Source organism: Bradyrhizobium sp. SZCCT0153 (assembly GCF_018129995.1).
Classification (GTDB): Bacteria; Pseudomonadota; Alphaproteobacteria; order Rhizobiales; family Xanthobacteraceae; genus Bradyrhizobium; species Bradyrhizobium japonicum_G.
The window spans coordinates 56568-113663 of record NZ_JAFCKS010000008.1 but is presented as its reverse complement, the minus strand read 5'-3'; the positions used below and the strand labels follow the sequence as shown (position 1 = coordinate 113663).

At 64.4% G+C, this 57096-nt stretch carries 53 protein-coding genes (1 of these 53 cut by a window edge); 23 read left to right on the top strand and 30 right to left on the bottom strand.

Annotated features, from left to right (window positions below; translation table 11 throughout):
- Positions 1-321, bottom strand: the beginning of a protein-coding gene (locus tag JQ572_RS28665) for an ABC transporter substrate-binding protein (protein ID WP_211386179.1). The gene continues 885 nt to the left of window position 1, outside the view; only the first 321 of its 1206 coding nucleotides appear in the window; the start codon lies at positions 319-321; its stop codon lies beyond the left edge, outside the window.
- 251 nt (positions 322-572) lie between these two features.
- Between JQ572_RS28665 and JQ572_RS28660 the strand changes: the two genes are divergently transcribed.
- Both JQ572_RS28660 and JQ572_RS28655 read left to right on the top strand, forming a co-directional pair.
- Positions 573-1424 (top strand): thermonuclease family protein, encoded by an 852-nt coding sequence (locus JQ572_RS28660; protein ID WP_211386178.1) that lies wholly within the window; start codon positions 573-575, stop codon positions 1422-1424.
- Positions 1425-1450: 26 nt separating this feature from the next.
- Positions 1451-2950, top strand: a complete 1500-nt coding sequence (locus JQ572_RS28655; protein ID WP_479683959.1) for a M48 family metalloprotease — start codon at positions 1451-1453, stop codon at positions 2948-2950.
- 30 nt (positions 2951-2980) lie between these two features.
- Here JQ572_RS28655 and JQ572_RS28650 read toward each other — a convergent pair whose 3' ends face one another.
- The 3 genes from JQ572_RS28650 to JQ572_RS28640 form a co-directional block, all read right to left on the bottom strand.
- Positions 2981-4648, bottom strand: a complete 1668-nt coding sequence (locus JQ572_RS28650; RefSeq protein WP_211386177.1) for a methyl-accepting chemotaxis protein — start codon at positions 4646-4648, stop codon at positions 2981-2983.
- Between the two features lie 182 nt (positions 4649-4830).
- On the bottom strand, positions 4831-6492 hold the full coding sequence (locus tag JQ572_RS28645; RefSeq protein ID WP_211386176.1) for a pilus assembly protein TadG-related protein: 1662 nt from the start codon (positions 6490-6492) through the stop codon (positions 4831-4833).
- 1 nt (position 6493) lies between these two features.
- Positions 6494-6904, bottom strand: coding sequence for a TadE/TadG family type IV pilus assembly protein (locus JQ572_RS28640; protein ID WP_211386175.1), 411 nt, complete (start codon positions 6902-6904; stop codon positions 6494-6496).
- 243 nt (positions 6905-7147) lie between these two features.
- Here JQ572_RS28640 and JQ572_RS28635 point away from each other — a divergent pair, with 243 nt between their 5' ends.
- Positions 7148-8044 carry a LysR family transcriptional regulator gene (locus JQ572_RS28635; protein ID WP_211386174.1) on the top strand — a complete coding sequence of 299 codons (897 nt, stop codon included), beginning with the start codon at positions 7148-7150 and terminating at the stop codon, positions 8042-8044.
- Positions 8045-8089: 45 nt separating this feature from the next.
- Here JQ572_RS28635 and JQ572_RS28630 read toward each other — a convergent pair whose 3' ends face one another.
- Positions 8090-9418 (bottom strand): MFS transporter, encoded by a 1329-nt coding sequence (locus tag JQ572_RS28630; RefSeq protein WP_211386173.1) that lies wholly within the window; start codon positions 9416-9418, stop codon positions 8090-8092.
- 180 nt (positions 9419-9598) lie between these two features.
- Here JQ572_RS28630 and cyoA point away from each other — a divergent pair, with 180 nt between their 5' ends.
- From cyoA to JQ572_RS28595, 7 genes are read left to right on the top strand one after another with little or no spacing between them, the layout of a single operon-like run.
- Positions 9599-10759 (top strand): ubiquinol oxidase subunit II, encoded by a 1161-nt coding sequence (cyoA, locus tag JQ572_RS28625; protein WP_211386172.1) that lies wholly within the window; start codon positions 9599-9601, stop codon positions 10757-10759.
- Positions 10760-10798: 39 nt separating this feature from the next.
- Entirely contained in the window at positions 10799-12796 is a 1998-nt protein-coding gene (gene cyoB / locus JQ572_RS28620; protein WP_211386171.1) for a cytochrome o ubiquinol oxidase subunit I, read from the top strand.
- Positions 12797-13426 (top strand): cytochrome o ubiquinol oxidase subunit III, encoded by a 630-nt coding sequence (cyoC, locus tag JQ572_RS28615; RefSeq protein WP_211386170.1) that lies wholly within the window; start codon positions 12797-12799, stop codon positions 13424-13426.
- Entirely contained in the window at positions 13423-13803 is a 381-nt protein-coding gene (gene cyoD / locus JQ572_RS28610) for a cytochrome o ubiquinol oxidase subunit IV (protein WP_211386169.1), read from the top strand. The genes cyoC and cyoD overlap by 4 nt, the downstream gene beginning before the upstream one ends.
- The gene (locus JQ572_RS28605) at positions 13800-14648 is read left to right on the top strand and encodes an SURF1 family protein (protein ID WP_211386168.1); all 849 of its coding nucleotides are present in this window, start codon (positions 13800-13802) and stop codon (positions 14646-14648) included. The genes cyoD and JQ572_RS28605 overlap by 4 nt, the downstream gene beginning before the upstream one ends.
- The gene (locus JQ572_RS28600) at positions 14620-15999 is read left to right on the top strand and encodes an ATP-binding protein (RefSeq protein ID WP_211386167.1); all 1380 of its coding nucleotides are present in this window, start codon (positions 14620-14622) and stop codon (positions 15997-15999) included. The genes JQ572_RS28605 and JQ572_RS28600 overlap by 29 nt, the downstream gene beginning before the upstream one ends.
- Entirely contained in the window at positions 15989-16522 is a 534-nt protein-coding gene (locus JQ572_RS28595; protein ID WP_211386166.1) for a response regulator transcription factor, read from the top strand. Before JQ572_RS28600 ends, JQ572_RS28595 begins: the two co-directional genes overlap by 11 nt.
- Positions 16523-16826: 304 nt before the next feature.
- On the opposite strand, the gene JQ572_RS28590 is transcribed toward JQ572_RS28595, so the two are convergent.
- The 5 genes from JQ572_RS28590 to JQ572_RS28570 all read right to left on the bottom strand — a co-directional run bounded on the left by JQ572_RS28590 (position 16827) and on the right by JQ572_RS28570 (position 23640).
- Positions 16827-17660 carry a CarD family transcriptional regulator gene (locus JQ572_RS28590; RefSeq protein WP_211386165.1) on the bottom strand — a complete coding sequence of 278 codons (834 nt, stop codon included), beginning with the start codon at positions 17658-17660 and terminating at the stop codon, positions 16827-16829.
- 344 nt (positions 17661-18004) lie between these two features.
- Entirely contained in the window at positions 18005-18343 is a 339-nt protein-coding gene (gene fdxA, locus JQ572_RS28585) for a ferredoxin FdxA (protein ID WP_211386164.1), read from the bottom strand.
- Between the two features lie 132 nt (positions 18344-18475).
- Entirely contained in the window at positions 18476-18745 is a 270-nt protein-coding gene (locus JQ572_RS28580; RefSeq protein ID WP_211386295.1) for an RNA-binding S4 domain-containing protein, read from the bottom strand.
- A gap of 21 nt (positions 18746-18766) precedes the next feature.
- Positions 18767-22165, bottom strand: a complete 3399-nt coding sequence (locus JQ572_RS28575) for a helicase-related protein (protein WP_211386163.1) — start codon at positions 22163-22165, stop codon at positions 18767-18769.
- 611 nt (positions 22166-22776) lie between these two features.
- A complete protein-coding gene (locus tag JQ572_RS28570; protein ID WP_211386294.1) occupies positions 22777-23640 on the bottom strand; it encodes a DUF3108 domain-containing protein in 864 nt (287 codons plus the stop codon).
- A gap of 435 nt (positions 23641-24075) precedes the next feature.
- Here JQ572_RS28570 and rpmB point away from each other — a divergent pair, with 435 nt between their 5' ends.
- The 3 genes from rpmB to JQ572_RS28555 all read left to right on the top strand — a co-directional run bounded on the left by rpmB (position 24076) and on the right by JQ572_RS28555 (position 27796).
- Positions 24076-24387: a 50S ribosomal protein L28 gene (gene rpmB, locus JQ572_RS28565; protein WP_211386162.1), complete on the top strand. Its 312-nt coding sequence runs from the start codon at positions 24076-24078 to the stop codon at positions 24385-24387.
- Positions 24388-24605: 218 nt separating this feature from the next.
- Positions 24606-25328, top strand: a complete 723-nt coding sequence (locus JQ572_RS28560; protein WP_211386161.1) for a hypothetical protein — start codon at positions 24606-24608, stop codon at positions 25326-25328.
- Positions 25329-25915: 587 nt separating this feature from the next.
- Positions 25916-27796: a DEAD/DEAH box helicase gene (locus tag JQ572_RS28555; protein WP_211386160.1), complete on the top strand. Its 1881-nt coding sequence runs from the start codon at positions 25916-25918 to the stop codon at positions 27794-27796.
- Between the two features lie 15 nt (positions 27797-27811).
- Here the strand turns inward: JQ572_RS28555 and JQ572_RS28550 are convergent, their stop codons facing one another.
- From JQ572_RS28550 to JQ572_RS28540, 3 genes are all read right to left on the bottom strand, one after another.
- The gene (locus tag JQ572_RS28550; protein WP_211386159.1) at positions 27812-28090 is read right to left on the bottom strand and encodes a DUF1488 family protein; all 279 of its coding nucleotides are present in this window, start codon (positions 28088-28090) and stop codon (positions 27812-27814) included.
- Between the two features lie 200 nt (positions 28091-28290).
- Positions 28291-28587 (bottom strand): hypothetical protein, encoded by a 297-nt coding sequence (locus JQ572_RS28545; protein WP_211386158.1) that lies wholly within the window; start codon positions 28585-28587, stop codon positions 28291-28293.
- Positions 28584-28847, bottom strand: a complete 264-nt coding sequence (locus tag JQ572_RS28540; RefSeq protein ID WP_211386157.1) for a hypothetical protein — start codon at positions 28845-28847, stop codon at positions 28584-28586. The genes JQ572_RS28545 and JQ572_RS28540 overlap by 4 nt, the downstream gene beginning before the upstream one ends.
- 326 nt (positions 28848-29173) lie before the next feature.
- On the opposite strand from JQ572_RS28540, the gene JQ572_RS28535 reads away from it, so the two are divergent.
- The 3 genes from JQ572_RS28535 (at position 29174) to JQ572_RS28525 (ending at position 31533) form a co-directional block, all read left to right on the top strand.
- Positions 29174-29515: a hypothetical protein gene (locus JQ572_RS28535; RefSeq protein WP_211386300.1), complete on the top strand. Its 342-nt coding sequence runs from the start codon at positions 29174-29176 to the stop codon at positions 29513-29515.
- A gap of 265 nt (positions 29516-29780) precedes the next feature.
- A complete protein-coding gene (locus JQ572_RS28530; RefSeq protein ID WP_211386156.1) occupies positions 29781-31118 on the top strand; it encodes a DUF2235 domain-containing protein in 1338 nt (445 codons plus the stop codon).
- A 169-nt stretch (positions 31119-31287) separates the two neighbouring features.
- Positions 31288-31533 (top strand): PilZ domain-containing protein, encoded by a 246-nt coding sequence (locus JQ572_RS28525; RefSeq protein WP_211386155.1) that lies wholly within the window; start codon positions 31288-31290, stop codon positions 31531-31533.
- A 178-nt stretch (positions 31534-31711) separates the two neighbouring features.
- Here the strand turns inward: JQ572_RS28525 and JQ572_RS28520 are convergent, their stop codons facing one another.
- The 6 genes from JQ572_RS28520 to cobS form a co-directional block, all read right to left on the bottom strand.
- The gene (locus JQ572_RS28520) at positions 31712-32119 is read right to left on the bottom strand and encodes a hypothetical protein (RefSeq protein WP_211386154.1); all 408 of its coding nucleotides are present in this window, start codon (positions 32117-32119) and stop codon (positions 31712-31714) included.
- 132 nt (positions 32120-32251) lie between these two features.
- Entirely contained in the window at positions 32252-33364 is a 1113-nt protein-coding gene (locus tag JQ572_RS28515) for an NADH:flavin oxidoreductase/NADH oxidase (RefSeq protein WP_211386153.1), read from the bottom strand.
- Between the two features lie 229 nt (positions 33365-33593).
- Entirely contained in the window at positions 33594-34667 is a 1074-nt protein-coding gene (locus JQ572_RS28510) for an esterase-like activity of phytase family protein (RefSeq protein ID WP_211386152.1), read from the bottom strand.
- Entirely contained in the window at positions 34664-36571 is a 1908-nt protein-coding gene (gene cobT, locus JQ572_RS28505) for a cobaltochelatase subunit CobT (protein ID WP_211386151.1), read from the bottom strand. The genes JQ572_RS28510 and cobT overlap by 4 nt, the downstream gene beginning before the upstream one ends.
- Positions 36568-36978, bottom strand: coding sequence for a GNAT family N-acetyltransferase (locus JQ572_RS28500; protein WP_211386150.1), 411 nt, complete (start codon positions 36976-36978; stop codon positions 36568-36570). Before JQ572_RS28500 ends, cobT begins: the two co-directional genes overlap by 4 nt.
- A 4-nt stretch (positions 36979-36982) precedes the next feature.
- On the bottom strand, positions 36983-37966 hold the full coding sequence (cobS, locus tag JQ572_RS28495; RefSeq protein WP_372702951.1) for a cobaltochelatase subunit CobS: 984 nt from the start codon (positions 37964-37966) through the stop codon (positions 36983-36985).
- 322 nt (positions 37967-38288) lie between these two features.
- Here cobS and JQ572_RS28490 point away from each other — a divergent pair, with 322 nt between their 5' ends.
- Positions 38289-38948, top strand: coding sequence for a DedA family protein (locus JQ572_RS28490; protein WP_211386148.1), 660 nt, complete (start codon positions 38289-38291; stop codon positions 38946-38948).
- A 137-nt stretch (positions 38949-39085) separates the two neighbouring features.
- Here JQ572_RS28490 and JQ572_RS28485 read toward each other — a convergent pair whose 3' ends face one another.
- Positions 39086-40312: a citrate synthase family protein gene (locus JQ572_RS28485; RefSeq protein ID WP_211386147.1), complete on the bottom strand. Its 1227-nt coding sequence runs from the start codon at positions 40310-40312 to the stop codon at positions 39086-39088.
- A 78-nt stretch (positions 40313-40390) separates the two neighbouring features.
- Here JQ572_RS28485 and JQ572_RS28480 point away from each other — a divergent pair, with 78 nt between their 5' ends.
- The gene (locus JQ572_RS28480) at positions 40391-41485 is read left to right on the top strand and encodes a citrate synthase/methylcitrate synthase (protein WP_211386146.1); all 1095 of its coding nucleotides are present in this window, start codon (positions 40391-40393) and stop codon (positions 41483-41485) included.
- A gap of 454 nt (positions 41486-41939) precedes the next feature.
- On the opposite strand, the gene JQ572_RS28475 is transcribed toward JQ572_RS28480, so the two are convergent.
- A complete protein-coding gene (locus tag JQ572_RS28475; protein ID WP_211386145.1) occupies positions 41940-42575 on the bottom strand; it encodes a J domain-containing protein in 636 nt (211 codons plus the stop codon).
- Between the two features lie 189 nt (positions 42576-42764).
- Between JQ572_RS28475 and JQ572_RS28470 the strand changes: the two genes are divergently transcribed.
- On the top strand, positions 42765-43034 hold the full coding sequence (locus JQ572_RS28470; protein ID WP_211386144.1) for a BolA family protein: 270 nt from the start codon (positions 42765-42767) through the stop codon (positions 43032-43034).
- 29 nt (positions 43035-43063) lie between these two features.
- Here the strand turns inward: JQ572_RS28470 and JQ572_RS28465 are convergent, their stop codons facing one another.
- From JQ572_RS28465 to JQ572_RS28455, 3 genes are read right to left on the bottom strand one after another with little or no spacing between them, the layout of a single operon-like run.
- Positions 43064-44368, bottom strand: a complete 1305-nt coding sequence (locus JQ572_RS28465) for an HlyC/CorC family transporter (protein ID WP_211386143.1) — start codon at positions 44366-44368, stop codon at positions 43064-43066.
- A gap of 44 nt (positions 44369-44412) precedes the next feature.
- The gene (gene aroB, locus JQ572_RS28460; RefSeq protein WP_211386142.1) at positions 44413-45561 is read right to left on the bottom strand and encodes a 3-dehydroquinate synthase; all 1149 of its coding nucleotides are present in this window, start codon (positions 45559-45561) and stop codon (positions 44413-44415) included.
- Positions 45558-46181 carry a shikimate kinase gene (locus JQ572_RS28455; protein WP_211386141.1) on the bottom strand — a complete coding sequence of 208 codons (624 nt, stop codon included), beginning with the start codon at positions 46179-46181 and terminating at the stop codon, positions 45558-45560. The genes aroB and JQ572_RS28455 overlap by 4 nt, the downstream gene beginning before the upstream one ends.
- A gap of 170 nt (positions 46182-46351) precedes the next feature.
- Between JQ572_RS28455 and JQ572_RS28450 the strand changes: the two genes are divergently transcribed.
- The 4 genes from JQ572_RS28450 to JQ572_RS28435 all read left to right on the top strand — a co-directional run bounded on the left by JQ572_RS28450 (position 46352) and on the right by JQ572_RS28435 (position 50661).
- Complete coding sequence (locus JQ572_RS28450) at positions 46352-46498, top strand: histidine kinase (protein ID WP_211386140.1); 147 nt, start codon at positions 46352-46354, stop codon at positions 46496-46498.
- 17 nt (positions 46499-46515) lie between these two features.
- A complete protein-coding gene (xerD, locus tag JQ572_RS28445) occupies positions 46516-47487 on the top strand; it encodes a site-specific tyrosine recombinase XerD (protein ID WP_211386139.1) in 972 nt (323 codons plus the stop codon).
- Positions 47488-47796: 309 nt separating this feature from the next.
- Positions 47797-48759 (top strand): acetyl-CoA carboxylase carboxyltransferase subunit alpha, encoded by a 963-nt coding sequence (locus JQ572_RS28440; protein ID WP_211386138.1) that lies wholly within the window; start codon positions 47797-47799, stop codon positions 48757-48759.
- Positions 48760-49134: 375 nt separating this feature from the next.
- Positions 49135-50661: a L,D-transpeptidase family protein gene (locus JQ572_RS28435; RefSeq protein WP_249129461.1), complete on the top strand. Its 1527-nt coding sequence runs from the start codon at positions 49135-49137 to the stop codon at positions 50659-50661.
- A gap of 248 nt (positions 50662-50909) precedes the next feature.
- Here the strand turns inward: JQ572_RS28435 and JQ572_RS28430 are convergent, their stop codons facing one another.
- The 6 genes from JQ572_RS28430 to JQ572_RS28405 are packed head-to-tail and all read right to left on the bottom strand — an operon-like array spanning position 50910 to position 57062.
- The gene (locus JQ572_RS28430) at positions 50910-51605 is read right to left on the bottom strand and encodes a branched-chain amino acid ABC transporter ATP-binding protein (protein WP_211386136.1); all 696 of its coding nucleotides are present in this window, start codon (positions 51603-51605) and stop codon (positions 50910-50912) included.
- A complete protein-coding gene (locus tag JQ572_RS28425) occupies positions 51598-52332 on the bottom strand; it encodes an ABC transporter ATP-binding protein (protein ID WP_211386135.1) in 735 nt (244 codons plus the stop codon). Before JQ572_RS28425 ends, JQ572_RS28430 begins: the two co-directional genes overlap by 8 nt.
- Positions 52319-53425: a branched-chain amino acid ABC transporter permease gene (locus tag JQ572_RS28420; RefSeq protein ID WP_211386134.1), complete on the bottom strand. Its 1107-nt coding sequence runs from the start codon at positions 53423-53425 to the stop codon at positions 52319-52321. The genes JQ572_RS28425 and JQ572_RS28420 overlap by 14 nt, the downstream gene beginning before the upstream one ends.
- A gap of 6 nt (positions 53426-53431) precedes the next feature.
- Positions 53432-54649: a substrate-binding protein gene (locus JQ572_RS28415; protein WP_211386133.1), complete on the bottom strand. Its 1218-nt coding sequence runs from the start codon at positions 54647-54649 to the stop codon at positions 53432-53434.
- 4 nt (positions 54650-54653) lie between these two features.
- Complete coding sequence (locus JQ572_RS28410; protein WP_028141883.1) at positions 54654-55511, bottom strand: branched-chain amino acid ABC transporter permease; 858 nt, start codon at positions 55509-55511, stop codon at positions 54654-54656.
- Positions 55512-55547: 36 nt separating this feature from the next.
- Positions 55548-57062: an amidase gene (locus tag JQ572_RS28405; protein ID WP_211386132.1), complete on the bottom strand. Its 1515-nt coding sequence runs from the start codon at positions 57060-57062 to the stop codon at positions 55548-55550.
- Between the last annotated feature and the right edge of the window lie 34 nt (positions 57063-57096).

The following is a 57096-nucleotide window of genomic DNA, read 5'->3' as shown; positions in this document are numbered from 1 at the left end:
CGCCGTCGCGGAAGCCGCGACGTCGTAGATCATCTCGACGCCCTGGTTATCGAGCATGTCGCGGGCGATGTTGGCGGAGAGATCGGCCTTGTTCTGATGGTCGGCGGCCAGCACCTGGATCTTGCGGCCGAGCACCTCGCCGCCAAAGTCTTCAACGGCCATCTTGGCGGCGGTCTCGCTGCCGGGGCCGGTGATGTCGGCATAGAGGCTCGACATGTCGAGGATGCCGCCGATCTTCAGCGGCGGCTTGTCCTGGGCCTGCACGGCGCTCGCACTCAGGGCAAACGCTGCGGCAAAAATGCCCGACAAAATATGCTTCATCGAAAAAGACCTCCCTTATCGCGCCGTACTCTGATGGCGGCTTGGTTATTGCTCTTGGTTGAACTTGTTGCCGCGATCATGCCGCATGCGCGGGAGGGCAGCAAGCGCGAGCTGCGACGCAGGTCGCCCTTGCATCACGCGTTTTCCGCAAAACGGAATGGCTTGGTGCGGATAAATGTTTCCACGTCATTGCGAGCGCAGCGAAACAATCCAGAGTCCTTCCACGGAGACGGTCTTTCGCTGCACTCGCAATGACGGAGTGCGACGAAGCCCCTTCGCGCGCAGCCACGCTTGAGTTAAAAGTGACGCTCAACGCAACCTCTCCGGGTCACGTGACGCAACGGCCTCACCTCATCATCGCAATTTTTCTCGTCGCGGGGCACAGCGCCTTCGCGAGCCCGTGCCAGTTCGAGTCCCAAGGCGAAGGCCGTGTCGCAGCCATCGTCGACGCACGCAGTGTCCGTCTCGACGACGGCCGCGAAATCCGCCTCACCGGCATCGAGTCCACGGCGGGGACGAAGCCGGCACTGACCTTGCTGCTCGGCGGCCGCGACGTGATTCTGAGGAGCGCTGACGACACACCAGACCGCTACGGCCGGCAGGGGGCGCTGGTCTTCATCGGCGAAAGCGAGACTTCGGTACAGGCGATGCTGTTGGCCCAAGGCGACGCCATCGTCTCCGCCGAAGTCACCGACAAGGACTGTGCGGCCGCCCTGATGTCGTCGGAGGCCGAGGCACGGCGTCAAAAAAAGGGCAACTGGGCTGACCCGTCGGCCATAAAAAACGCGGAAAGTCCGGACGATATTTTGGCGGGGATCGGGCGTTTTACGGTGGTCGAGGGCAAAGTCCTGTCGGTCCGGCAAGCTGGGGCAGTGACCTACCTCAACTTCGGACGGAACTGGACACGCGGCTTTGCCGTGACTATTTCAAGACGCACGTTACCGGCGTTCGAAAGCGTGGGCATCAACCTTAAGTCCCTGGAAAATAGACGTATTCGCGTTCGGGGCTGGGTTGAGGGGAACACGGGGCCGCGAATCGACCTGCGTCTCTTGGGACAGGTTGAATTGCTGGGCGCAAACGAGCCTATTGGGGTAAGGCCTTAAAGCAGGCCGGGCACGGGTTAAGCGACGTGAATGGGGTGCCAGAACAGCACTGGAAGGGTGAAGGTCGCCGCCTGCGGGCTGCGTCGGCCGTGCTATGCCTCGTGCTGGGTTCAGCCCTTGCCGGTTGCGGCGATATGGGCCGGTTCCAGGCCGCGGCGACCCCGCCGACCGTCGCCATGCCGAAGCCGAAGCCGGCCGTGGCGCAGACCCCCGCGACCGAGAAGGAGCACGAGCGCATCCTGGCGAGCTATGGCGGCACCTATGACGATCCCCGGCTCGAATCGCTCGTCAGCAAAACCGTCGACCGGCTGGTTGCCGCCTCGGACCGTCCCGACCAGGGCTACAGGGTCACGATCCTCAATTCCGGCGCGGTGAACGCTTTCGCGCTACCGAACGGCCAGCTCTATGTCACGCGAGGACTTCTTGCGCTTGCGAGCGACACCTCGGAATTGTCCTCGGTGCTCAGCCACGAGATGGCGCACGTGCTGTCCAAGCACGCCGCGATGCGCGAGGATCAGGCGCGCCAGGCCGCTATCGTCACCCGTGTCGTCACCGACATGAGCAACGACCCCGACCTCACCGCGCTCGCGCTCGCCAAGACCAAGCTCACCATGGCGAGCTTTTCGCGCAACCAGGAGTTCGAGGCCGACGGCATCGGCGTCGCCATTTCCGCGCGCGCGCATTTCGACCCGTATGGCGCCGCCCGCTTCCTTTCGGCGATGGAGCGCAATGCCGAGCTGAAGGTCGGCAAGTCCTCGCTCGATCCGCGCGCGCAGGATTTCACCTCGTCGCATCCGGCAACCCCGGAGCGCGTGCAGAACGCGCAGACCATCGCGCGGCAGTACGTCGCCCCGGAAGGTGGCGAGCGCGATCGCGAGAGCTATCTCGCCGCGATCGACAACCTCGTCTATGGCGAAGACCCCAGCGAAGGTTTTGTCCGCGGCCGGCGTTTCCTGCACCCCAAGCTCGGCTTCACCTTCCAGGCGCCGGACAATTTCACGCTCGACAATACCGCACAGGCCGTGATCGGCGTGCGCGACGGCGGCTCGCAGGCGATGCGATTCGACGTGGTGCGGGTGCCGGCCGAGCAGTCGCTCGGCGATTACCTCAATTCGGGCTGGATGGAAGGCGTCGAGAAGGCATCCACGGAAGACATCACCATCAACGGCTTCCCGGCCGCGTCCGCGACCGCCAAGGGCGACCAGTGGCAGTTCAAGGTCTATGCGCTGCGCTTCGGCAGCGACGTCTACCGCTTCATCTTCGCGACACGGCAGAAGTCGACCGAAAGCGAGCGCAACGCGCGCGAGACCGTCAACTCGTTCCGCCGCCTGACCCTCGACGAGATCCAGGCCGCGCGCCCGCTGCGCATCAAGGTCATCACCGTGCAGCCCGGCGACACCGTGGAATCGCTCTCCCACCGCATGGCCGGCGTCGATCACCCCGCCGAGCGTTTCCGCGTGCTCAACGGCCTCGATCGCAACGCGCAGGTGAAGGTGCGCGATCGCGTGAAGGTCGTGGCGGATTGACGATGTAGCGCGCCGCCCGCCCGCGCGATCTCACGCCAACTCGGCCGCAGCTCGCTGCATGTTCGACGCGATGTCGTTGGTGACCGCACTCTGCTCCTCGACCGCCGCCGCGGTATTCGCGACATACTCGCTCACATGCCCGATGGCGGAGCGGATCGCCGCCAGCGAGCCCGCAACGTCGCCGGAGACGGCGTTCAGAGCCTCGATCTCGCTCGTGATCTTCTCGGTGGCCTGCTTGGCCTGGCTGGCCAATCCCTTCACCTCGGACGCGACGACCGCAAAACCCCTGCCCGCATCGCCGGCCCTTGCCGATTCGATCGTGGCATTCAGCGCCAGCAGGTTGATCTGCCCGGTGATGTTGCCGATCAGGTCGACGATACCGCTCATCGATTCGGCGGCGGAACTCAGCCGCCTCGCCTGCGTGTCGGCCGCCTCCACCTGATTGACGACGTTCGTCGTGGTCTGCCGCGACTTCACCATGGTCTCCGATATCTCCCGGATGGACGCGTTCATTTCCTCGCTACCCGCAGCAACCGAGTCGATCAGTTCTCGCGCCCGCTCGGCCTTCATTCGTGCGACCGCCTGCGCGGTGACATCGCTTGCATACTTCACGATTTTGAAGGGCTTTCCATTGAGATCCATGATGGGATTGTAAGACGCCTGGATCCAGATCTCCCGCTCTCCCTTGGCAAGTCTCTTGTACTCGGCGGCCTGGAACTCGCCGCTATTGAGCTTCCGCCAGAATTCCGCGTACTCGGGCGAGTTGCGGTAGGCGGCTTCGACAAACATGCCGTGATGCCGTCCCTGAATCTCGGACAGCCCATACCCCATCGCGGCGAGGAAATTCTGGTTCGCCCAGCGAATGGTGCCGTCGATATCGAATTCGATCACCGCCTGGGATTTCTTGATGGCTTCGATCTGGCCGTTGGTATCGGCCGCTCTCAACTTCTGCTCGGTAATATCGGTCGCGAACTTGACCACCTTGAAGGGCTTGCCGGTCTCGTCGAGGATCGGGTTGTAGGATGCGAGGATCCATATCTCCCTCCCACCCTTGCCGAATCGCTTGTATTCGGCCGAAAGGTGTTCACCCCTGTTCAGCGTCGCCCAGAATTCGCGATAGGCGGGGCTTGCAGCCTGGCCCGCGTCGACGAAGATGCTGTGATGCTTGCCGATGATTTCGTCGAGGCCATATCCCATCGTCTTCAGGAAATTGCCGTTTGCCGCAATGATCGTTCCGTCGAGGTTGAACTCGATCACGGCCTGGGCACGGTCGATGGCCGCAATTTTTCCGGCGTCCTCCATCGCCTTGATCTTTCCCGCCGTGATGTTTGTGGCAAATTTGATCACGGAGACCGGCTTTCCGGACTTATCGAAAACGGGATTGTAGCTCGCCTGGATCCAGATCGGCGTGCCGTCCTTCCTGACACGCCTGTATTGCGCCGACTGGAATTCGCCCCGCTTCAGCCGCGACCAGAACTCGCGATACTCCGCCGTGTCACGCTCCGCTGCAGGCAAGAAGATGCTGTGGTGCTTTCCCCGGATCTCGTCGAGACCGTACCCCGTCGCCTGGAGGAAGTTCTCGTTTGCGGTGATGATCGTCCCGTCGAGCTTGAATTCGATCACTGCCTGCGACTTGTTGATGGCTTCGACCTGCGCGAAGGCATGATCGACGTCGCTCCGCTTGCGCATTCCCAGCATCCGACTTATCCCCCATGACCGTCATGTCATTGCAATCATCGTTGCAAACAGAAGCTAACGACTATGCGCAGGGCTTCATCATCATCCGTTATGCCCCATTCAGATCGCGTGAAATCGTCGACCGTGAGGTGCGCCACATCAACATGACGCGCGACCAGGTCGAGCGCAGCCCTGCGAACGAGCTAGTTGACGAGCACCGCGCCGTCGCAACGGATTCCGGAAACCCAGACATCGGCTTGACCGACTCCGACGCCGAGCGTCGACAAGGTGGAGACGATGAGTTGATCGATCGAACCGGTGGCTCCGGCCAGGGTGCCGCTGACCGCCGACGTCAGGCCCGGAATCGGAAGGCCGACGCCATTGACGCTGAGCGAGAGGTCGCCCAACAGGCTGGACGTCAACGACGACGTGAAGTTTTGCGTCGAGACCGTCTTCGCCAACTGAGACTGGATGTCGACATAGGTGAAGGTCACCGGCGTCGCCGACGTATTGCCCATCGCCGCATGCGCGCGGCCGGATACGTTCAGCCCACCTACGCTGACCAGAACCGCAGCCGGCGGGTTCGGCTTGCTGGTGAAGTTCGTCATGTCGGCCATGGATACATTCCCGATCCAGGCATCGACAATGCCGGGCGTCACGCCGAGCGTGACCGTCGAATTGCTGACGTCCGGATGACTGCAGGAAATATTGTTGAGCGTGGCCGTTCCCTGGGCAATCTCGACGTAGAGCGGAAGATTGACCGCCGGAACGATGCCGCTTCCTCCGACCTGCACCGTGAGCAGGATTCTGGTCTGGGCGGTGTGAACGCTCGCGCCTTGGGCGCCGACCGCAACCCACCCCGACCCGACGGGCCTTTCCCCGATCGTCGCAACCAGGCTGGCGTTCAAGATCCCGGGCAGTCCAAGATTGACCGATGTTGCGATCTGATGCGTGCCATTTGCCACTTCCGCGATCGCTGACAGCAGGCTGTACACCGAGACGCCGACGCCGACCTTCGGCTTCTGGCCGACGGTGAGGCCGCTATAGGGGCCGAGATCGATCAGCGAGGCGAGGTTGACCTTGGTCGAGAGGCTGGACACAGCCTGCGATATGGTCGATAGCGCAATCGTCGCCTGGCTCGCCCCATTCGTGTTCTGCTGCGCGGCAAGCGCTGCTGCGATCGCGTCAGACATCCTGATGTTGTCCGATAGAATGCTGTTGTACGTCACGCCCGTCAGGCTCAAGCGTGTCGCCAGCGCGGACATGAAGTCGAAGGCGTCGACCCTGGCATTGATCAACGACTGGTAGTCCATCGCCGACAGCGAGAGGCTGGTACCGAGCATGCTGCCAAGCATGGCGTTCAGAAGACCGCCATTGATCGAGGCCAGTCGCGAGCCGATTGCGAATGAGGCCAGCGCAGTGCTGGAAGCTGTCGCCGTCGTATTGATCGTGAATTGGTCACGGCCGGTGAAATAGCGCGCAAAATAGAGCGGCGTCTGGGTCTTCAGCGTGACCCGCGCTGCGTTTGCCGATCCGGTCGCGGGCGTCACGAAGCGAGCCTGCGGTAATGCGGCAGAATTCGGAGTATAGGTGCCGAGGTCCACGGCAACGAGCGAACTGGCCGAATATTTGTTCTTCACGACGGTTGCGGATGCTGCATTATAGGCATTGCTGAGATTGCTGGCCGCGACGATCGCGGCAAGATCGGCCGCACTCTGCGCCTTTCGCCTGTCGGCGAAGATTGCGCCAACGTCGACGCCGAGGGCGGTGCAGCCGATGACGAGTGTCATGAGCCCCGCAGCCATGATCGTGAAGTTGCCCGAGCTATCGGCACCAAAGCGACGAACGACCGACTCGCGTCTCATTCTAGAACCCTCCGTAAGGAATTACCGCCGACCGTGTGATCGGGAAGGGCATCGGCGGTGTGAACGGTAGCGTGAATATAAAGTTGGACGACGCGTCGTATTGGACCGTCACGACATAGACATTCGGGTCCGACCCGGATGGGGCAGCAATCACATTGACTTTCGCAGGTTCAAGCAGAGGATAGCCGGCGACGTTGGTCGTGACGTAGGAAGTCGCAAGGTTATTGCGCTCGCTGTTGGTCAAGCCTGCTATCGATGTTCTCGCCGCCTCGGCTGCGAGCTGCTGAACACCGTGGACCATCGTGAGATAGGATCCGAATACCACGATACCGAAGATGATTGTCAAAAACGCCGGAAGCAAAATGGCGAACTCGACAGCCGATGCACCGCCCTGATTTGAAAGAAAACGCATTCGACCCGCCTCTCTGCTCGAATTCTCCGCAGCTTGACGGAAGGCGTTTTTACGAAGCGTATAATTGAAGCACGCGGAGGTTGAGGGATGTATAGATACTTATAGAGCCATAGATTCGGCTCAGGCGGCGCCATCGGCGAGCGCAGCAGGTTTAACCAAAGAGCTACGAAAATTGTACAAAATGGACAGCGCACCATCGAGTTGAGAGACAAGTCGCGATCAAGCTCGATTGAAGGAGACCGGATGCTTCGACACCAGCCCCTCAATATCCCCATGGAAATTGTGCGGACGGTCGTCGCCATTGCTGAAACGGGCAGCATGTCGAAGGCGGCCGAGAGGCTGTATCTCAGCCAGCCCGCGATCAGCGCTCAGGTGAAGCGGCTCCAGGGGCTCGTCGGCGGCGAACTGTTCACGCGGACCGCAAACGGAACGGTCCTGACCGAACTCGGCAAGCTCGCACTTCTGCAGGCCCGTCGAATCATCGACGCCAATGACCAGCTCCTCAGGCTGGGGGGATCGGACAAGGCCTCCGCGCGCCGCCTCGGCGTGAGCCAGCTATTTGCAAAGGCGCTCTTCGATGACTTCAACCGGGAGGATCTCTCTACCGTCTTCGTTCTGGCGGAGCATTCCAGCGAGATCCGACGGGGTCTCTGCGAGGGATTTATCGACGTCGCGTGCCTGTTCCTGCATGACGGCTCCGACCCGGACATCGAACGCTTGATCGTCGACGAAGTCGTGTTCGAAACAACCTGGGTCAAGTCTCAGGACTTCGTCACGAGGCCCGGCGCGCCGGTGCCGATCGTCAGTCCCCCGGAGGACAGCTGGATGCTTGGCCCGCTGGATCGGAGCGGAATTGCATACCGCATCGTGCTTCGAAGTTCCGATTCGGCGGTTCGCGAAAGAGCCATCATGGCCGGCTTGGGCATATCGGCCATGCCTGGCGTGCTGGCGCCTTCAGGCATAGTAAAATCGAGAGATTACTATCTTCCCGCTCTCGCACCGTCTCGTGGCGTCGTGTGCGTTCGCGAAGGTTTGACGACCACCGACGTCAAGCAGCTGGCCAGACGACTTTCCTCGCTTCTCGTGGGCCTGAGTGGCAACTCACCTGCCGCTGGGCATCAGGCCAGCTCAAGCGGATGAGTCTTCCCAACCGGCTGCACGCCAGTCGACCGCCGGCGAATGGGCTCAACCGCCCGCGTCCATGTCGCCGGCCTCGCGCTGGCCGCTGAGCCAGAGCGCGAGCAGGGTCCAGAACGCGCCGGAGAGCAGGTACGCACCCGAGGCGATGACGCCGAGATTGGTCGCAAGCAACAGAGCGACGAGCGGCGCAAAGCCGGCACCGAACAGCCAGGCCATGTCCGAGGTCAGCGCCGAGGCGGTGTAGCGATACGTCTGCCTGAAGTTGGAGGCGATCGCGCCCGACGACTGGCCGAACGACAGGCCGAGCAGGATGAAGCCGATCACCATGTAGATGGTCTCGCCGAACGCGCCGGCGTCGAGCAGTTGCGGGGCGAAGCCGCTGTAGATCGCGATCGCGATCGCCGATCCCATCAGCAGCGACTTGCGGCCGACGCGGTCGGCGATGACGCCGGAGAGCACGATCGCAACGACACCGAACACGGCGGCGACGATCTCGATGATCAGGAAGCGCACCGGGCTTTCGCGGGTGAACAGGAACACCCAGGACAGCGGAAACACCGTGACCATGTGGAACAGCGCGAAGCTGGCCAGCGGCGCGAACGCGCCGAGCATGATGTTCTGGCCTTCGCGCGCGACCGTCTCGGAGATGCGCGAGGGCTGCAATTCGCGGGTCTCGAACAGCGAGGCATATTCCTCCGTCGTCACCATGCGCAGGCGGGCGAACAGCGCCACGACGTTGATGGCGAAGGCGACGAAGAACGGATAGCGCCAGCCCCAGTCGAAGAAATCGTCGGCCGACAAATTGCCGGCGAAATAGGCGAACAGCGCGCTCGCCACGATCAGCCCGAGCGGGGCGCCGAGTTGCGGCACCATCGCGTACCAGCCGCGCTTGGAGGACGGCGCATTCAGCGCCAGCAGCGAAGCCATGCCGTCCCAGGCGCCGCCCCAGGCCAGACCCTGCGCAATGCGCGCCAGCGCCAGCAGCCAGATCGCGGCAACGCCGATCTCGTGATAGCCGGGCAGGAACGCAATCGCGACGGTGGCGGTGCCGAGCAGGAACAGCGCCGAGATCAGCTTGGCCGTCTTGCCGTACTCGCGGTCGACCGTCATGAAAATGACGGTGCCGATCGGCCGGGCCATGAAGGCCAGCGCGAAGATCATGAAGGAATACAGGGTGCCGGTCAGTTCGCTCGCGAACGGGAACACCAGGCGCGGGAACACGATCACCGAGGCGATCGCGAAGACGAAGAAGTCGAAGAATTCCGAGGTGCGGCCGATGATGACGCCGATGGCGATCTCGCCGGGACTGGCCTGGTCGTGGCCGTGCTCGCCCGAGTGGAGGTCTGCCATTGCGGGGGTCTGTGCCGTCGCCATTCGTGTGCCCTTAACGTCCTGAAAACCAAAGCCGACCGCCCGGCGGGCGCCAGGCAATCTCGACCTGTCTGGCCCAACATTCCGCACTGCAACATTGGACAAATTGTCCAATGTCCGGATTGCTGCGCCGCAGCTACCCGTTGGCCTCGCAAAGGAAACTCATTCTCAAAGGCTCGGCCCGTGTCCCGTCTCAAGATCCTGGCGCTGCTACCCCTGGCGGTTGCGCTCAGCGGCTGCAACTACGTCGTGCTGGCGCCGGCCGGCGATATCGCCGCGCAGCAGCGCGACCTCGTCATCATCTCCACCGTCCTGATGCTCCTGATCGTCGTCCCCGTGATGGCGCTGACGGTGCTGTTCGCCTGGCGCTATCGCCAGTCCAACACCGAAGCCCGCTACGAGCCGGAATGGGACCACTCGACCAGCCTCGAGCTGGTAATCTGGTCGGCACCGCTTTTGATCATCGTTTGCCTGGGCGCGCTGACCTGGATGGGCACGCATCTGCTCGATCCCTATCGCACGCTCGGCCGCATCCATGCCGATCGTGCCGTGGACCAGTCCAAGGCACCGCTCGAGGTCGACGTCGTCGCGCTCGACTGGAAGTGGCTCTTTATCTATCCGGACTACGGCATCGCCACCGTCAACGACCTCGCGGCTCCGGTCGATCGTCCGATCAATTTCCGCATCACGGCGTCCTCGGTGATGAACTCGTTCTACATCCCGGCGCTGGCCGGCCAGATCTACGCGATGCCGGGCATGGAAACCAAGCTCCACGCCGTCGTGAACCACGCCGGCACCTACAAGGGCTTCTCGGCGAACTACAGCGGCGCCGGCTTCTCCGGCATGCACTTCAACTTCCAGGGGCTCGACGACAAGGGCTTCGATGCCTGGATCGCCAGCGCCAAATCCGCGGGCGGCTCGCTTGGCCGCGCCGAATACCTCCAGCTCGAGAAGCCGAGCCAGAACGAGCCGGTGCGCCGCTACGGCACGATCGACTCCGATCTCTACCGCCTGATCCTCAACATGTGCGTCGAGACCGGCAAGATGTGTCAGAGCGAGATGATGGCGATCGACGCCAAGGGCGGGCGCGGCCATGAGGGCCTGAACAACACCCTGCCGCTGGCCTACGACAAGTACGCCCGCCGCGGCACCGCGCTCGGGCCCGAACCGACCTTCGTCGCCGGCACCTGCACGCCTGAGGCCCCGCAGGGCAAGACCACCGCCTCCATCACGGCGCCCATCGACACCACGCCACTGCTCGGCGCCGGCCTGAAGCGGCCGACCTTCACGCCGCTGAAGGCCTCGTCCTTCTTCCTCGGACAACGTCCCAAGTCAGACTCCTGAAGTCAGACTCCTGAAGTCAGCCTCCTAAAGAGAGCTCGCATGTCTCCTGATCTTCTCAAGCTCATCTTCGGCCGTCTCGGCATCGATTCGCTGCCGCTGCACGAGCCGATCCTCGTCGGTACCTTCGTGATGGTCGCGCTCGGCGGCATCACGCTGTTCGCCGGCGTGACCTATTTCCGCCTCTGGGGCTATCTGTGGCGCGAGTGGTTCACCACCGTCGACCACAAGCGCATCGGCATCATGTACATGATCCTCGGCATCGTGATGCTGCTGCGCGGCTTCGCCGACGCACTGATGATGCGCGCGCAACAGGCGCTCGCATTCGGTGGCTCCGAGGGTTTTCTGCCCGCCCATCACTACGACCAGGTCTTCACCGCCCACGGCGTGATCATGATCTTCTTCGTGGCGATGCCGCTGGTCACCGGCCTGATGAACTATGTCGTGCCGCTCCAGATCGGCGCGCGCGACGTGTCGTTCCCGTTCCTGAACAATTTCAGTTTCTGGATGACGGTCGGCGGCGCGGTGCTGGTGATGGCTTCGCTGTTCATCGGCGAATTCGCCCGCACCGGCTGGCTGGCTTACCCGCCGCTGTCGAACATCGGTTACAGTCCCGATGTCGGCGTCGACTATTACATCTGGGCGCTGCAGGTCGCGGGCGTCGGCACGACGCTGTCCGGCATCAACCTGATCTGTACCATCGTCAAGCTGCGGTGCCCCGGCATGACCATGATGCGGATGCCGGTCTTCACCTGGACCTCGCTCTGCACCAACATCCTGATCGTCGCCTCCTTCCCGGTCCTGACCGTCGTGCTCGCGCTGCTCTCGCTCGACCGCTACGTCGGCACCAACTTCTTCACGAACGATTTCGGCGGCAGCCCGATGATGTATGTGAACCTGATCTGGATCTGGGGCCATCCCGAGGTCTACATCCTGGTTCTCCCCGCCTTCGGCATCTTCTCGGAAGTCACCTCGACCTTCTCCGGCAAGCGCCTGTTCGGCTACACCTCGATGGTCTACGCCACCGTCGTCATCACCATCCTGTCGTACCTGGTCTGGCTGCACCACTTCTTCACGATGGGCTCGGGCGCCAGCGTCAACTCGTTCTTCGGCATCACCACGATGATCATCTCGATCCCGACGGGCGCGAAGATGTTCAACTGGCTGTTCACGATGTATCGCGGCCGCATCCGCTTCGAGCTGCCGATGATGTGGACCATCGCGTTCATGCTGACCTTCGTGCTCGGCGGCATGACCGGCGTGCTGCTCGCAGTGCCGCCGGCCGATTTCGTCCTGCACAACAGCCTGTTCCTGATCGCGCACTTCCACAACGTGATCATCGGCGGCGTGGTGTTCGGCGCGTTCGCCGGCATCAACTACTGGTTCCCGAAGGCGTTCGGCTTCAAGCTCGATCCGTTCTGGGGCAAGCTGTCGTTCTGGTTCTGGGTCACCGGCTTCTACCTCGCCTTCATGCCGCTCTACGTGCTCGGTCTGATGGGCGTGACCCGCCGCCTGCGCGTGTTCGATGACCCGAGCCTGCAGATCTGGTTCGTCATCGCCGCGATCGGGGCTGGCTTGGTCTTCCTCGGCATTCTCAGCATGCTGATGCAGTTCGCGGTCTCGTTCCTCAAGCGCGAGCAGCTCGAGGACGTCACCGGCGATCCCTGGGATGCGCGCACGCTGGAATGGGCGACCTCTTCGCCGCCGCCGGACTACAACTTCGCCTTCACGCCCGTCGTTCACGACAATGACGCGTGGTGGGACATGAAGCGCCGGGGCTACCAGCGTCCGCTCACCGGGTTCAAGCCGATCCACATGCCGAGCAGCACCGGCACCGGCATCATCCTCGCCGGCTTCGCCACCGCGATGGGGTTCGGCCTGATCTGGTACATCTGGTGGCTGGCGGCTGCGAGCTTCATCGCGATGCTCGTCGTCGGTATCGGCCACACCTTCAACTATCACCGCGACTTCGACATTCCGGCTGACGACGTCATCCGGACCGAGGACGCGCGCACGAAACTGCTCGCCGGAGCCAAGTAAATGACTGTCGCTGTCAATCCCTCGCAAACCGGCGAGCCGGTCTTCTATCTCGCCGACGAACACCCGCATCCGGAAGGCTACAGCACCTCGCTCGGCTTCTGGATCTACCTGATGAGCGACTGTCTCATCTTCGCGATACTGTTCGCCACGTTCGGCGTGCTCGGCGCCAATTACGCCGCCGGCCCCGCGCCGAAGGACCTGTTCGACCTCGACCTGGTCGCGGTGAACACCTCTATGCTGCTGCTCTCCTCGATCACCTATGGCTTCGCCATGTTGACGATGCAGCAGAACAAGATCGCCCAGACCCAGATGTGGCTGGCGATCACCGGCCTGTTCGGCCTCGCCTTCATCGGCATCGAGCTCACCGAGTTCGCCCACATGATCCATGAAGGCGCCACGCCGCAGCGCAGCGCCTTCCTGTCCGCCTTCTTCACCCTGGTCGGCACCCATGGCCTGCACGTCTCCTGCGGCCTGATCTGGCTGGTGACCCTGATGGTGCAGGTCGGGAAATTCGGCCTGATCGAGGCCAACCGCCGCCGCCTGATGTGCCTGTCGATGTTCTGGCACTTCCTCGACGTGGTCTGGATCGGCGTCTTCACCTTCGTCTATCTCTTGGGAGTTCTGCGATGAACACCGACACCCATGCCGCCCACGCGGACGACCATCACCACGGCGACGGCCACGCCCACGGCTCGTTCTCGACCTATATGCTCGGCTTCGTGCTCTCGGTCGTGCTGACCGCGATCCCGTTCTGGCTTGTGATGAGCGGCGCGCTTCCGAGCAAGCAGATCACCGCGCTGGTCATCATGGCCTTCGCAGTCGTGCAGATCGTCGTGCACATGATCTACTTCCTGCACATGAACACGACGTCCGAGAACGGCTGGAGCATGATGGCGCTGATCTTCACCATCGTCATGGTGGTGATCGCGCTGTCCGGTTCGCTGTGGGTAATGAACCACCTCAACAGCAACATGATGCCGATGCACGAAATGACCGGGATGAAATGAGCGAGTTGGGGACCGTGACAGGCAAGGCAACGGGCGCTGGCCGCAAGGCCGGGCGTCCGTCCTTGTGGCTCACGGTCCTCTCGCTCACGGCCTTCGTGCTTCTGATCGCGCTCGGCGTCTGGCAGATCGAGCGCCGCGCCTGGAAGCTGGCGCTGATCGACCGCGTCGAGCAGCGCATTCATGCACCGGCCCAGCCGGTCCCCTCGCCCACGTCATGGCTTGCCGTCTCCGCCGCGAATGACGAGTACAGGCATGTCAGCGCCGCAGGCCGCTTCCTGCATGACCGCGAGACGCTGGTTCAGGCCGTCACCGAGGAAGGCGCCGGCTATTGGGTCCTGACCCCACTTCAGCGCAGCGACGGCACGATGGTCCTGGTCAATCGCGGCTTCGTGCCGTCCGAGCGACGCGACGCATCGACCCGCCGGGACGGCAATCCCGAAGGTGCGGTCGCAATCACCGGGCTCTTGCGCATCACGGAGCCGAAGGGCGGATTCCTCCGGAACAACGTGCCTCAGCACAACCGCTGGTACTCGCGGGATGTCGCCGCGATTGCTGCGGCACGCGGCCTCGATCACGTCGCGCCCTTCTTCGTCGATGCCGACGCCGGATCACAATCCGGCGGCGGGCCAATCGGCGGATTGACCGTGGTCCGCTTTCCCAATAACCACCTGATCTACGCGCTGACGTGGTTTGCCCTGGCATTCATGCTGGCGGGTAGACTCTTCGTCACCTTCGGCGGCGGGCTGTTCCGTCGCAGGCGCTTCGTCCACGAACCGGCCGGCGGGTCCGATACCGTCGCCCGCAGGACGGGATCAGATGCTGGAACGATCGTCGAGCCGACCTGACGACGGAAGAACGCACGGCGTCGTCACGCTGCAATCGCAGGCGGACGCGCGCAGCGAGCTGATCGGCGCCGCGCCCACCGACGACGAGACCAACCGCAAGAACATGGCGCTGCTGATCCAGCTGCGCTGGACCGCGGTGGTCGGCCAGATCGTGACCATCGGCGGCGTGCATTTCTGGCTCGGCATTCCCCTGCCCCTCACCCGCATGGGCGCGGTGATCGGCGCGCTGGTCTTTCTCAACGTCTCCAGCCTCGTCTGGGTGCGTCATCGCGCCGCGATCACCAACAACGAGCTGCTGGTCGCCCTGATGCTGGACGTCGCGGCGCTGACTGCGCAGCTCTACCTCAGCGGCGGCGCCACCAATCCTTTCACCTCGCTGTTCCTGCTTCAGGTGACGCTGGGCGCGGTGCTGCTCGATGGTCGCTCGACCTGGTCGCTGGTCGCGTTGACCTGCGCGAGCTTCATCTGGCTGACCCTGGCCCACCGGCCGCTCGAGCTGCCGCCGAATCCGCTGAGCGAGACTTACAGCCTCACCGTGGCCGGCATGCTGCTGGGCTTCATGCTCAACGCCGTGCTGCTGGTGGTGTTCGTCACCCGCATCAATCGCAACCTGCGCGAACGGGATGCGCATCTGGCGGCGCTGCGCCAGCATGCCGCCGAGCAGGACCATATCGTGCGCATGGGCCTGCTCGCCTCCGGTGCGGCGCATGAGCTCGGCACGCCGCTCGCTTCGCTCTCGGTGATCCTGAGCGACTGGCGCCGCATGCCGGATCTCGCCGCCGACCAGGAGCTCGCCGAGGATCTCGCCGAGATGGAGACCTCGCTGCAACGCTGCAAGTCCATCGTCACGGGCATCCTGGTGTCGGCCGGCGAAGCGCGCGGCGAGGGCTCATCGCCGACGACGGTGACGGCCTTCGTCACCGCGCTGGTGGAAGAGTGGCGCGACGCGCGCTCGGCCCGCACGCTCTATTTCGTCAACACCTTCGGCGAGGATGTCGCGATCGTCTCCGACGTCGCGCTGAAGCAGGTGATCTTCAACGTGCTCGACAACGCCTACGAGGTATCGCGCGACTGGGTCGAGCTCGTTGCCGAGCGCGAGGGCGACAACCTCGTGCTGTCGATCAGCGACCGCGGTCCCGGCTTTGCGCCGGAAATGCTGGCGCAGCTCGGAAAGCCCTATCAGTCGAGCAAGGGCCGCACCGGCGGCGGGCTTGGCCTGTTCCTGGTGGTGAACGTGGTGCGCAAGCTGGGCGGCAGCGTGACCGCCGAGAACCACAGGAAGCGCGGCGCCACGGTCCGCCTCACGCTGCCACTGGCTACGCTTGCGATCGGAGGCAGCTTTGACGCCTGACCGTTCGCTCATCGTCGTCGAGGACGATGCCGGCTTCGCGCGCACGCTGAAACGCTCGTTCGAACGCCGCGGCTACGACGTCGTGCTGGCCGCCTCGATCGAGGACGTCCGCAAGGTGCTGGAGGAGCGCTCGTTCGGACATGCCGTGGTCGACCTCAAGCTTGGCGGCGCCTCGGGCCTCGCCTGCGTCGAGCTTTTGCACACGCACGATCCCGACATGCTGATCGTGGTGCTGACCGGCTTTGCCAGCATCTCGACCGCCGTCGAAGCGATCAAGCTCGGCGCCTGCCACTATCTGGCAAAGCCGTCGAACACAGACGACATCGAAGCCGCCTTCAACAAGGCCGAAGGCAACACCGAAGTCGCGCTCGATGCGCGGCCGACCTCGATCAAGACGCTGGAATGGGAACGTATCCACCAGACGCTGATCGAGACGGATTTCAACATCTCGGAAGCCGCGCGGCGGCTCGGGATGCACCGCCGCACGCTGGCACGGAAACTGGAAAAGAGGCCGGTGAAGTAGGCCTGGAGCATGATCCGGAAAAGTGCGAAGCGGTTTTCCGAAAAGATCATGCTCAGCAGCTTCCGGACCGGAGACTTGTTCGCCTTGTGGTGGGCGACAACGAGGTCGAGCGTGGGTGCCTCTCCGCGCACAGGTCGGGTGGTGACCGTCTCCGGCAAATATCGCTTGGTATAGGCCGGCAGCAGCCAGGGCAGAACCGAGACCAGCTCGTCAAACAATCGACCACGGCCATAGCTGATCCGAAAACAAAAAGCCCGGCCGCAAGGCCGGGCTTTTGATCTGTTGCGATCGACGCGCGAGACGCTTACGCCGCCTCGTCGGCGACCGTGGTGCCGTCGCCCTCGGTATCGTCGCTATCGCCCTCGGCATCCGTGTCACCCTCGCCTTCGGCGGCTTCGGACTTGGCACCGGTGCGGCGCGGGCTCTTGGCGAGCTGGGCTTCGATCTCCTTGACCGCTTCGGTCTCGGTCGAGTGCTGCACCACCGCGATCTCGCGGGAGAGACGGTCGAGCGCCGCTTCGTAGAGCTGGCGTTCGCTGTAGGACTGCTCGGGCTGCGACTCGGAACGATAGAGGTCGCGCACGACTTCCGCGATCGCGACGATGTCGCCCGAATTGATCTTCGCTTCGTATTCCTGGGCGCGGCGCGACCACATGGTGCGCTTGACCCGGGCGCGGCCCTTGAGCGTCTCGAGCGCCTTCTTCACCAGCGCAGGCTCGGACAGCTTGCGCATGCCGACATTGGCGACCTTGGCGGTCGGCACGCGCAGGGTCATCTTGTCCTTGATGAAGTTGATGACGAACAGCTCGAGCTTCGCGCCGGCGATCTCCTGCTCCTCGATGGCCAGGATCTGGCCGACACCGTGAGCGGGATAGACGACGAATTCGTTGGCCTTGAAGCCCTGACGCTGGGTCACGACCTTCTTTTCCTCGAGCTTCGGCGCAGCAGCGGCGGGCTTCACGGCCGGCTTGGCGGCGGCAACGGGGGCTTTGGCAGGAGCAGCAGCAACAGGGGCCTTCGGCGCAGCGGGCTTGGCAGCAGGGGCCTTGGCAACGGCAGGCTTGGCAGCAGCAGGCCTGGCAGCAGCAGGCTTGGCAACGGTCGCTTTCGCGGCCGGTTTGGCAGTCTTGTTAGGCATTGCGCTTCTTTTGTTCTTCGAGGACTTTGCAGCCGGTGCCTTCGTCGCGGTCCGACCCTTGGATGCGCTACGGCTGGCCGCGGCGACTTTTTTGGGCTCCTTATGGGAGGCCCTCGCTGAAGTACTCTTTTTACGCGTTTTCTGTGACACAGCCTGCGCGCGGAAACTGCCACGCCCCTGTTCGACATTTGGTTTCACGGGAACCCAGCGGGGCCAACGGGGCTGACAGGGTTCGGCTTAATGTGCCCAATATAGCACATTTCCCGCAAAAATCAATGATTTAGGGGTGATGAGGGCTGGTTTTCGGCGGCAACGCCGCTATTAGGGTTAAGTTTAAGCCCGAATTAGTCGCCTGAGCCGGGGTTCGGAGAAAAATATTTCTCGAACTTGCCTTCCTGGCCGTCGAAATCCTTCGCGTCGGCAGGTGATTCTTTCTTCTGGGTGATGTTCGGCCAGCTCTTGGCGTAGTCGGCATTGACGGTGAGCCATTTTTCCAGGCCCGGTTCCGTGTCCGGCTTGATGGCGTCGGCGGGACATTCCGGCTCGCACACACCACAGTCGATGCACTCGTCAGGATGGATGACGAGCATGTTCTCGCCCTCGTAGAAACAGTCGACCGGGCAGACCTCGACGCAGTCGGTGTACTTGCACTTGATGCAGGCTTCAGTGACGACGTAAGTCATCCAACGCTCCGAAAATCTCTTTCAAAAGTCGCGGCTTGCGTAGCGCGGATGGCCCGGCGCTGCAAGGTCGGGAACGGTCGATCATGACGGCTTTATGTGCTCGATCGACCAAGAAATGAACTCAAAGCGCAATTAATTGCACCGAGAGTTTGGATCACCGTCGCCGACCTCTTCGTAGAGCACGCGCGCCGAGGCTGCATCGCCGCGGCGCTCGTTGAAGGCGGTGACTTTCAGGACCCGCACGGTGCGATCGAGCGCGATGGTGAGGACGTCACCGATCTTGATCGCATGTCCCGGCGATCTCTCGCGCGCGCCGTTGACGCGGACGTGGCCGGATTCGACGAGTTCAGCGGCGGAGGTGCGCGCCTTCACCACCCGCGCGTGCCACAGCCATTTGTCGATGCGCTGCCGCTCGGTCGTGGGTCACTCCTTACGACCGGACAGCTGCTCTTTCAGCGCAGCGAGTTTTGCGAAGGGCGAGTTCGGATCGACCGGACGATCGCGCTCGCGCGGGGTCGCGCTCGAGGCGTAGGGCCGCAGCGACGGCCCGCCCTGGCGGTCGCGGCCCTTGTCGCGGTCGCGGCCGCGATTGTCGCGGCCCTTGTCGCGATCGCCGCCAAACTTGCCCTTGTTGCGATCGCGATCCTTGTTGTCGCGGTCCTTGCCCTCGAAGCGGCGGTTCTTGTCGTCACGTCCCTCGGGACGCGGCGCAGCTTCGCCACCACCTTCGCGCGGCTTGCGGAAATCCCTGCCGCCATCTCTGCGATGACCACCATGACGATGGCGCTCGCCCGGCTTCGCGCCTTCGGCAGCTTCGCCGGGCGCAGCCTCGGCGGGCGCGGCGCCGGCTTCGGCACCGGCCTGCGGACGCTGGTGATGACGCTGGTGGCGATGGCGCTCGTGGCGCGGCTTGCGGTCCTCGTGACGGCCGCCGGGACGCCAGACCTCGACGAGCTCGGGCTCGGCGGGCGCAGCTGCAGCCTCCGCAGGCGCAGCAGCATCGGCGGATGCGGCAGCTTCCGTAGCAGCGGTCTCCGCGGGAGCGGTTTCGGCAGCTTCAACGGGGGCAGCAACTTCTTCTGCCGGCGGTGCGATGCCGGGAGCATCTTCCGGCGTGACGGGAGCTTCGGGCGACGCTTCGAGGGCCGGCTCTTCATGCGCGGGCTCGTCGTGCAGCTCCATGCCGGGCGCGTCCTCGACGGTGACCGGCTCTGCTGATACAGCTTCGATCGATGCGGCTGCCTCTTCAGGCAGGCCGGCAACGGCCTCGGCCGCGGTCTCGCTCGATGTGTCGGCGCTGCCCTCCGCAGGCGATGTCTCTGCGGCGACCGTCTCGGCCACGACCGGCTTCTGCGGCAGCGGCGGACGCTTCTCCATGCGGTAGCCGAGTGCGCGCAGCACGGAGGCGAAATCCTCGCCGGCCGAGCCCGTGAGCGAGGTCATCGCCTGCGTCACGACAAAGCAGCGGCCGTCGAACGCGCCGGCGGGCTTTTCGCCGGGCGAATTGTCGCGCCAGGCCAGCGCGGGGCGGATCAGATCGGCCAGGCGCTCCAGGATGTCGACGCGCACGGCACGCTCGCCGGCCTGCTTGTAGCCGAGCACGCGATAGGCATCGCGCGGCAGCTGCTTGTCGACCGGGAACGAGGTGCGGCCGGAAGATGCCAGATGCTGCGCGCCCGACAGCGACGACAGATCGACATTGTCCTGCTTCAGCGCCCAGAGCAGCGCGGCCAGCGCACGCGCGGCGGGCTTCAAGAGGCCGGGGAAATAGAGGTGATAGGCGCCGAAGCGGACGCCGTATTTGCGCAAGGTCGCGCGCGAGGGCTGGTCGAGATCCTTCAGCTCGTTGGCGATCTTGGGCCGTTCGAGCACGCCGAGCGCCTCGACGAGCTGATAGGCGATGCCGCGGGCGATACCGGTGACGTCCTCGGCCTTGGACAACTCGAACATGGGACCGAGCAGCTTTTCGATATGGGTCTTGAGCCAGAGTTCGAGCCGGGCCTGCACCTTCTCGCGGGGGCCGCCCGTGAGACGCTCGTCCGAGATGATGCGGATGCGCGGATGCAGCGCATCCTCTGCGGCGGACAGCCGCGCCACGGCATCGCCGGTCCAGCGGATGGTGCCTTCCGAGGTCAGCACGAACTGATCGTCCGGCGCGTTGCCCAGTTTTTCGGCGCGCGCGTTGATCTCGCCGGCGAGCACCGCTTGCGCGGCAGCCTGCAAGGCTTTCGCATCGGAGCCGGCTTCCGCCGCATCCGGTGCAAAGGTGAAGCCATCGAGACGGCCGATGACATGGCCTTCGACGATGACTTCGCCGGTCTTGCCGATTTCCGTATTCAAGCTCGTGTTCTCCCGCAGGCGGCGCATCAATACACTGGTCCGGCGATCAACGAAACGCTCAGTCAAGCGTTCATGGAGCGCATCCGATAATTTATTTTCGACCTCCCGCGCGATCCCCTGCCAGCGTTCGGGGTCTTTGAGCCAGTCCGGGCGGTTGGCAACGAAGGTCCAGGTGCGAATCTGCGCGATCCGGGCCGACAGCGTGTCGATGTCGCCGTCGACGCGGTCGGCCTGGTCGATCTGGGCCGCGAACCAGGCATCGGGAATGCATCCCTTCTTCATCAGGAAGCCGTACAGCGTCGTCACCAGCTCGGCATGGGCCGCCGGCGACAGCTTTCGGTAGTCGGGGACCTGGCAGGCCTCCCACAGCCGTTCCACCGCTTCCTTGCCATGTGCGGTGTCGCGCACCTCGACGTCGCGGGCGGCGTGGTCGAGCACGCGCATGTCCTCGGCGATCGGCGCCCGCGTCAGCGCCTCGTGGCCGGGCGACTGGTTCAGCGAGACCTGGAGCGCGCCCAGCGAGCTGAAATCCAGCCTCGAATTGCGCCATTGCAGCATCTTCACGGGATCGAAGGTGTGGTTCTGCAGCGCGTTGACGAGCTCGGGCTCGAACGGCGCGCAGCGGCCCGTGGTGCCGAAGGTGCCGTTGCGGGTGGCGCGGCCGGCGCGGCCGGCGATCTGCGCGAATTCGGACGGCGTCAGCCGGCGGAACTGGTAGCCGTCGAACTTGCGGTCGGAGGCGAAGGCGACGTGGTCGACGTCGAGATTGAGGCCCATGCCGACGGCGTCGGTGGCGACGAGATAGTCGACCTCGCCGTTCTGGAACATCTCGACCTGCGCGTTGCGCGTGCGCGGCGAGAGCGAGCCCAGCACCACGGCGGCGCCGCCGTGCTGGCGGCGGATCAGCTCGGCGATGGCGTAGACCTCGTCGGCGGAGAACGCGACGATGGCGGTGCGGCGCGGCTGCCGCGTGATCTTGCGGTCGCCGGCGAATTCGAGCTGCGACAGCCGCGGCCGCGTGATCATGGACACGCCGGGCAGCAGCCGCTCGATGATCGGGCGCATCGTGGCAGCGCCCAGCAGCAGCGTCTCGTCGCGGCCGCGGCGGTTGAGGATGCGGTCGGTGAAGACGTGGCCGCGTTCGAGATCGGAGGCGATCTGGACCTCGTCGACGGCGAGGAACGAGACGTCGAGGTCGCGCGGCATCGCCTCGACGGTCGAGACCCAATAGCGCGGGCTCTTCGGCTTGATCTTCTCCTCGCCGGTCACAAGCGCGACGGCTTCGCTGCCGACCCGCGCGGCGATCTTGTTGTAGACCTCGCGCGCGAGCAGGCGCAGCGGCAGGCCGATCATGCCGGAGGGATGCGCGAGCATCCGCTCGATGGCGAGATGGGTCTTGCCGGTGTTGGTCGGGCCGAGCACCGCAGTGACGCCGGCGCCGGGGAGCCGCTCGGAAGCGAAGGGGGAGGAAGAAAAGGGCATCTGGGGGATTAGGTAATGGCGGATTGGGGCGAATGTCAGTGCCGTTGTGCCGACCCTCATCCTGAGGAGCGCGTCAGCGCGTCTCGAAGGATGAAGGCCCGGATGGTGCCATGGAGGGAGCCGGGCCCCTCGCCCTTCGAGACAGCCGCTTGTGCGGCCTCCTCGGGGTGAGGGGATCAAACCGCGGAGAGCGTGGCGCCGCTCCCCAAATCCCGCGCAACTGTCTCACTTTGCGACGCTTTTCCCTGTGTCCTTAAACTTCGGAACGACTCTAGAACGAATCGCGGCCGAATCGCTGACTCCGGCCAGAGTCCTGTTCCGTTCACTCAACATGTCGCGGGAGGCTTATTGGCTGTGCACTAGATGAAGTTTTGGGCTGCCGCACAAGCGACGTTTCGGTGGCGGATTCGTTAAAGCTGGGGACGGCGCGGAGTCGAATCAGAATCGGGGAGGAGTCAAATGGATTCCCGGCACCGGGCCCCTCCAAGACAAAACTGCGAAAACAACCCCATGCACAGTAGAAACGGGCCCGCGGCGGGGGACCGGGCGATCTGGCATAACGTATTGATGTTGCTATCTTTATTACCCTTCCCTGGTGGGGAGGGTCAAGGTCACTGCGTCTTGGCGACCCTGGGCGGCTGCGCCGAGGTGATGAAGCTGGTGGCTTCCAGCATGGCCGGGCCGAGCGGTGTCGGGACCTTCAGCCAGAACGGCACCAGGATGCGCGTACCCGCGATCGGCGCGAAGGCGACCTCGATGTTGCGCTGGGCGGCGAGGTATTTGATCACGGGGCGGTCGGGGATGTAGCCGGCGACGGGCACGAAATACATCGAGCAGACCACGACGGGGCCGCGATAGCCCTTCTCCGCCTTCACGGTCTCCATGCGCTTGAAATCGAGCTTGAGCTCGTAGCGCATGCGGCCGTCGAACACCGGCGCGGAATTGTGGCAGGCATCCGGCCCCACGGGATCGCCGGTGCCGGGCACGCGCAGCAGCGAGGCCGTCATCGGGTCCCAGACGCCGCGGCGATGCGCGTCGGTGACGAGGATGCGGTCGGGATCGACCGGCGGCTCCGGCTCGATGCCGAACTCCTTCACATTGCCCTTGTCGAGGGTGATGTGGATATTTTCCGTCTTCTTCGAGGTGGTGGTGGAGGCCTGGTAGCCGGTCGCGACCAGCGCGCCGTTGACGACGCGCCCCTGCGAGGCGCCGGTGCCGGACCCGCCCGCGAACGATTTCAAAAGCCCGGTGGTGCCGCCGCTGGCCGCGGCCGCGAACACGTCGTCCTGGATGTCGATGTTCCAGGCGCCCTTGCCGACGGGGATGCCCGCCAGCGTCGCCTCGTACTGCGCCTCAAGCTTGCCCTGCGCCGCCACGGGATCGGCCACCCACGCCAGCGCCAGCCCGCAAAGGGCGGCCGTGGCCAGCCGGCCGGCAGAGCGCGGACCGGCCGCGCGCGGCTCCGTTGAGCGCAGGCCGGGCGCAGGATGGGGCGTTGTGAGCACGAAACAATCCAATCGGGGCGCGAACGGTTGTTACTTAAGCCAAAAACCGCGGCACACAATGTGTCCGGGCGTGTCGGGCGCGGAACTCCACCCGATATTTCGGGTGCGAATACGCCCTTTATGTGATGGTAAGGGGTTTTAAACATTGCCGTTTTGGTGATCGGCGGGCGCCGCGGCCACGAACACCTCTCCCGCTCTCGTCCGCCGAAGTTTCGGCGAAGGCGGACGCGGGAGAGGAGGCACACCGCCGCCGGCTCGGGCCGCCGAAACCCGCCCCAAAACCTTGACGGCCCGCCCCTTCCCCCCTATACGTCCGCCGCTCCCTGCAAGGACGAAAGAATTAGCCCCCGTGGCGCCCCGGATGGCGGCCGCACTCGTTGGGGGCTCGAACCAAGGATTTTTGCCATGTCTCGCCGCTGCGAACTGACGGCCAAGGGCCCCCTCGTCGGCCACAAGGTCAGCCACTCCAACATCAAGACCAAGCGCCGCTTCCTGCCGAACCTGGTCAACGTGACCTTCATCAGCGAAGCGCTGGGCCGCAACGTGCGCCTGCGCGTCTCCACCAACGCGGTCAAGAGCGTCGACCACAATGGCGGCCTCGACCCCTATCTGCTCAAGGCCAAGGCCGACGTGCTGTCGCCGCGCGCCCTCGAGCTGAAGCGCGCCATCCAGAAGAAGGTCGGCCCGACCCCCGCGCCGGAGAAGAAGGCGAGCTAAGCGAGTTTTCGGATAGAGCGAGGCTTGCGCCGGGTGGCGTAGGCTTGGCCGGGTAGAGTTTGCGTGGCGGCCGGATCGGAAGATCCGGCCGTTTTTGTTTGTGCGGCGCGCTCGATCCAGCTCACGAATTCTGACTCTCAACGCTCGAATAGAATGGAATCAAGTGTAGAGTTGCCGACCTCACTCATATGCAACCCAAGATTTTGGTCTATTTTTAGATGACTGTGGTGCTAACAAATTTTGCTGATGGTGATCTTTGTCAGGGATGTGCTTGGTCCATCAACGACGTCGAAGAGCTAGCCAAACATGTGGCACGCGTTGCCTTGGGACAGTCACGTCACGTTGCAAAAATTCTTGCGGGCTTAAACAACTCTTCGCCTCCAACCACGGGGGCCGCGCGGAGCGCTGCCATTAAGCTCCTCACAGTGCCTGAAAACACGGACCCTTGGCATCGTGATGGATGGATTTTCCAAACGATGTCTTGGTTGGTTGCCACGCAAGCAAATCCCAACTCGCTCACCCGTGCGCCACACATGATACTCGCTCACAAAGGGTTCGATGGGCTCCAGCTTGAATTTGATGCAACGGCCGCACGTGTGACGGCTGCGATCATATTTGAAGATAAAGCTACGACCAATCCGCGCCAAACAATTACAAAGGAGGTTTGGCCGGAATTCAAACTCCTCGAAAGCGGCGATAGAGAGAATGTTCTAACCGCAGACGTAAGTTCGTTGCTCGGCACAAGACCAGATATCGATCCAGACCAAGCCATAGAGAACATCATCTGGAAGCAGGCTCGTCGCTATAGGCTCAGCATAACCGTGAGCGAGTCCCATACCACTGCCAACGGTCGCAAACAGCTCTTCAAAGGATATGACGAGATTGCGAGTGGGGACGTCTTTTGTAGCAGCTTCGGCGCATCATGTGTGCATGCTAGCTGAGGCTGCAATTCCCTCTGAAACGGTCCGGAATAGCTATCTTTCTATTGACTCCATTTCCTCGGAGGTCTCAGCCGCGCTTCTCTTTCTCGTTGCTGAGGCAAGCGCGGACGCCGCTGAAGCAGCCAAACGAATCCGGTCGGCCGAAAATGCCAGTTTGATCGAAGCCCGCCTGTTGAGCTCTATTGCCGATTTGGCCACCGGACGCTTAAGCGCGATCCTAAGCCGCTCGCTACCATCCACGGCGGCGGTTGGCTCAGCCAATCCTGCAACTTCTGCAACAAATGCCCTTTACCTCATGATCCTCCGCGGGGTGCGCGCCCTAGCGGGGCAAATGCTCGCGGAGACAACAGACGGGCTCGACGAAAGCGCGACTCAAATCTTCACAAGGGTTATCAACCTTTCAACTGAGCAAATAGAGGGAATCGTTCCCTCCGCTGAGCACGCTCCGTACAGTATCTTTCCCCGGCCCACTCCACCTCGCGAACCTTTTGCAGGCCGTTGCGCGAGACTTTCCCAGCTCCGCGCTTGTTATGGTAAATCCTCCCGGCGGAATTCCAGCTTCGCGATGGCTGGAGCTCCTCAAGCAAATGGCAAAGCAACGCCCCTACGTCTGGCGCAATCATCGAGATGCCATCGCTGCCGGCTATCTTGAGACCGGCGTATCAGCGGCAGTCAGCTTCCCCACCGGTGGGGGAAAGTCGAAGTTGGCGGAACTCAAAATAGCAGCCTCTCTCCTGCGGGGGGTTAAGGTCATCTTCTTGGTACCTACGCTTGCGCTGGTCGAACAAACAGCCAACGCATTGGGAAAGACCTTCCCTCAAGCCCAGGTTCAACGCGAACGCGCCGAGGAGGTCGTCTTCTCTCCGATGGGCGCTGAACCCCTTCCAGGCATCAGCGTCCTAACGCCGGAACGGTGCCTGGCTATGCTCAGTTTCACACCTGCGGAATTCGAGGATGTTGGGCTCATTGTTTTCGACGAGTGCCACCTGCTTCAAGCCATACGTCTCACCGAGGAGGAGCAGGCTCTTTATCGATCTGCCGTCGAGGAAATTGGAGACGCCGAATATCTCTACGTGAAAGTTACACCCGAAGGCTCTCTTCTCGATGCAAGTGCATGCCATCATGGCCTCCTCATCATTCAAGAGAGGCAACTGCACGAAGAGCTGTTTAGACGCCAAGACGGCGTCAACGTCCTGGTTGCAACTTCGACATTGGCCCAAGGAATGAACTTGCCGAGCGAAGTTGTTATCATCGCCGGCGATAGTCGCTTCGACCCAGAAGCCAACCGTTTGGAGCAACTTGACGCGCATGAACTTCTAAACGCAGCAGGACGCGCGGGCCGCGCAGGTGAAGCCTCTCAAGGATTTGTTTTGATTGTTCCAAGCAAAGTCGTCGATTTTCAGAGTAAGACAAATCAAATTCATAGTCACTGGTCGGACCTGCAGGCAATTTTCTCCCAGAGCGACCAATGCTTGGAGATAGACGATCCTTTCACAGCTCTCTTGGATCAGGTCCACACCGCAAGCGAACCAATATCCTCCGCTGCAAAATATCTTCTAGGCCGATTGCCCAGAGGCCCGGAGCTGAGCCCGGACGAGCCTGCAACTGCTCTATTGTCCCGCTCACTTTGCGCTTTTCGAGCACGCCAGCGCAGTGATGCTCAATGGATCACAACCCGTACCGAGGCGGCAATCCGCGTCCGCAACGCGGATCCCGATATTACAAATACTTGGATCGACCAGATTGCAGCAACCTCGGGAATCCCGACTCGCATCCTTACTGGCTTAACCCAGAGTCTTTTCCATAGCGCAAGTGCGCTGCCATCCTCGACTATCGAATGGCGCACGTGGCTCTTTAATTGGCTACGCACCACACCCAGCGCTATACCTCAATTGATGCGGCCGGAAAGTCTAGAGGGCATGTTTGGTGCTACGTATCGCCTTCTTCAAAACGATGACGCTAGAGGTACCTACGCGCTGGGACTTATCGAAAAGATGTTGCCCGCTTGGATGAGTGGCTGTCCTCTCGTAGAAATCGAGCGCCTAGCTGGCACGCCGGAAAGCAAACTGGGGAAATGCGAAGTAGCGCGAGAGTTCACATTGCGATGCATACCCGAGCTTTCGTATCTGTACGGCGTGCTCGCGCAACTCTATCTGACTTTATTTTCGACGGAACCCGTCCCAATCGCTCTGGCCACACTTGGAGCAGCGGTTCGAGAAGGGCTCGACCAACCCGAGAAAGTTGCGCTTCGACAGATTCGGTCCAGGCGCCCAAATCGAATTGCTATACATCGCGAATTCCAAGAAATTGCGAAACTCATACCCTCGCCTACTATTAATGAAGACCTCTCGGGAGTTGTATTGCGCGTTCAGAGCGCAATCGACGTAAAAAATTGGCTACATAACTGCTTGCAACAAATAGTGCCTAGTGCACCATATGCTAGCCGCCGCTGGCTGCGGGTCCGATAGTCTCGCCCCCTCCCCCTACCCCCGAAAATCAATGCTCCGCAGCACGATCCCCGGCGGGGTGCCTTCGAACTCCGTGGCCTGATATTTCCGTCCGGTGCAGGCTTCGATGCGCTCGCGCAGGCGGGTGAACTGGGCTTCGCGCTCGTTGGGCCTGGCGCGCGGGCCGCGCTCGAGGTCGTCCATCGCGGAGGTCGAGATCGCGCAGGCGATCTCCCTGGCGCCGTCCTGCATCGAGAACTGGACGATGCCGCGGTCCTGGTCGTGGCCGATGAAGCGGCTGGTGGTGAGGGTCATGGGGCGTTCCTTTGCGAGATGGGTATGCTCCCTCTCCCGCTTGCGGGAGAGGGTTGGGGTGAGGGTGTCTCCGCAGGCGAGAGCCCCAACGAGGAGAGAGCCCTCTCCCGGCGCGCGGGGACGATGCTTCGCATCGGCCGGACGCGCCGACCTCTCCCGCTCGCGGGAGAGGTGGAGCGAGACCGCGATCGCGGCCGGCTTCAGCCTTCGCCGCCGAGCCGCACGAAATCGTCCAGCAGCGCCGTCACCAGCGCGCGGTGCTTGGTGTCCTCGACCGGCAGGCTGGCGGCGTAGAGGTTGAGCAGATGGCGCGCCTTCACCGCGGCCTCCGGCCACGACATCGCCGGCACCGTCATCATGCGATGTTCGAGATCGGCCTCGCGCTCGCGCAGCTCCCTGACCTGGGATTCGACGTCGGCCAGCGCGCGGCGCAGATCGGTCGCCTTCTGCGCGGCCATGCCGCGATGCTTGTCGAGATCCACGGGGTAGTCGCTCATGGGGCGGCACTCGCATCGAGGCGCTGCGCATCGGCAAGGTCGACCGAGCCGATCGACAGCAACTCCGTCGCGCCCTGCACGCCTTCGGACGGCACCGTGATCATGGTGGCGACGCGGCGATATGACGCGAACGACAGGCCCTCGATCATCTCCTCGTCGGTGACGACCTCATAGGCGCCAGCGGGCAATTCGCGCTCGACGCCGCGGATGTGGAACGGATGCTTGAAGGTGATTGTTTCTCGCCGCGAGCGGATGGTCATGCGCGCCTGCCTTTCGCAAAGAGGGGCCCCAACCGACGCCGACGTAGCCAGACCATGCGCTTGTTGCGCGGCAATAGCCAGCATTATCGCGGCCGCGCTGCAGCGCGGCGCGCTTTAGGTCTCGCTATTGGCGGGCCGCAGGCGTAGGCTCGCCGCATCACCGCGACATCCGACGGCTTCGACCGGTGACTGGGGTCAGTTGCGCTCCCGCCGACAGACCCGCAGGGAACGTTCGATGTCGCGCCGTCGCATCCTGGAATGGATCGTGCCGCTGGCGGTCATGCCGCTGTTCCTGCTTCTTCTGCTGCGTGGAGCCGCGATCCTCAATGGCTAGGGCCATGCGCGTGCCTTATCTGGTCAGCGGGACCAACGAATATGGCAGCGCCAATCTCGGCCGCGGCAGCGCCACGGTCGCACTGCGCCTCGCGCGAAAACTGCTGCGCGACGGCTACATGGACGTGCGCGTCTGCACCCCGCGCGGCCGCGTGCTGCAATCGGACGAACTCGACGACCTCAAACCACCGGAGAGCGACATGAGCAAGGGCCAGCAACGCAGCAATCGCGAGATCAAGAAGCCGAAGAAGGACAAGACCAAGGTGATCGCCGCGGCACCGACCCGCAAGGACGCCAACTGGCAGCCGGATTTCGGCCCCGCGAAGAAGAAGTAGCGGGCGGAGACGAGCGCTACCTTCCCTTCTCCCCTTGTGGGAGAAGGTGCCTTGCCGAAGGCAAGGCGGATGAGGGGTTGTGTCCGGGAATTCCGACGCGACAGATTAGCGCGCGGAGAGAAACCCCTCACCCGTCTCAATCGCGCTTAGCGCGATTGATCCACCCTCTCCCACAAGGGGAGAGGGTGAGAAGTACCATCGTCTCCTCGCCGTCGCGCTTTCTTGCTATACTCGTCCCGGTAGCATCACCGGGAGGGGCCGACCTGTGGAGTCCGAGCGCAACACCGACCACAAAGCCGAGCCGAAAAATCTCGTCATCTGCTGCGACGGCACCGGCAACGAGATCTCGGAGAACATCTCCAACGTCCTGAAGCTGTATCGCTGCCTGCGCAAGACCGACAAAACGCGGCCGCGGCAGATGGTGTTCTACGATCCCGGGGTCGGCACGGTGACGGAGCCGTCGACGTGGCACCGCATCAAGGCCGACGTCAACCTGGTGCTGGGGCTCGCCACCGGCTACGGGCTCGATGACAACGTGCTGTCGGCCTATTGCTTCCTGGTCGAGCATTACGCGCCGGGCGACAAGATCCATTTGTTCGGTTTTTCGCGCGGTGCCTACACGGTCCGCGTGCTGGCGGGGCTGATCCACAAGATCGGGCTGATCTCGCCGGAGCAGGCCAACCTCGCAGGCAGTGGCCTTGTCGCCTACAAGCAATATTCCGGCACCGGGCGCGGCAACGATTTCGAGGACCTCAAGGACGTCGCGACCGACGAGAGCGGGCCGCTGCCGAAGGACGAATTCGACCTCGCCGCGCAGTTCGCGCGCATCACCTCGACGCGCTGGGCGACCATCCACTTCATCGGCGTCTGGGACACGGTGGCGAGCGTGATCGTGCCGCGGCGCGACAATTTCTTCTTCGTGTTCAGCCTGGAGGAGCTCGCCTTCACGCTGCGCAATCCCAGCGTCAACATCTTCCGCCAGGCGATCGCCATCGACGAGCGGCGCTGCATGTTCCGCCTCAAGCAGTATAAGGAGCCGCAGGATTATTGGCGCAACCGCTACGTGCCCGACGAGAAGAAGGAGCCGCAGGACATCATGCAGGTGTGGTTCGCCGGCGTGCACAGCGACGTCGGCGGCGGCTATGCGGAGGCCGAGAGCGGCGAGTCCAAATATCCGCTGATCTGGATGATCGATGAAGCCGCGAAGGCGGGGCTGAACTTCAACCCGCGCACCGTGAACCAGCTCGCCTGGGGCATCCAGCGCAAGAACTCGCCGTTCCAGTACGTCGCGCCCGCCTACACCGGCAAGACGGGCATGCTGCACGATTCCATGACCGCGCTCTGGCGCGTGCTGGAATATCTGCCCAAGAGCGCGAAGTACAAGGAATGGCCGGAGCGGAAGGTGTTCCTGGGCTTCTACATCCCCGATAGCGAGCCGCGCCCGATCCCCGAAGGCGCCCATGTGCACGAGAGCGTGCTGAAGCGGATGGCGGCGGAGCCGGGCTACCGGCCGGTGAACCTGCCGAAACTGTACGAGACGGTGCCGATGCCGGTACAGCCGCATACGGGGGTGGAGGCGTCGGGGGAGATCGTGACGGGGTGAACCCACTGCCACCCTCCCCTGGAGGGGGCACCCCGTTACCGCCGCTTTCTCCATTCGCCGCCACTTTTCGTTAAAATTCTCGGCCCCGCCTTAGCCGGTTCGCATCCTCTCCCGTTCATCATGGCCGGCAAGCCCGCCGCGAGACCTGCGGAATTGGAGGAGAGTGCCAATGCATCCGCGCCGACATGCCCGCGTGAAGCCTGCAGGCCTGGTGTCCCGCCAGGCCAAGATCATCACCGACAAGAGCGCGCCGGTGATCGTCTGCACGCTGATCGACTATTCGCCCGGCGGCGCCTGCGTCGATCTCGGCGGCCAGGTGAATATCCCCGACAGGTTCGAGCTGCTGCACGTCAACACCAGGAAGCGCTGTCGCATCGCCTGGAAGCGCGGCACGCGGGTCGGCGTGGTGTTCTAGAAAGGGGTTAGCTTGCTTACCCCTCTCCCCTTGTGGGAGAGGGTGGCTCGCCGCTTAGCGGCGAGACGGGTGAGGGGTCTGCCTCCGCAATCTCATCTTTCACAGCTGAATTCGCGGTGGCACACCCCTCATCCGGCGCTTCGCGCCACCTTCTCCCTCAAGGGGAGAAGGAAGCAAGCTACTTACGCATCCGCGCTTTCGCGCCCGCGACGATCTGCATCGCGACACCGGCGATCCAGCCGAACAAGGCGAGCCAGGTCCAGGCCATGTGCGGCTCCAGGCGGAGCACGATGACGGCGACGGAGGCAAACGCCGTGAGCGTGGCGCAGAGCGTACCGGCCGAGCTCAGCAGCTCCGCGGCGTCGATTTCGCCATGGGCCTCGTCGAAGGGCAGCTGCGGCGTGTCGATGCCGAGATAGAAGCCGGCGAAGCCGAGCACCATCATCAGCAGCAGGAAGCCCTGCGTGGTCAGCGTGGGAATCGCCGATCCCACATAGGCGCCGACGAACAGCCCGCACGCTGCGCCTGCCATAGCAAGTCCCACGCGCTCGATGACGTGGGCAGCCTTCCGGACACGAAATCGCATGGCGGGCCTCCGCGAGGAGTTAATGCGGCAGAGGTTAGGCCAGATTTGCGGGGGGTGGAAGCTGAGGAGATTTACGGATGCGTGGGGCGGCGCGTCGCCTCCCTCTCCCCGCAGGCGGGCGAGGTCAAAAGCCTACCGCGCCCCGAACGTCGTCTTGCCGAACAGCGCCTTCTGCGTCGAGGGCTGCGAGCGCCAATATTGCGGCGGGGCCTCGACCTCGCCGCCGAGCTCGGCGGCGGCATGCCAGGCCCAGCGCGGGTCGTAGAGCATGCCGCGGGCGAGCGCGACCATGTCGGCCTTGCCGGAGGCGACGATCTCTTCGGCCTGCTTGCCTTCCGTGATCAGGCCGACCGCGATGGTGGGCAATCCCGTTTCGCGCTTGATGGCCTCCGCGAACTGCACCTGGTAGCCGGGGCCGAGCGGGATCTTCTGCAGCGGCGAGACGCCGCCGGAGGACGCGTCGATCCAGTCGACGCCGCGCGCCTTCAGCGCGTTCGCGAATTCGATGGTCTGCGCCAGGTCCCAGCCGCCCTCGACCCAGTCGGTCGACGACACCCGCATGCCGACCGGCTTGTCGTGCGGGAACACGGCGCGCACCGCGTCGTAGACTTCCAACGGGAAGCGCATGCGGTTCTGCAGGGACCCGCCATATTCGTCGGTGCGCCTGTTGGAGATCGGCGACAGGAACTGATGCATGAGATAGCCGTGCGCGCCGTGCAGCTCGATCGCGTCGATGCCGATGCGGGCCGCGCGCCTGGCGCTGTCGACGAAGGCCTCGCGGATGCGCTTGAGGCCGGCGCCATCCAGCGCCAGCGGCGCCGCCTCACCCTCCTTGTGCGGCAGCGCCGACGGCGCCACCGTCTGCCAGCCGCCCTGGTCGAGCGGAATCAACTGGCCGCCGTCCCAGGGCCGCGCGCTGCTCGCTTTCCGGCCCGCATGCGCGAGCTGCATCGCCACTGCGGTCGAGGAATGCTTGCGCACCGAAGCGAGGATCTGCTTCAGCGCGGCTTCGGCGGCATCGCTGTAGAGCCCGAGGCAGCCCGGCGTGATGCGGCCGATCGCCTCGACATGGGTCGCCTCGATGCAGAACATCGCCGCGCCCGACAGGCTGAGATTGTTGATGTGGGTGAAGTGCCAGTCGGTGGGGACGCCGTCCTCGGCCGAATACTGGCACATCGGCGACACCACGATGCGGTTCTTCAACGTCAGGCCGCGCAGCTTGATCGGGGAAAACAGGGCGCTCATGCGGGGAGTTCCGGGGGATGGAGGGATGGAAGCGATTGCATGAAGTTTAGTAGCTCGATGGCGAATTGCCAGCTGCGCGAGGGACATGGCCGACCGGGACGGCATGCATTGCGGTCAGGGTTTAGTGGAAATCCGTCTCCATTCGTCATTGCGAGCGGCTCGTCCGCCATAGCGCGAAGAGCGACGGCGGAAGCGAAGCAATCCAGAATCTCGCCGCGATGACAGTACCTCACTCCACCAGCGCGAACTGCAGCAGCAGCGTGCGCTGGAGCATCGAGAAATTGTCGTCCGACACCAGCGTCAGCACGGTCTCGCCCTCGGCGGTGACGTGGGCGTCGATGCCTTCCATGTTGTCGATCTCCTGGCCGAGATCGGCCTTGAACAGCGCGGGGCCGTCGACCACCGCGTTCGGCGCGATCGACTTCAGCGGGATCGCGCGGATGCGGATATCGACGCCGGTGAACCAGGAGAACTTGCGTTCGAGGATCAAGAGATCGCCCGAGGGCAGCAGCACCGCATCGCTGATGTCGAATTTTTCGGTGCGGCGGACGCTGAACTGGCCGGGCGTGGGGCCGCCGATCAGGAAGGCGACCAGATTGCCGTTCGCATCCAGCCCCTCCTCGGAGAACGCGATCAGCGTGCCTGCCAGCGGCACGCCCTTCGGCACGAACACGAGCGCCTCGAGCCCCTTGTTGTAGGGCAGCTTGCGGAGCGCGGGCGGCACGGCGAGCACCTCGCCGCGGGCGCGGGTGCCGTCGCCGGTGAAATCGAACCGCATGATCTGGTTGACGCGCTCGAGCCCGACATAGACGAGGTTGCCGTCACGCGCGATCGACTCGGTATCGTACCACAGCCGCTTCTCGGTGATCGGCCGTCCCTCCGCATTGAGGACCGGCGCCGCCTCGACATCGTCGAGGCCGACCATCTTGCCGCCGGAATAGCGGATGCTGCCGGTGAACCACGTGCCCTGGTCGGACAGCGCCAGGAAGCGCTCGCCCTTGCTGTCGAGGAAGCGGAAGCCGGACAGGCCCCCAAAACGCCGATGCGGCGAGGTCAGCACGAGGCCGCTGCGATATTCCAGCGAGCCGAAGCGCGTGCGCGAACGGTCGCGCGGCTCGAAATCCGGAATCGGCCGCGCGTTGACCTCGATGCCGACCGGCGCGGCGACGCCGTGATCGATCTGCGCCGCGCGTCGCGGCGGCGCGGGCGTGCCTTGCGCGTTTGCCAGGCGAGGGATCGCGAAAGCGGAAAATCCCGCCGCCGCGTGGCCGATAAAGCCGCGGCGGGATAGAGGTGCGCTCACGAATGCAATTTGCGTCGCGGGCGACCGGCCGGCTGCGTCGGCGCGGTGTTGGTTTCGCTGAACAGCTCGGCGAGCTTTTCGGTAATGGCGCCGCCGAGCTCCTCGGCGTCCACGATCGTCACCGCGCGGCGATAGTAGCGGGTGACGTCATGGCCGATGCCGATCGCGATCAGCTCGACCGGCGAGCGGGTCTCGATCTCCTCGATGATGTGGCGCAGATGCCGCTCGAGATAGTTGCCGGGATTGACCGACAGCGTGGAATCGTCGACCGGCGCACCGTCCGAGATCATCATCAGGATCTTGCGCTGCTCGGGCCGTCCGAGCAGGCGCTTGTGCGCCCAGTCGAGCGCCTCGCCGTCGATGTTCTCCTTCAGCAGCCCCTCGCGCATCATCAGGCCGAGATTTTTTCGCGCACGGCGCCAGGGCGCATCCGCCGACTTGTAGATGATGTGCCGGAGATCGTTGAGGCGGCCGGGGCTGGCCGGCTTGCCGGCGGCAAGCCACGCCTCGCGCGACTGCCCGCCCTTCCAGGCGCGCGTGGTGAAGCCGAGGATCTCGACCTTGACGCCGCAACGCTCCAGCGTGCGGGCGAGGATGTCGGCGCAGGTCGCCGCCACCGTGATGGGGCGTCCGCGCATCGAGCCGGAATTGTCGAGCAGCAGCGTCACCACGGTGTCGCGGAACGTCGCCTCCTTCTCGTGCATGAAGGACAGCGGGTGATGGGGATCGGTGACGACGCGCGACAGGCGCGCGGGGTCGAGAATGCCCTCTTCGAGGTCGAACTCCCAGGCGCGGTTCTGCTGCGCCATCAAGCGCCTTTGAAGCCGGTTGGCGAGGCGGGCGACGATGCCCTGCAGATGCGCGAGCTGCTTGTCGAGATAGGCGCGCAGGCGCTCCAGCTCGTCGTGGTCGCAGAGGTCTTCGGCGGCGATGATTTCGTCGAATTTCGGGGCGAACGCGTGATATTCCGGCCCGCGCGGCTCGTTCTTGCCGTGCGAATTCGGACGCGTCGCCTCGCCCGGCGTCTCGTCGTCGCCGAGCTCGCCATCGTCGAACGTGTCGGAGGTCGAGGCCTGCGCGCTTTCCATCGCGCTCTCGCTCATCTCCTCCGAGCTCGCCTGCGCCTGGTCGGCGCTCATCTCCTGCGCGGCATCGGAATCGGGCGAGCCTTCGGCGCCGGACTGGTCGTTGTCGCCGTCGCGATTTTCCTCGTCGTCGTCATTGTCTTCGCTGTCGGCGCTGCGCTCGTCGCCGAGCTCGAGCGCGGTCAGCAGATCATGCACGGCGTCGCCGAACCGGGTCTGGTCCTCGACCAGCGTATCGAGCCGGTCGAGCCGCTTGCCGATCTTGTCTTCGAGTATGGGACGCCAGAGATCGACCATTTTCTTGGCGGCCGTCGGCGGCGCCATGCCGGTGAGACGCTCGCGCACCAGCATCGCCAGCGCGTCGGCGAGCGGCGCATCAGCGCGGTCGGTGATCTCGTCGAACTTGCCGCGGTGAAAGTGGTCGTCGAGCATCGCGGTGAGGTTCTTGGCAACGCCCGCCATGCGGCGCGCGCCGATCGCCTCGACCCTCGCCTGCTCCACCGCCTCGAACACGCCGCGCGCCTGCGGATTGCCGGGCATCAGCTTGCGATGCAGCTTGGCATCGTGACAGGCGATCTTGAGCGCGATGGAATCGGCGTGGCCGCGCACGATCGCGGCATCGCGCTTGGTCATTTTTCGCGCGGGCTCCGGCAGCCGGGCCTTGCCGGGCGCGAGACCGGGCCGCTCGGCGGCGAAGCTGACGTCGAGCTCGGGCGATTTCGCGATCGCCTTCAGGCAGGACGCGACCGAGCGCTTGAACGGCTCGGTCGGCGCTTCCTTGGTGTTACGGAATTTGGAGTTGGATGATGATGTGCTCATAGCGACTTCGTAAACGAATGGCGCGTCACGCCGCCGGGATAGCCTTTGAGGGTGCCGAATTCCTCGTACCCGCAGGAACGATAGAAGCCCGGCGCCTGGAAACTCATGGTGTCGACATGGGCCTGGACCGCGCCCTGCCGTCTTGCCTCGTCCTCGATCGCCGCGATCAGCTTCGTCCCCAAACCCTTGCCGCGCTGCTTCTGGTCGATCCAGAAATACTGGATGAACAGAACCGTGGCCCAGAGGTGCCCGACGATGCCGCCGACGATCTTGCCGCGGTCCTTCAGCGAGACCGCGACACTCTTGAACTTCTGCTTCCCAAAATGCTCGTCGTTGTAGGCGCCGAGCCCGGCGAGCACAGCCTTCTTGGTCGTCCCAATGGTGCGCTCGACGGTGATGTTGGCCATGGGGTCAGCTGAGCGCCACGTTCACCGAGGATTCCGGCAGCTCCGCGTTGAAGCAGCGCTGGTAGAACTCGGCGACCAGGGGACGCTCGAGCTCGTCGCATTTGTTGAGGAAGGTGACACGGAAAGCAAATCCGATATCGCCGAAGATGTCGGCGTTCTCAGCCCAGGTGATCACCGTGCGCGGGCTCATCACCGTCGACAGATCGCCGTTGGCGAACGCGTTACGGGTGAGATCGGCAAGGCGCACCATCTTGTTGACGATGTCGCGGCCCTCCTGGGTGCGATAATGCTTGGCCTTCGCCAGCACGATCTCCACTTCCTCGTCATGGCTGAGATAGTTCAGCGTGGTGACGATCGACCAGCGGTCCATCTGGCCCTGATTGATCTGCTGGGTGCCGTGATAGAGGCCCGAAGTGTCGCCGAGGCCGACCGTGTTGGCCGTCGCGAACAGGCGGAAGCACGGATGCGGCTTGATCACCTTGTTCTGGTCGAGCAGCGTCAGGCGGCCAGAGACCTCCAGCACGCGCTGGATCACGAACATCACGTCCGGGCGGCCGGCGTCGTATTCGTCGAACACCAGCGCGACGTTGTGCTGGAGCGCCCAGGGCAGGATGCCGTCGCGGAATTCGGTGACCTGCTTGCCGTCGCGGACCACGATCGAGTCCTTGCCGACGAGGTCGATACGGCTGATGTGGCTGTCGAGATTGACGCGCACGCAGGGCCAGTTCAGGCGGGCGGCGACCTGCTCGATATGGGTGGATTTGCCGGTACCGTGATAGCCGGTCACCATCACGCGGCGGTTCCTGGCGAAACCGGCGAGAATGGCAAGCGTGGTGGCACGGTCGAAGCGGTAATCGGAATCGACTTCAGGCACGTGAGGATCGACGGCGGAATAGGCCGGCACTTCGAGATCGCTGTCGATCCCAAAGACCTGGCGCACCGACACCTTCATGTCGGGCAAACCGGAAACTTCCTCAACTTTGGACATGGCGGCGGTCGTCATCAATCCTCCGAGGTCCCGGGCGATCCCGAGACCAGTTATTTGCACGGTGGCTGCGGCTGGGTGCACCTGCGAACCTATCAGAGACAACGTGCCGGCAGAAGCCCGCCCCCCAATCAAAGTTCCGTTGTCTTTTCATTTAGATAGGCAAGGAACGCGATTTTTGGAAGGCTGCTCTGCGAATCGCGCCCGAATTTCGTGCGGGGCCTACGGCCTGCCCACCTGAGTGGCACTTTTACCGCCTCTGCTTACTTATGTAGGGTCTGAACCCGCTCTGAACCCGCCTGGCCCCACCCACCACAGAGACCATGTGACGTCCTTTCTCGATCCCTTCATCGCGTTCGTTTCGGCCCATGCGTGGCTGGCCTACCTGACCCTGTTCCTGGCGGCGCTGCTGGAAGCCGTTCCGGTGGTTGGCTCGGTGGTGCCTGGCTCGACCATCATCCTGGCACTGAGCGCCCTGGTCCCGGGCGGGGAATTGAAGCTGCAATGGGTGCTGCTGGCGGCAGTGGTCGGTGCGGTACTCGGCGACGGGTCCGCCTACTGGATCGGGCACCGGCAGCAACGCGAGATCCTCAACACCTGGCCGCTGACCAATTATCCGCGCCTGGTCGAGGAGAGCGAAAGCTTCTTCCACCGCTTCGGCACCTGGGCCGTGTTCTTCGCCCGCTTCGTGCCACCAATCCGCGCCTTCGTGCCGGTGACCGCCGGTGCGCTCGGGATGGCGCCTGCGAAGTTTTACGCGATCAACATCCCCGCGATCCTGGTCTGGGCGCCGGCGCACGTGCTGCCTGGCGTGCTGGCGGTGTCGGCCCTGCACGAATATGCCGGCCTGCACCACCATGGGCACGTCGGCAAGCACATCTGGATCCTGACCGTGATCGCGGTCGCGATCGTGCTGGGCGCGGCCGTGTGGCTCGTCCGCCGCCGGAATGGCGGTGGTGTCGTCGAAGCGAAGCCACCGGTCTGATCGGCTGCATCAGAGCACACCGCCCTCATCCTGAGGGCCCGCCAACGGCGGGCGTCTCGAAGGATGGCCGCGGGCGAGAGGCCTGCATGGTTCGAGACGCGCGCGAAGGGCGCGCTCCTCACCATGAGGGTGTAAATTTAGCTCTTCGGCTCAGCCCCCGTTCTCCGCCCCGGCGCCGGCCCCACATAGCGCGCCCGCGGGCGGATCAGCTTGCCGAACTGCAATTGCTCGCTGGCATGCGCGATCCAGCCGACGCTGCGGGCCATCGCGAACAGTGCGAGCTCGCTGCCCGCGGGCAAGCGCAACGCATGCACGAGCACGGCGAGCGCGTAGTCGATATTGACGAACTCGCCGGTCGCCTCCGCGATCCGCTCCGGCACTTCGCGCGTGAATTTTCGCGGCGCGCCGGCGCGGGCCAGCGCATTCAGCAGCGACTGCGCGCGGGGATCACCACGCTTGTAGACGCCATGGCCGAAGCCGGCAAAGCGCTCGCCGAGCGCAACGCGCTCGCGGACCATGGGCGCGACATCGCGATCGACCAGCGTCTTGACGAGCTGCGAGGCCAGCACGCCGGCGCCGCCGTGCTTGGGGCCTTTCAGCGCGGCGAGGCCGGCGATGACGGCGTCGTAGAGGTTGAGGCCGGTCGAGGCCGCGCAGCGCGCGGTGAAGGTCGAGGCGTTCAATTCATGATCGGCGAGCAGAACGAGCGCGCGGCGGATCAGATCGGGCGCGTGCTTGTTGTCGGGCGCCCAGGCTCTTGCGATCTCCTGATGCAGCGCCCCGGCCGACGGCTCGGCATTGAGCATGGTGGCAACCAGCAACCGGACGATGCGCGCGCCAACCATGGCGCGGCCATCGGGCGCCCGGGTGAAAGCGCGGGGGTCGGCGCTCGCGGCCAGCGCGAGCACGGCGATGGCGCGGTCGATCGGCGCCGCCCGGCGCGCGGCATCCGCGATCATGCGCATCTCCTCGGAGATCGCGGGCTGATTGTCCGGATCGAACGGATCGACGCCGGAGACGTCCCACAGCAGCGTCGCTGTGTGCTCCAGCGTGTCGTTCTCGGCGAGATCGACGCAATTGACGCCGCGATAGATCGCGCCGTCCTCGGTGATGGTCGAGATTTCCGTGTCCATCACGGGCAAATCGGCGTCGAAGCTGCGCAGGCCGCGCGGCTCCGGCGACGGCACCCGGCGCTCCTTGAGGGAGCGGACATCCTCGGCGCGGTAGCGGTTCTTTCGCGAGTCCGGCGTCGGCTCGGAGCGGATCAGGCCTCGGCTGACATAGGCGTAGAGCGTGGCCGGCGAGATCGCGAGCTCGGCGGCGGCCTCCCGCGCGGACAGGTACAGGCCTTCCGAATTTTTCATATTGATTTATGTAATCAAGATTGATCAATCTGTCGAGAGGCCCGACCTTTCCCCTGCGTAGAACAGGAGATTTGGGCCATGAACATCCACCTCACCAAGAGCCAGATCGGGCTGGACGGCGTTCCCGCGGCCGAGACCGTGCTGAGCCATGTCGACGGCGAGCGCGGCGAACTGATCATCGCCGGCGAGCATGTCGGCCGACTGGCCAGCCAGTCGAGCTTCGAAGGCGTCACCGCCCGGCTCTGGAACGGCGCTAGCCAGACCAGCTTGAGCGAAGCCAATGTGCGGGCGAGCCTGGGGGCGGCGCGCGAGCGCGCCTTCGCGCGATTGCCGGGCCTTCTGCCGGTGACGAGCGGCATGGGCATCGTCGACGGGTTTCGCGCGGCGGTCGCCGGGCTTCGCGCGGAGCACGGGCTGGAGCACGAGGCGACCGTCGTCGGCGCCTTTCCGGTGATCGCAGGCGCGCTGGTCCGCCGCGCCAAGGGGCTCGATCCGGTTGCGCCCGATCCGAGCGCGAGCCACGCCGCCGATACGCTGCGCATGCTGCACGGGCGCGCGCCTGAAGCACGCGAGGTCAGCGCGCTCGACGCCTATCTCGTCACCGTCTGCGACCACGGCATGAACGCCTCGACCTTCACCACGCGCGTGGTCGCCTCGACGCAGGCCGATCTGTTTGCCGCCGTCACTGCCGGCTATTGCGCACTCACGGGTCCCTTGCATGGCGGCGCGCCGGAGCCGGTGCTGGAGATGCTCGATGCGATCGGCTCGCGCGAGCGCATCGAGCCCTGGGTGGACGCGGCGCTGGCGCGCGGCGAGCGGATGATGGGGTTTGGTCACCGCGTCTACCGCGTGCGCGATCCGCGCGCCGACGTGCTCAAGACCGCCATCGAGGCGCTGGCCTCAGACGGCGCCGGCCTGCCGTTTGCCGGCGAGGTCGAGGCCTATATCCGCAGCGCCCTGCGCAAGAAGAATCCGGAGCGGCCGCTGGAGACGAATGTCGAGTTCTTCACCGCGATCCTGCTCGATGCGCTGGCGATTCCGCGCCAGGCCTTCACGCCGATCTTCGCTGCCGCGCGCGCCGCGGGCTGGACCGCACATGCGCGCGAGCAGCAGCGGACCGGTCGGTTGATCCGGCCGAGTTCGTCGTATGTGGGGGCCATGCCCGCAGATTGAACACGTGCGGGCTAGCCGCGCTCGCTAGAGCTGGATTTGGTGGGGCTTTTTGCCCATGCGACCCAGCGACCCAGCGACAAGCGGGAACAAAAGTATTGGCCACGCATTCAAGCTCGCCCCCACGAAAGTCATCGGGGGCGGACAAGAAAAGGAATGATAATGAAGAAGCTCTCCTACGCCCTCGCTGCAGGAACGCTGCTCGCTCTATCGTCACTCGCAGCACCAGCCAATGCGCTGCCGGCTCACCCTCTCCCCAGCGCAACGGTTTCCGGGGACGTCGTGAACGCACGCTATCATTACGCTCCGCGAAGAGTCTGCACCGTACGCACCGTCATCACGCGCGGCTATCATGGACGCCGCATCGTCAAGCGCGTCCGTGTCTGTCGGGGAAGGTAACGTTGAAGGTGCCGTCCGCTTCCGAGCGGGCGGCATCCAATCGTCGCGCGGTGAGGCCCTACGCCTCCCGCACCACCGTCTTCAGATAATTATACGCCTTGATGATCTCGATCAGGCGGTCTTCGGTGGAGCGGTCGCCGCCATTGGCGTCGGGGTGGTGCTGCTTCACCAGCGCCTTGTACTTGGTCTTGACGTCGGCGAGCGTGGAATCGGGGCCGAGACCCATGACCTGAAGCGCCTTGCGCTCGGCATTCATCACCTTGCGCGTTTCGGCCTTGGGCGCCGCCTCCGGGCCCTTCCGCCAGCCGGAGCGGCCGTTGAGCTCCGCGAACATGCTGAACGGATCGAAGGCGCTGTCGATCTCGGCCTCCGCACCCTTCTTGACGCCGCCATTGGCGCCCATCTTCCAGGTCGGACGGTGGCCGGTCAGCGCATCCTTCTGGTAGCGCGCCACGGCGTCGGCATTCATGCCGGAGAAGAAATTGTAGTTCTGGTTGTACTCGCGCACGTGATTCAGACAGAAGTGCCAGTACTCGCGCGAATTCTCGCGACCCTTGGGCGCGCGGTGGGCGCCCTTGTTCTGACACCCGGTCCATTCGCAATTGACCACGGTGTCGCGCGGCTTCACGTCCGGCTGCTTGCCTTTCGGCTTGACCCGGATGGAGTCGAAGAATTTTGATGAATCGATCGGCATGGCCAACTTTGACTACGCAATGCAAAAACCTTCAAGTCTTGACATTGCAATTTGGTGAGAACCCATAGCCGAAGCTCCGCTTCGGCGTCCTTAAGACCGGCCGAAGCTCCGCTTCGGCGTCCTCAAGAACGGCCACCTAAAGGTGGCCTATGCATTGACGGAGTGCGATCGGGTACCTTAATGGCTCACATGGCTACCAAAGACATTATCAGCAACAAGTTGCAGGAAGCTTTCACACCGGAAAGCCTGCAGGTCGTCGACGAGTCCCATTTGCATGAGGGCCATTCCGGCCATCGGCCGAGCGGCGAGACGCACTTTCGCGTTTATATCGTGTCGCAAGCCTTCAAAGGGAAGAGCCGGGTCGACCGCCACCGCATGATAAATTCTGCGCTGGCCGCGGAACTTGCGGGTGGTGTGCATGCACTCGCGATCCACGCGCAGGCGCCGGGGGAAGGGTGATGCACTTGCCCTCCCCTGGAGGGTAGGAATCAAAACGACGTCCCGGCCCGCCTCGGCTTGGCTTCCTCCATTTCCGCCTCGCGCGGCACCGGTGAAATACGGAGTGCGGTGATGCGGTTGCGCTCGCGGCGGAGGACGCGGAAGCGGAAGCCGTGGAAGGTGAAGCTCTGGCCGCGATCGGGGATCGAGCGCGCCTCGTGAATGACGAGGCCGGCGACCGTGGTTGCCTCTTCATCGGGCAGATGCCAGTCCATGGCGCGGTTGAGGTCGCGGATCGGCACCGAGCCGTCAACCACGACCGAGCCGTCCGGCTGGGCACGCACGCCGGCGACCACGACGTCGTGCTCGTCGGAGATGTCGCCGACGATCTCTTCCAGGATGTCTTCCAGCGTCACAAGACCTTCGACTTCGCCGTACTCGTCGACGACGAGCGCGAAATGAGTCTTGCGGCGGCGGAACGCCTTCAGCTGCTCGGAGACGGGGCGCATCTCCGGCACGAACCAGGGCGGCAGCGCGATGGTGGACACGTCGATGCGCGAGGTGTCGCCGTCGGAGGCGCGGATCGCGCGCAGCAGATCCTTGGCATGGAGCACGCCGATGATGTTCTCCGGCTTCTCGCGCCACAGCGGAATGCGGGTGTATTCGGTCGCCAGCACCTCGCGCACCAGTTCCTCCGGCGGCAGGTCGGCGTTGATCATCATCATCTCGGTGCGATGGATCATGACGTCGGAGACCTGGAGCTCGCGCAGGTCGAGCAGGCCTCCGAGCATGTCGCGGTCCTGCTTCTCGAACTTGCCCTCGTGATGCAGCAGGTCGACCGCGCCGCGCAGGCGCTCGGTCGGCGACAGGATCGCCTGGTGCTCGCCGGCAAGACCGAACAGGCGCATCAGCAGGCGCACGATGACTTCCACGATCTTGAGCAGCGGCCCCAGCACGTACATGGTCAGCCGCATCGGGCGCGCGACCGCAAGCGCCATGCGGTCGGGCGCGTTGATGGCGATGGTCTTCGGCAGCACCTCGGCGAAGATCACGACCAGCGCGGTCATCACGCCGGTGGCATAGAGCACGCCGACATCGCCGAACCAGGCGGTGAAGATGCTGGTGGCCAGCGCGGATGCACTGATATTGGCGATGTTGTTGCCGAGCAGCAGCGCGCCGATCAGGCGCTCGCGCATGTCGAGCAGCTGCGAGACCACGTCGGCGTCGCGATTACCCTGCTTGGAGAGCCGCAGCATGCTGGCGCGAGAGGCGCCGGTCAGCGCGGTCTCGCTCGCGGCAAAGAAGCCCGAGACGAGCAGGCAGAGAATGACGATGGTGAATCCGAGCCAGTCCATGCACCACTCTGGTTTCTCGATTTGATGCGACGTTCAGCCCCGCGTCAGGCCTTTTGCGCGAGCTTGTCCTTGAGGAAATTACGCACCGGCGCCGGCTCGACGTCCTTCGCGATCACGGCGCGCCCGACGGCCTCCAGCAGGATGAAGGTGAGCTTGCCGCGCTTGACCTTCTTGTCCTGCGCCATCAGCGTCATCAGCGCGTCGGCGTCGGCAAGACCTTCCTGCGTGAAGCCAGCGATGTCCTGCAGGCGCGTCGGCAAGCCCGCTTCGATGAGGTGGCGCTCGACGCGCGCCGCGTCCGCCTCGCCGATCATGCCGAGCTTGGCCGAGAACTGCGCCGCCAGCGTCATGCCGATCGCAACGCCCTCGCCGTGGAACAGGCGGTCGGAGAAACCGGTCGCCGCCTCCAGCGCGTGGCCGAAGGTGTGGCCGAGATTGAGCAGCGCGCGCTCTCCGGTCTCGCGCTCGTCGCGCGAGACGACGCCGGCCTTGGCGCGGCACGAGGTCGCGATCGCGTGCTCGCGCGCCGAGCCGCCCTTGAAGATGTCGGAATGGTTCTTTTCCAGCCAGGTGAAGAAGGCCTCGTCGCCGAGCACGCCGTATTTGGCGACCTCGGCATAGCCGGCGCGGAATTGGCGCGGTGACAGCGTGTCGAGCACGGCGGTATCGGCGATGACCAGCACCGGCTGGTGGAAGGCGCCGAGCAGGTTCTTGCCCTGCGGCGAGTTGATGCCGGTCTTGCCGCCGACGCTGGAATCGACCTGCGCCAGCAGCGAGGTCGGCACCTGCACGAAATCGACGCCGCGGCGCAGGATCGCCGCGGCAAAGCCGGCGAGATCGCCGACCACGCCGCCGCCGAGCGCGATGACGAGATCGTTGCGCTCGATCCTGGCGGCGATCAGGGCTTCGCTGACCTTTTCGAGGCCCGCATAGGTCTTGGAGATCTCGCCTTCCTCGACCACGATTCGCGAGGTCGGAATGCCTGCGGCCGCGAGCGAGGCCTCGGCCGGCTCGAGCCAGTACTTTGCGACGGTGCGGTCGGTCACAATCGCGGTGCGCACGCCGGGCCGCAAAGCTGCGACCCGCGCGCCGAGCGAGGCCAGCACGCCGCGGCCGATGACGATGTCATAGGCGCGGTCGCCGAGCGCGACGTCGACATTGACGGGGTCGGAATGTTTCAGTGGCGCGGTCATCGTACGGCACTCGCGACGTCGGCGGGAGGTTGGGATGCCTGGTCGCCGCAGAGATGGGCGCGCAGCGTCTCGATGGCCTCCTCGACGATCTTGTCGTGCGGCACCTCGCGCGAGGCGATGGTGAGGTCGGCACTGCCATAGACCGGCTCGCGCTCGGTGAGGAGGCGCGTCACGGTTCCTTCGGGATCGGCGGTCTGCAGCAGCGGACGGTCGGCACGGCGGCGCACGCGGCGCATGATGACGTCGTGGTCGGCCTTGAGCCAGATCGAGATCGCCTTCTCCGCGATGCGGCTGCGCGTCTCCTCGCGCATGAAGGCGCCCCCGCCGGTCGCCAGCACGATGGGGCCGCCGTCGAGCAGACGCGCGATCACGCGGGCCTCGCCGTCGCGGAAATGCGGCTCGCCGTGGCGCTCGAAGATTTCCGGTATGGTCATGCCGGCCGCAGCCTCGATCTCGGTGTCGGCATCGACGAAGGGCAGCTTGAGCCGGGCCGCCATGCGGCGGCCGATGGTGGATTTGCCCACCCCCATCATACCGACGAGCACGATCGAGCGCGCACCGAGCGCCGACAGGATGTCGGCCTCGGGCGAAGCTTGTATCGGCAACGCGGCGTCGGACATGGATCTCGCTCGATCTGCCGCCAAAGGCGGCACGCTTTGGCCACCTATACGACCCCGCAGGGGCCCTCGCCAGAGGACTCTTGCCACGAAACGGCGAACATGTTGGATGATTTCATTGGTTAATTTGCCCGCTAAGTCCCCTTACCGAGACCCTCTCCGAGATCTTGCCGATGCCCAGCCTGTTCCGCTTCCTGACGGTCGTCGCCGTGATCGCCGGCATCGTCTATGGCGTGATCTTCGCACTGGCGAATTTCGTCAATCCCAAGCCGCGGGAAATGACGGTGACGATCCCGGCGGATAAATTTCTCAAGAAATAGGAGCTAGGCTGCGGGGCATGCGCGCCAGACCTTCCGCCAGCAAGCCCTCGGATGCCAAGCTCGCCGGCCTGTTCCTCGACATGCTCGCGGCGGAACAGGGCGCCGGACCCAACACGCTCGATGCCTACCGCCGCGACCTCACCGATTTCTCCGAGTTCCTCGGCCGCGTCGGCCATACTTTTGCGGACGCCGAGACGCAGATCCTGCGCGACTATCTCGCCGATCTCGACACCCGCGGTTTCAAATCCACCAGCGTCGCGCGGCGGCTGTCGGCGATGCGGCACCTTTATCGCTTCCTCCTGAACGAGCGGATCAGAACCGACGATCCCGCGGCGATCCTGTCCGGCCCCAAGCGCGGCCGCGGCCTGCCGAAGGTGCTGTCGATCGCGGACGTCGACCGCATGCTCCGCCGCGCCAAGGAATTGAGCGAGGCGCAGGACGCCTCGCCCGCCAGGGGGCTGCGCGCCTTGCGGCTCTATTGCCTGCTCGAGGTGCTCTACGCCACGGGCCTGCGCGTCTCCGAGCTGGTGGCGCTGCCGCGTTCGGCGGCCAAGCGCGACGCCCGCATGATCGTGGTGCGCGGCAAGGGCAACAAGGAACGGCTGGTGCCGCTCAACGAGGCCTCGCGACAGGCGATGGCGGATTATCTCAGCGCAACGGAAGCGGCAAAGGCCGACAAGAAGAACAGTGTCGCCGCCTCGACATGGCTGTTCCCCTCGTTCGGCGAGAGCGGGCATCTGACGCGGCAGCATTTTGCCCGCGACCTCAAGGAGCTCGCAATTGCCTCCGGGCTGCAGGCCCGGCTGGTCTCCCCCCACGTGCTGCGCCACGCATTTGCCAGCCACCTGCTGCACAACGGCGCCGACTTGCGCATCGTGCAGACCCTGCTCGGCCACACCGACATCTCGACCACCCAGATCTACACCCATGTGGTGGAGGAGCGCCTGAAGAGCCTGGTGCGCGACCTGCACCCGCTCGCGGAGAAGTAGATTTTGCGAACGGTGCGCTCCCTCTCCCGCTTGCGGGAGAGGGTCGGGGAGATGGTGTCTTCGCAACGGGACAATCCCCCAGAGGATAGAACCCTCACCCGGCGCTTCCCGCCGACCTCTCCCGCAAGCGGGAGAGGTGAACCAACCGCCTTGACTTCGACCACATCTCCGCAGAAAGAGCCGGGGCCTCACGGATGATTTGGCGGGCTGCCCAGGAGCCCACAAGCCAACCCATTGAAGAAGCTACACTTCTTTTTGCAGGTCCAAATCCGCTTCGCCGCTTCGCCCCGTCCTCCCTATATTGAGTTGATGCCAGACCAGATGCGCAGCTATCTCGACTTCGAAAAGCCGGTCGCCGAGCTCGATTCCAAGGTCGACGAGCTGCGGACGCTCGCCGCTTCCGGCACCGACATCAGTGATGAGATCGGGCGGATCGAGGACAAGGCAGCGCAGGCGCTGGCCGACCTCTATCTGAACCTGACGCCGTGGCAGAAGACGCTGGTCGCGCGGCATCCGCAGCGGCCGCATTTCAACGACTTCATCAAGGGCCTGATCACCGAGTTCACCCCGCTCGCCGGCGACCGCAAGTTCGGCGAGGACGAGGCGCTGGTCGCGGGCTTCGGCCGTTTCCGCGGCGAGGCCATCTGCGTCATGGGCCAGGAAAAGGGCGATTCCACGGAGAGCCGCATCAAGCACAATTTCGGCATGGCGCGGCCCGAGGGCTATCGCAAATGCGTGCGGCTGATGGAGATGGCCGAGCGCTTCGGCCTGCCGGTGCTGTCGCTCGCCGATTCCGCCGGCGCCTATCCCGGCATCGGCGCGGAAGAGCGCGGCCAGGCCGAGGCGATCGCGCGCTCGACCGATGCCTGCCTGGCGCTGACCGTGCCGAACGTCGCCATCATCACCGGCGAGGGCATGTCGGGCGGCGCCATCGCCATCACCACCGCCAACAAGGTCCTGATGCTGGAGCACGCGATCTACAGCGTGATCTCGCCCGAGGCCGCCTCCTCGATCCTCTGGCGCGACGGCACCAAGGCGCAGGAAGCCGCCAACAACATGAAGATCACCGCCCAGGACATGCTGCGCTTCGGGGTGATCGACAGCATCCTGAAGGAGCCGGTCGGCGGTGCCCATCGCGACCCCGCCGCCATGATCGCCACCACGGGCGATGCCATCGCCAAGGCTTTTGACGAGCTCCGGGGCCTCGACGGGGATGCCGTCCGCAAGCATCGTCGGCAGAAATTTCTCGATATCGGCCGGAAACTGAGCTGATTCGACCGGTTTTGGTGCCGTAACGGCGGCACGCCCCCTCCCCGCAGGCGGGGGAGGCGAAGAGCCCCCGGTAACCCCGCGTTAACCCTTTTTTTGCCCAAATCGGCGATCTCAGTGGTGGTTTGGCCCGAGGGCCCAAGTAAAGCCTGAAGTTTAGTCTCTGTTGACCATGCTACTGGGCCAACGGGCTCGTGATCCCCGCTCGGGTTGCGACCACATGACCCAGAGGTTAGAATTTTAATCAATGGCTTCAGGGCATAAGCGCTGGAGCGTGATTGCGAAAAAGCCCGTCACGACGGGTCCGGTTCTCCGGTCGGATCATGCTTCAAGGAATTGGGGTTCGCGCTGCTTGCCCGGCACGGTGTGGGGTCCATCTTGATTTCTCGTTCGCTTGTTCGCGCGCTTTTGGCTCCGGTTGCGCTCGCCGCCAGCATTCTGCTGGCCGGCTGCGACACCGACCAGGTTTCGCTTGCGACCAATGCCAAGGCCAACCAGCCGGTGCCGCCAAAGCTTCTCGCCGCGATGGTCGAGAAGGACATGGACCTGCAATCGCCGATCCTGATCCGCCTGTTCAAGCAGGAGGCCGAGCTCGAGGTCTGGAAGCAGACCCGCAACGGCCAGTTTGCGCTGCTCAAGACCTATCCGATCTGCCGCTGGTCGGGCGACCTCGGACCGAAAGTGCGCGAAGGCGACCGGCAGGCGCCGGAGGGATTCTACTCGATCAATCCGAGCCAGATGAATCCGCAATCGGCCTATTACCTGTCCTTCAACACCGGCTATCCCAACGCGTTCGACAAGGCTCTGGGGCGCAGCGGCTCGCAGCTGATGGTGCACGGCGATTGCTCCTCGCGCGGCTGCTACGCGATGACGGACGAGCAGATCGCCGAGATCTATTCGCTCGGGCGCGAATCCTTCTTCGGCGGCCAGAAGGCGTTCCAGCTCCAGGCCTATCCGTTCAGGATGACGCCGGTGAACATGGCCAAGCACCGGAACAATCCGAACATGCCGTTCTGGAAGATGATCAAGGAAGGCTATGATCATTTCGAGGTGACTCGGCAGGAGCCGAAGGTCGATTTCTGCGAGAAGAAGTACGTGTTCGATGCTGCCAAGGCGCCCGACGCGAAGCGCGACCCGGTGTTCGACGCGTCCGCGAAGTGCCCGGCCTATGTGATCCCCGAGGACATCGCCAGCGCCGTGCGCGAGAAGGAGGCCCGCGACCAGGCCGAGTACGCCAAGCTGGTCTCGCGCGGCACGCCGGTTGCGCGCATGAACACCGGCATCGACGGCGGCATGAACAAGATCTTCGCCGCGAAGATTCCGGAAGGCTCGACCGGCCTGTCGGAGGGCGCCGAAGGCACGACCCTGCAGATGCTGGCGATGGCGAAGGCGCCGGGCACGATCCCCGGCCACGTCAATCCGCCCAAGCCGAACCTCGATGCGGCCGCGCCCTCGCCGCAGGAAGAGCCCGTCGTCGCCGTCAGCGCGCCCGCCGCCAACGCGCGCGTCGCCACCGCAGCTCCCGCCGAGAAATCCGGCGGCTTCTTCTCCAACCTCGGCCGCAAGATGGGCCTGGGCAGCGCCGACACCACGGCAACCACGCCGCCGCCGCCGCAAGCCACGGCGTCCGTTGCTCCCGCCACGACACCGCCGACCGCAGCGTCGAGGCTGAAGGCTGCGGTGACCCGGTTCGTGCCGGGCCATGACAAGTCCAAGGATGCCCCGAAGCAGGCCGTTGCAGCGAAGCCGGTCGAGCCGGCGAAGCCCGATACGCGGCTTGCCGCGACGCGCCCCGCACTGAAGCCGTCAGTATCGGATGGCGCCAGTGAAGCCACCCAGATCATGGGCGCCGCGCCGGTGGTGCAGTCGAACTCGTTCGACAGCCGGTTTGGGGCGGTGAAGTAAAGGGCGACTGCGATCGCCCCATTCAATTCAAGTTCGAAGCTGTAGTTTCTCGCAACAGCGTATCACCGTCACCCTGAGGCGGCCGCTTCTTGAGCGGCCCTCGAAGGGCGACGGCCCGGCTGGCCGGCTCGGCCGGGCATCGTTCGAGGCTCGTGGCGCGATGCTATGCATCGCGCCACGAGCACCTCAGGATGACAGGGCTGAAGCGTGTAGGCTGCGAGGAAAACACGCGGTAGTGACACACGCCCCTACGGCGCCAGATATCGCAGCAGTTCCGGATTGCCTCGCACCTGGCCCGCTTCCCCCTGCAGCGCGACGCGGCCGCGGTCCAGCACATAGGCATAGTCCGCAACACGCAGCGCGAGATCGAGATGCTGCTCGACGATGATCACCGCAATGTTCTTCGCGAGCTCGATCAGGCGCTCGGTGATCTCCTCGATGACGCCGATCCAGACGCCCTCCGTCGGCTCGTCCAGCAGCAACAGCTTGGGATCGCCCAGCATGGCGCGGCCGATCGCGAGCATCTTGCGCTCGCCGCCGGAGAGGGTGCCGGCGGGCTGATCGAGACGCTGGCCGAGTTTCGGGAAGATGGTCAGCACGTGGTCGACGGCGTCGGCCTTCTTGCTCGCGAGCGAGCCGACGGCGAGATTGTCGCGCACCGACAGGCGCGCGAACACCGAATGCTCCTGCGGGACGTAGCCGATGCCGGCGCGGACACGCTCTTGGGTCGCGCGGCGGCTGATGTCGCGGCCGTCGAAGGCGACCTCGCCCTTCCACGCCGGCAGCTCGCCGACGATGGTCTTCATCAGCGTGGTCTTGCCGGCACCGTTGCGCCCGAGCACGGCGACGCCGCCGCGCCAGGGAATGCCGAGGTTGACGTCGAACAGGACCTGGCTGCGGCCATAGCCGGCGTCGAGATGCTTGATGTCCAAAAATTCAGGCACGGCGCAGATAAATCTCCTGAACGGCCTTGTTGGCCTGGATCTCCGACACCGTGCCCGACGCCAGCACCTTGCCCTGGTCGAGCACGGTGAGGCGATCGCAGATGTCGCGGATGAAATCGAGGTCGTGCTCGACGATGACCAGCGAGCAATGCTTTTTGATCGGCTGCAGCAATTCGCCGGTGACGCGGCGCTCCTCCAGGCTCATGCCGCCGGTCGGCTCGTCCAGCAGCAGCAGTTTCGGCTTGCCGGCGAGCGCCATCGCGATCTCCAGCCATTGCTGCTGGCCGTGCGACAGGGCCGCTGCCGCATCGAAGGCGCGATCGGCGAGGCGGAACTGGGTCAGCATGGTCATGACCTGGTCGTGCAGCAGCCTGCGCGTCCGCGAGAACACGAGGTCGACCAGCGAGGACTGCGCCTGCAGCGCGAGCAGGATGTTGTCGTAGAGCGTCAGCGTCGGCAGCACGCTGGTGATCTGGAATTTCAGGCTCATGCCGGCGCGGGCGCGCTCGGTCGGCGTGAACGCGGTGATGTCGGTGTTGATGAAGGAGACCTTGCCCTGGGTCGGCACCTCGGCGCCGGCGATGCACTTCATCAGCGTGCTCTTGCCGGAGCCGTTCGGCCCGATCAGGCCGTGAAACTCGTTCTCGCCGACGGTGAGCGCCGCACCGTCGAGCGCGGTGAGCTTGCCGAAGATCTTCTTGACGTCGGTGGCTTCAAGGAGCGGCATTGCGCTTCTCCTTGTTGGTGTCCCCTGGCTCCGCACCGAAGCTTCCGACCCGCTCGCGCTCGCCGAGCACGAAGCTGATCAGGCCGAGCGGCCGGAACAGGATCACCAGCAGCAGCAGCAAGCCCAGAATGATCGGCCAGATGTCGCGATAATTGTCCGACAGCCAGAAGCTGACGCCCTCGACGATGACGGCGCCGATCACGGCGCCGATCAGCGTGCCGGAGCCGCCGAACAGCACATAGAGCACCACTTGCGTCGAAACGACGACGCCGACCATGTTGGGCCAGACGAAGCCCTCGTGGAAGGCATAGAGGCTGCCCGCCATCCCCGCGACGGCGCCGCCGATCGCGAAGATGATCGCTTTCAGATGCTGCGCCTTGTAGCCGAAGAAGGCGATGCGCTGCTCGTTCTCGCGCAGGCCCGCGAGCGCCAGCCCGAATTGCGATCGCACCAGGAAACGGCAGAGCAGGTAGACCACGACGAGGATGCCGAGCACGAGATAATAGAACGCCGGTCCTTCCGTGAACTCGTAGCCGCCGAGCGTCATCGGCGCGATCGAGGGGATGCCGTTCTGGCCGCCGAGATAATACCAGCCGCGGGCGAGCCGATCGGCGGCATAGGAGCCGGTCAAGGTACCCAGCGAGACGAAGATCACGCTGGAGGGATGCCGGCCCAGCAGCAGGAAGCCGCCGAGCAAGAGCGCGAAGGTGAGACCGATGATCGTGCCCGCCGGCAGCACCAGGAAAATGTTGGTGATGTCGAGGTCGCGCGCGAGCAGCGCCACGCCATAGCCGGCCGAGCCGAAAAACAAGGCCTGGCCGAAGCTCATGATGCCGGCATAGCCCCAGACCAGGTCGAACGACAGCGCGAACAACGCCAGGATGATCACGCGAGTCGCAAACACCGTGAGATAGTCCTGCAGCACCAGCGGCGCGAGCAGCGCAGCGACAAGCACGACGCCCTCCACGATCGGCAGGATTTTTCGCCCCGAACCGGCTCGCTCTGCTGATCCGTGTTCAACCATGACGACGTTCTGCTCCCCGCCGATCTCGGCGGGGACGGCCTGATTCACTACGCCCATCGCTTTCGGCATTCGACTCTAGCATTCCTTGGGATCGACGAGGCCGTCGCTGCGGCCGACGATCTCGTAGTTCCCGCCCTTGGCGACCGCGGTGTACATTTTCATCTTGCAGTGCCGCTTGCCCGGCACCATCTCGGCGGGTCCGCCCGGGCCTTCGGCGATCTTGGCGTGGTCGAGCGCGGCGGCAACCGACTCGCGATCGATCTTGCCGGCCTCCTTGACGGCGGCTTCCCACAGCTTGAGGCCGCGGTAAGTGCCGGTCGCAGCACTGCCGGCGGCGAACAGGAAGTTGCCGGGGAAATCCTTTTCGTAGGCCGCCTGGATTTTCGCGTCGAACGGGTTCTCCTTGGTCAGCACCTTGAAATAGTCGAGGCAGCTGGCGAGGCCCTCGATCTCGGCGGCTTGGTTGATGTTGAGCGTGTTCTCGTCATAGTAGACGCAGGCGAGCCGACCGCCGTTCTTGAGGAAGCCCGCTTCATAGAGCTGCTTGAAGAACGGGCCGACACCGGGCGGAATGACGGTGTTGAAGACGACGTCGACCTTGTTGGAGATGATGCGGTTGACGGTGGAGGAGAAGTCGACCTGGTCGAGCGGGTAGTATTCCTCGAACACGACTTCGCCGCCGTTCGCCTCGATCACCTTGCGGGCGTAGACGTTGAGCGTGTGCGGCCAGACGTAATTGGCGCTCGGCAGCGCGAACTTCTTGCCGCCGTTCTTGATCAGCCACGGGATGAACTCGTCGCATTGCTGCGCCGGCGTCGGACCGGTGCAGAACAGATAGGGCGTGCACTCCTTGCCCTCGTAGAGTTGCGGATAGATGTAGAGCGTCTTGCCGCGCGCCACGATCGGGTCCTTGATGGCGTTGCGCATCGACGAGGTGATGCCGCCCAGCACCATGTCGACCTTGTCGCGCTGGATCAGCTTTCGCACGTTGCCGACGGCGACGGATTCGTTCGAGGCGGTGTCCTCGATATAGAGCTCGAGCGGGCGGCCGAGCATGCCGCCGGCGGCGTTGATCTCCTTGATCACCATCTTCGCGACGTTGGCGTCGGCATTGCCGGCGTAGGCGATTGGACCGGTGAGGTCGGTGGCGATGCCGACCTTGATCGGGGCTTCAGCCGCATTGGCCCAGGGCGCCGGGATCACCCAGCTGCCGACGCCGGTCGCGACCGCGCCGGATGCAAAAGCGAAATTAGAAAGAAAGCGGCGGCGTGAAAGCTGCGTACGATCGAACATGTGACTAAACCCCTTTTCCAGCGATGAGGCCCTGCGGGCGGAATTTGATGAAGACGATGGCGAGCACGAAGACGAGGACATCGGCGACGACGGGTGCCATTACCCACGGCAGCGCGGCGCTGAGCGTGCCGATAACGCCGGCGCCTGCGACCGGCCCGATGAAGGAGCCGACGCCGCCGACCATCACTGCGACGAAACCCTGGATCAGGAAGCGCAGGCCGAGATCGGCATAGAGGCTGAACACCGGCACGATCAGCGCGCCGGCAAGGCCGGCGAGCGCGGAGCCGAATGCGAAGGTGGCGCCGTACATCAGGGGCGTGGAAATGCCCGAGGCCCGCGCCAGCGATGGATTTTCGAGCGTGGCGCGCATGCGCAGGCCAAAGTTGGTGCGCGACAGCAGGAGATAGCAACCGGCCATCACAAGCAGCGTGATGACGATGATGGTGAAGCGCCAGGCCGAGATGTGCATGGCGCCGATGTCGATCGAGCCGCCGATCGGCTCGGGCACGGTGAGATAGAAGCCGCCGATCAGGCCGCGCACGGATTCGCGGATGATCAGGCCGAGCGCATAGGTGCCGAGCATGGCCACGATCGGCGCGGCGTAGAATCGCCGGATGATGAGCGCCTCCAGCACGAAGCCGAGCGCGCCGACCACGAACGGCGCCGCGACCATGCCGGCCCAGATCGGCAGGCCCTTGGCGTAGGCGAGATAGGTGATGTAGGCCCCGAGCAGGACGAACTCGCCTTGCGCGAAGTTGAAGATGCCCATCATGCTGGCAATGATCCCGAGCCCCAGCACGATCAGGACGATGATCGCGCCGAAGCTCAGGATCTCGAACGCCGCGACGAACGCGTTAGCCATACCTTGCTGCCCCGTCCGCCTGCATCGATGCCGCGCTCACATCTTTTTCCAGTCGCCGATCTGCTCGAACGCATGCGCGGCGCGATAGATGGTGGATTCCTCGAACATGCGGCCGACCAGCATCAGGCCGACGGGCAGGCCGTCCACCATGCCGCAGGGCAACGACATCGCGGGATGATGGGTGATGTCGAACGGGGCGGTGTTGGCGATCATCTCCAGTGCGCGGGCGACATAGTCCTCGCGGCTGGCGGTCGGCTCCGGCAGCTTGGTCGCCTTCATCGGCGTCGTCGGCAGCAGCAGCAGGTCGTAGTCCTTGAAGGCCTTGTCGTAGGCCGCGGTCAGGCGGCGCGAGATGTTGAGCGCCTTGCCGTAGTAGCGCGGGCCGAAATTGTTGTTGATGTAGGTGCCGAGCAGCAGGAACAGTTTTGTGGTCTCGGACAGCGAATCCGCCCGCCGGCGCCAGCCGCGATGAAAATCCATCAGCGAGGTGGAGTAGAGATCGGAGCGGCTCAGGCCATAGCCGTCGCCATACATCATGGTCTGGGTCATGCCTTCGGTGCCGATCGGGGTCCAGATCGCGGGACCGAGGAGATGCATCGGGATCGAGACGGTCTCGACCGTCGCACCCAGGTCCTTGAAACGCTTGGCGGCCTCGCGAACGCTTTCGTTGACGGCGGCTTCCGCGGTCGGCTGCTCAAAGCCTTCTTTCAAAATGCCGATCTTCATGCCCTTGACGCCCTGGCCGAGCGCCTTGGTGTACTCCTCGACCTTCGGCGCCTTGATGCGGGGATCATAGCCGTCGTCGCCGGCCAGCACCTCCAGCAGCAGCGCGTTGTCGGCAACGGTTGCCGTCATCGGGCCGGTGTGGTCGACGAAAATCTCGATCGGCATGATGCCGGTGTAGGGCACGAGGCCCCAGGTCGGCTTCATGCCGTAGGTGCCGCAGAACGAGGACGGCATGCGGATCGAGCCGCCCTGGTCGCCGCCGATCGCCATGTCGACCTCGCCGAGCGCGACGACGACGCCAGAGCCCGAGGACGAGCCGCCGGCCGAATAGCCCATCTTGTGAGGGTTATGCACCGCCCCGACCGCGCCGGTGTGGCTGCCGCCGGACATGCAGAAGGATTCGCAATGCACCTTTCCGGCGATCTCGGCGCCGGCATCGAGCATGCGGGTGACGATGGTGGCGTCGAAATCGGGGATGTAGCCTTCCAGCGTCGCCGAGCCGTTCATCATGGGAACGCCGGCGAGCATGATGTTGTCCTTGAGCGCGACGGTCTTGCCCTTGAGCTTGCCGCTGGCGGCGCCCTTCACGGTCGACTTGCGGTACCAGGCGTTGCGCGGGTTCTCCTCCGGCGAGGGCCGATAGCCCGGCGTGCGCGGGTATTTGACCTCCGGAACTTCGTCCGGCATGGCGCCGACCAGATTGTAGGCCTCGATCGAGCCCTGCATCAGGCCGCGGAACGAGGCGACGTCTTCGTCGGTCAGCGCGAGGCCGCACTGCTCGGCGACGCTGCGCAATTGGGCAGGCGTGGGAAGGGCAACTGTCACGGCGCTCTCCTGGAGTTTCTTGATCCCTGGCGTT

Bases quoted from the DNA above. Each gene is read 5' to 3' on its own strand.
- JQ572_RS28420 (WP_211386134.1), bottom strand. From the start codon at position 53,425: ATGCCGAAAGCGATGGGCGTAGTGAATCAGGCCGTCCCCGCCGAGATC.
- cyoD (WP_211386169.1), top strand. From the start codon at position 13,423: ATGAACACCGACACCCATGCCGCCCACGCGGACGACCATCACCACGGC.
- JQ572_RS28515 (WP_211386153.1), bottom strand. From the start codon at position 33,364: ATGAGCGCCCTGTTTTCCCCGATCAAGCTGCGCGGCCTGACGTTGAAG.
- JQ572_RS28660 (WP_211386178.1), top strand. From the start codon at position 573: ATGACGGAGTGCGACGAAGCCCCTTCGCGCGCAGCCACGCTTGAGTTA.
- xerD (WP_211386139.1), top strand. From the start codon at position 46,516: ATGCGCGCCAGACCTTCCGCCAGCAAGCCCTCGGATGCCAAGCTCGCC.
- JQ572_RS28485 (WP_211386147.1), bottom strand. From the start codon at position 40,312: ATGAAAAATTCGGAAGGCCTGTACCTGTCCGCGCGGGAGGCCGCCGCC.
- JQ572_RS28540 (WP_211386157.1), bottom strand. From the start codon at position 28,847: ATGACCATCCGCTCGCGGCGAGAAACAATCACCTTCAAGCATCCGTTC.
- cobT (WP_211386151.1), bottom strand. From the start codon at position 36,571: ATGAGCACATCATCATCCAACTCCAAATTCCGTAACACCAAGGAAGCG.
- rpmB (WP_211386162.1), top strand. From the start codon at position 24,076: ATGTCTCGCCGCTGCGAACTGACGGCCAAGGGCCCCCTCGTCGGCCAC.
- JQ572_RS28410 (WP_028141883.1), bottom strand. From the start codon at position 55,511: ATGGCTAACGCGTTCGTCGCGGCGTTCGAGATCCTGAGCTTCGGCGCG.
- JQ572_RS28525 (WP_211386155.1), top strand. From the start codon at position 31,288: ATGCATCCGCGCCGACATGCCCGCGTGAAGCCTGCAGGCCTGGTGTCC.
- cyoC (WP_211386170.1), top strand. From the start codon at position 12,797: ATGACTGTCGCTGTCAATCCCTCGCAAACCGGCGAGCCGGTCTTCTAT.
- JQ572_RS28630 (WP_211386173.1), bottom strand. From the start codon at position 9,418: ATGGCGACGGCACAGACCCCCGCAATGGCAGACCTCCACTCGGGCGAG.
- JQ572_RS28600 (WP_211386167.1), top strand. From the start codon at position 14,620: ATGCTGGAACGATCGTCGAGCCGACCTGACGACGGAAGAACGCACGGC.
- JQ572_RS28470 (WP_211386144.1), top strand. From the start codon at position 42,765: ATGGCTACCAAAGACATTATCAGCAACAAGTTGCAGGAAGCTTTCACA.
- JQ572_RS28465 (WP_211386143.1), bottom strand. From the start codon at position 44,368: ATGGACTGGCTCGGATTCACCATCGTCATTCTCTGCCTGCTCGTCTCG.
- JQ572_RS28520 (WP_211386154.1), bottom strand. From the start codon at position 32,119: ATGCGATTTCGTGTCCGGAAGGCTGCCCACGTCATCGAGCGCGTGGGA.
- JQ572_RS28480 (WP_211386146.1), top strand. From the start codon at position 40,391: ATGAACATCCACCTCACCAAGAGCCAGATCGGGCTGGACGGCGTTCCC.
- JQ572_RS28645 (WP_211386176.1), bottom strand. From the start codon at position 6,492: ATGAGACGCGAGTCGGTCGTTCGTCGCTTTGGTGCCGATAGCTCGGGC.
- JQ572_RS28590 (WP_211386165.1), bottom strand. From the start codon at position 17,660: ATGCCTAACAAGACTGCCAAACCGGCCGCGAAAGCGACCGTTGCCAAG.
- JQ572_RS28640 (WP_211386175.1), bottom strand. From the start codon at position 6,904: ATGCGTTTTCTTTCAAATCAGGGCGGTGCATCGGCTGTCGAGTTCGCC.
- JQ572_RS28605 (WP_211386168.1), top strand. From the start codon at position 13,800: ATGAGCGAGTTGGGGACCGTGACAGGCAAGGCAACGGGCGCTGGCCGC.
- JQ572_RS28475 (WP_211386145.1), bottom strand. From the start codon at position 42,575: ATGCCGATCGATTCATCAAAATTCTTCGACTCCATCCGGGTCAAGCCG.
- JQ572_RS28440 (WP_211386138.1), top strand. From the start codon at position 47,797: ATGCCAGACCAGATGCGCAGCTATCTCGACTTCGAAAAGCCGGTCGCC.
- JQ572_RS28635 (WP_211386174.1), top strand. From the start codon at position 7,148: ATGCTTCGACACCAGCCCCTCAATATCCCCATGGAAATTGTGCGGACG.
- JQ572_RS28575 (WP_211386163.1), bottom strand. From the start codon at position 22,165: ATGCCCTTTTCTTCCTCCCCCTTCGCTTCCGAGCGGCTCCCCGGCGCC.
- JQ572_RS28450 (WP_211386140.1), top strand. From the start codon at position 46,352: ATGCCCAGCCTGTTCCGCTTCCTGACGGTCGTCGCCGTGATCGCCGGC.
- JQ572_RS28415 (WP_211386133.1), bottom strand. From the start codon at position 54,649: ATGTTCGATCGTACGCAGCTTTCACGCCGCCGCTTTCTTTCTAATTTC.
- JQ572_RS28555 (WP_211386160.1), top strand. From the start codon at position 25,916: ATGGCAAAGCAACGCCCCTACGTCTGGCGCAATCATCGAGATGCCATC.
- JQ572_RS28425 (WP_211386135.1), bottom strand. From the start codon at position 52,332: ATGCCGCTCCTTGAAGCCACCGACGTCAAGAAGATCTTCGGCAAGCTC.
- JQ572_RS28560 (WP_211386161.1), top strand. From the start codon at position 24,606: ATGACTGTGGTGCTAACAAATTTTGCTGATGGTGATCTTTGTCAGGGA.
- JQ572_RS28545 (WP_211386158.1), bottom strand. From the start codon at position 28,587: ATGAGCGACTACCCCGTGGATCTCGACAAGCATCGCGGCATGGCCGCG.
- cobS (WP_372702951.1), bottom strand. From the start codon at position 37,966: ATGTCCAAAGTTGAGGAAGTTTCCGGTTTGCCCGACATGAAGGTGTCG.
- fdxA (WP_211386164.1), bottom strand. From the start codon at position 18,343: ATGACTTACGTCGTCACTGAAGCCTGCATCAAGTGCAAGTACACCGAC.
- JQ572_RS28535 (WP_211386300.1), top strand. From the start codon at position 29,174: ATGGCTAGGGCCATGCGCGTGCCTTATCTGGTCAGCGGGACCAACGAA.
- JQ572_RS28550 (WP_211386159.1), bottom strand. From the start codon at position 28,090: ATGACCCTCACCACCAGCCGCTTCATCGGCCACGACCAGGACCGCGGC.
- cyoB (WP_211386171.1), top strand. From the start codon at position 10,799: ATGTCTCCTGATCTTCTCAAGCTCATCTTCGGCCGTCTCGGCATCGAT.
- JQ572_RS28455 (WP_211386141.1), bottom strand. From the start codon at position 46,181: ATGTCCGACGCCGCGTTGCCGATACAAGCTTCGCCCGAGGCCGACATC.
- aroB (WP_211386142.1), bottom strand. From the start codon at position 45,561: ATGACCGCGCCACTGAAACATTCCGACCCCGTCAATGTCGACGTCGCG.
- JQ572_RS28650 (WP_211386177.1), bottom strand. From the start codon at position 4,648: ATGCTGGGAATGCGCAAGCGGAGCGACGTCGATCATGCCTTCGCGCAG.
- JQ572_RS28500 (WP_211386150.1), bottom strand. From the start codon at position 36,978: ATGGCCAACATCACCGTCGAGCGCACCATTGGGACGACCAAGAAGGCT.